Annotated in this window: 41 protein-coding genes and 1 tRNA gene (1 of these 42 running past the window's edge); 18 read left to right on the forward strand and 24 right to left on the reverse strand. The window is 39.4% G+C overall.

The genetic code is table 11. The features are described from left to right. Nucleotides 1-401 precede the first annotated feature (401 nt). Both rpiB and D0S24_RS17275 read left to right on the forward strand, forming a co-directional pair. Nucleotides 402-833 carry a ribose 5-phosphate isomerase B gene (rpiB, locus tag D0S24_RS17270; RefSeq protein WP_117021083.1) on the forward strand — a complete coding sequence of 144 codons (432 nt, stop codon included), beginning with the start codon at nt 402-404 and terminating at the stop codon, nt 831-833. Between the two features lie 240 nt (nt 834-1,073). Further along, nucleotides 1,074-1,646, forward strand: a complete 573-nt coding sequence (locus D0S24_RS17275) for a GNAT family N-acetyltransferase (protein ID WP_117021084.1) — start codon at nt 1,074-1,076, stop codon at nt 1,644-1,646. On the opposite strand, the gene D0S24_RS17280 is transcribed toward D0S24_RS17275, so the two are convergent. After that, a complete protein-coding gene (locus D0S24_RS17280; protein WP_117021085.1) occupies nt 1,580-1,954 on the reverse strand; it encodes a hypothetical protein in 375 nt (124 codons plus the stop codon). The genes D0S24_RS17275 and D0S24_RS17280 overlap by 67 nt on opposite strands. A gap of 379 nt (nt 1,955-2,333) precedes the next feature. Here D0S24_RS17280 and D0S24_RS17285 point away from each other — a divergent pair, with 379 nt between their 5' ends. Next, nucleotides 2,334-3,536: an SH3 domain-containing C40 family peptidase gene (locus D0S24_RS17285; RefSeq protein ID WP_117021086.1), complete on the forward strand. Its 1,203-nt coding sequence runs from the start codon at nt 2,334-2,336 to the stop codon at nt 3,534-3,536. A 1-nt stretch (nt 3,537) separates the two neighbouring features. On the opposite strand, the gene D0S24_RS17290 is transcribed toward D0S24_RS17285, so the two are convergent. The 7 genes from D0S24_RS17290 to D0S24_RS21255 form a co-directional block, all read right to left on the reverse strand. Next, nucleotides 3,538-4,566 carry an SMP-30/gluconolactonase/LRE family protein gene (locus D0S24_RS17290; RefSeq protein WP_117021087.1) on the reverse strand — a complete coding sequence of 343 codons (1,029 nt, stop codon included), beginning with the start codon at nt 4,564-4,566 and terminating at the stop codon, nt 3,538-3,540. Nucleotide 4,567: 1 nt separating this feature from the next. Next, nucleotides 4,568-5,890: a GntP family permease gene (locus tag D0S24_RS17295; RefSeq protein ID WP_117021088.1), complete on the reverse strand. Its 1,323-nt coding sequence runs from the start codon at nt 5,888-5,890 to the stop codon at nt 4,568-4,570. Nucleotides 5,891-5,931: 41 nt separating this feature from the next. Next, nucleotides 5,932-7,092 (reverse strand): galactonate dehydratase, encoded by a 1,161-nt coding sequence (gene dgoD / locus D0S24_RS17300; protein WP_117021089.1) that lies wholly within the window; start codon nt 7,090-7,092, stop codon nt 5,932-5,934. Nucleotides 7,093-7,862: 770 nt separating this feature from the next. Continuing rightward, nucleotides 7,863-8,924 carry a Gfo/Idh/MocA family protein gene (locus D0S24_RS17305; protein WP_117021090.1) on the reverse strand — a complete coding sequence of 354 codons (1,062 nt, stop codon included), beginning with the start codon at nt 8,922-8,924 and terminating at the stop codon, nt 7,863-7,865. Between the two features lie 29 nt (nt 8,925-8,953). Next, nucleotides 8,954-11,077, reverse strand: a complete 2,124-nt coding sequence (locus tag D0S24_RS17310; RefSeq protein ID WP_117021091.1) for a pyrroloquinoline quinone-dependent dehydrogenase — start codon at nt 11,075-11,077, stop codon at nt 8,954-8,956. 160 nt (nt 11,078-11,237) lie between these two features. Beyond that, nucleotides 11,238-11,540 (reverse strand): SGNH/GDSL hydrolase family protein, encoded by a 303-nt coding sequence (locus D0S24_RS21250; RefSeq protein ID WP_220377778.1) that lies wholly within the window; start codon nt 11,538-11,540, stop codon nt 11,238-11,240. A gap of 52 nt (nt 11,541-11,592) precedes the next feature. Then, nucleotides 11,593-11,868, reverse strand: a complete 276-nt coding sequence (locus D0S24_RS21255) for a hypothetical protein (protein ID WP_220377779.1) — start codon at nt 11,866-11,868, stop codon at nt 11,593-11,595. Nucleotides 11,869-12,072: 204 nt separating this feature from the next. Between D0S24_RS21255 and D0S24_RS17320 the strand changes: the two genes are divergently transcribed. After that, on the forward strand, nt 12,073-13,179 hold the full coding sequence (locus D0S24_RS17320) for an acyltransferase family protein (protein ID WP_117021092.1): 1,107 nt from the start codon (nt 12,073-12,075) through the stop codon (nt 13,177-13,179). A 188-nt stretch (nt 13,180-13,367) separates the two neighbouring features. On the opposite strand, the gene D0S24_RS17325 is transcribed toward D0S24_RS17320, so the two are convergent. The 5 genes from D0S24_RS17325 to D0S24_RS17345 form a co-directional block, all read right to left on the reverse strand. Continuing rightward, complete coding sequence (locus tag D0S24_RS17325) at nt 13,368-14,996, reverse strand: S41 family peptidase (RefSeq protein ID WP_117021093.1); 1,629 nt, start codon at nt 14,994-14,996, stop codon at nt 13,368-13,370. Between the two features lie 159 nt (nt 14,997-15,155). Continuing rightward, on the reverse strand, nt 15,156-16,040 hold the full coding sequence (rnpA, locus tag D0S24_RS21420; RefSeq protein ID WP_309545106.1) for a ribonuclease P protein component: 885 nt from the start codon (nt 16,038-16,040) through the stop codon (nt 15,156-15,158). A 351-nt stretch (nt 16,041-16,391) separates the two neighbouring features. Next, nucleotides 16,392-18,227, reverse strand: coding sequence for a M1 family metallopeptidase (locus D0S24_RS17335; RefSeq protein WP_251795827.1), 1,836 nt, complete (start codon nt 18,225-18,227; stop codon nt 16,392-16,394). 115 nt (nt 18,228-18,342) lie between these two features. Continuing rightward, the gene (locus tag D0S24_RS17340) at nt 18,343-19,974 is read right to left on the reverse strand and encodes a S8 family peptidase (protein WP_117021095.1); all 1,632 of its coding nucleotides are present in this window, start codon (nt 19,972-19,974) and stop codon (nt 18,343-18,345) included. Between the two features lie 105 nt (nt 19,975-20,079). Then, nucleotides 20,080-20,940, reverse strand: a complete 861-nt coding sequence (locus D0S24_RS17345) for an MBL fold metallo-hydrolase (RefSeq protein WP_117021096.1) — start codon at nt 20,938-20,940, stop codon at nt 20,080-20,082. 259 nt (nt 20,941-21,199) lie between these two features. Between D0S24_RS17345 and D0S24_RS17350 the strand changes: the two genes are divergently transcribed. The 5 genes from D0S24_RS17350 (at nt 21,200) to D0S24_RS17370 (ending at nt 29,319) form a co-directional block, all read left to right on the forward strand. Further along, nucleotides 21,200-23,053: a sodium:proton antiporter gene (locus D0S24_RS17350; protein ID WP_117021239.1), complete on the forward strand. Its 1,854-nt coding sequence runs from the start codon at nt 21,200-21,202 to the stop codon at nt 23,051-23,053. 159 nt (nt 23,054-23,212) lie between these two features. Beyond that, the gene (locus D0S24_RS17355; RefSeq protein ID WP_117021097.1) at nt 23,213-25,345 is read left to right on the forward strand and encodes a cation:proton antiporter; all 2,133 of its coding nucleotides are present in this window, start codon (nt 23,213-23,215) and stop codon (nt 25,343-25,345) included. A 37-nt stretch (nt 25,346-25,382) separates the two neighbouring features. After that, the gene (locus tag D0S24_RS17360; protein ID WP_258922839.1) at nt 25,383-27,164 is read left to right on the forward strand and encodes an SLC13 family permease; all 1,782 of its coding nucleotides are present in this window, start codon (nt 25,383-25,385) and stop codon (nt 27,162-27,164) included. A 112-nt stretch (nt 27,165-27,276) separates the two neighbouring features. Next, entirely contained in the window at nt 27,277-27,600 is a 324-nt protein-coding gene (locus tag D0S24_RS17365; RefSeq protein ID WP_117021099.1) for a DUF202 domain-containing protein, read from the forward strand. Nucleotides 27,601-27,855: 255 nt separating this feature from the next. Then, nucleotides 27,856-29,319: a sodium:solute symporter gene (locus tag D0S24_RS17370; protein WP_117021100.1), complete on the forward strand. Its 1,464-nt coding sequence runs from the start codon at nt 27,856-27,858 to the stop codon at nt 29,317-29,319. On the opposite strand, the gene lepA is transcribed toward D0S24_RS17370, so the two are convergent. Then, complete coding sequence (gene lepA / locus D0S24_RS17375; RefSeq protein ID WP_117021101.1) at nt 29,316-31,112, reverse strand: translation elongation factor 4; 1,797 nt, start codon at nt 31,110-31,112, stop codon at nt 29,316-29,318. The two genes, D0S24_RS17370 and lepA, sit on opposite strands and share 4 nt — an antisense overlap. Before the next feature lie 388 nt (nt 31,113-31,500). On the opposite strand from lepA, the gene D0S24_RS17380 reads away from it, so the two are divergent. After that, the gene (locus D0S24_RS17380) at nt 31,501-33,855 is read left to right on the forward strand and encodes an outer membrane beta-barrel family protein (protein WP_181938125.1); all 2,355 of its coding nucleotides are present in this window, start codon (nt 31,501-31,503) and stop codon (nt 33,853-33,855) included. Here the strand turns inward: D0S24_RS17380 and D0S24_RS17385 are convergent. From D0S24_RS17385 to D0S24_RS17395, 3 genes are all read right to left on the reverse strand, one after another. Next, nucleotides 33,852-34,070 (reverse strand): hypothetical protein, encoded by a 219-nt coding sequence (locus tag D0S24_RS17385; protein ID WP_117021103.1) that lies wholly within the window; start codon nt 34,068-34,070, stop codon nt 33,852-33,854. The two genes, D0S24_RS17380 and D0S24_RS17385, sit on opposite strands and share 4 nt — an antisense overlap. Nucleotides 34,071-34,147: 77 nt before the next feature. Further along, a complete protein-coding gene (locus tag D0S24_RS17390; RefSeq protein ID WP_117021104.1) occupies nt 34,148-35,548 on the reverse strand; it encodes a radical SAM protein in 1,401 nt (466 codons plus the stop codon). Continuing rightward, nucleotides 35,520-36,293, reverse strand: a complete 774-nt coding sequence (locus D0S24_RS17395; protein WP_117021105.1) for a prolipoprotein diacylglyceryl transferase — start codon at nt 36,291-36,293, stop codon at nt 35,520-35,522. The genes D0S24_RS17390 and D0S24_RS17395 overlap by 29 nt, the downstream gene beginning before the upstream one ends. A 268-nt stretch (nt 36,294-36,561) precedes the next feature. On the opposite strand from D0S24_RS17395, the gene dusB reads away from it, so the two are divergent. Continuing rightward, nucleotides 36,562-37,557 (forward strand): tRNA dihydrouridine synthase DusB, encoded by a 996-nt coding sequence (gene dusB / locus D0S24_RS17400; protein WP_117021106.1) that lies wholly within the window; start codon nt 36,562-36,564, stop codon nt 37,555-37,557. Here the strand turns inward: dusB and D0S24_RS17405 are convergent. Beyond that, the gene (locus D0S24_RS17405) at nt 37,554-38,762 is read right to left on the reverse strand and encodes an ABC transporter permease (RefSeq protein ID WP_117021107.1); all 1,209 of its coding nucleotides are present in this window, start codon (nt 38,760-38,762) and stop codon (nt 37,554-37,556) included. The genes dusB and D0S24_RS17405 overlap by 4 nt on opposite strands. 2 nt (nt 38,763-38,764) lie before the next feature. Then, nucleotides 38,765-39,157, reverse strand: a complete 393-nt coding sequence (gene rbfA, locus D0S24_RS17410) for a 30S ribosome-binding factor RbfA (RefSeq protein WP_117021108.1) — start codon at nt 39,155-39,157, stop codon at nt 38,765-38,767. A gap of 145 nt (nt 39,158-39,302) precedes the next feature. Here rbfA and mce point away from each other — a divergent pair, with 145 nt between their 5' ends. Further along, on the forward strand, nt 39,303-39,719 hold the full coding sequence (gene mce, locus D0S24_RS17415) for a methylmalonyl-CoA epimerase (protein WP_117021109.1): 417 nt from the start codon (nt 39,303-39,305) through the stop codon (nt 39,717-39,719). 163 nt (nt 39,720-39,882) lie between these two features. After that, nucleotides 39,883-39,956: transfer RNA gene (locus tag D0S24_RS17420), tRNA-Ile, on the forward strand. Between the two features lie 434 nt (nt 39,957-40,390). On the opposite strand, the gene D0S24_RS17425 is transcribed toward D0S24_RS17420, so the two are convergent. Genes D0S24_RS17425 through D0S24_RS17440 form a run of 4 tightly spaced genes read right to left on the reverse strand, consistent with a single transcriptional unit; the run spans nt 40,391 to nt 49,319 of the window. After that, nucleotides 40,391-41,095 carry a hypothetical protein gene (locus tag D0S24_RS17425; RefSeq protein WP_117021110.1) on the reverse strand — a complete coding sequence of 235 codons (705 nt, stop codon included), beginning with the start codon at nt 41,093-41,095 and terminating at the stop codon, nt 40,391-40,393. Continuing rightward, entirely contained in the window at nt 41,022-47,501 is a 6,480-nt protein-coding gene (locus D0S24_RS17430) for an ATP-binding protein (protein ID WP_117021111.1), read from the reverse strand. The genes D0S24_RS17425 and D0S24_RS17430 overlap by 74 nt, the downstream gene beginning before the upstream one ends. Then, entirely contained in the window at nt 47,501-48,346 is an 846-nt protein-coding gene (locus D0S24_RS17435; protein ID WP_117021112.1) for a nucleotidyl transferase AbiEii/AbiGii toxin family protein, read from the reverse strand. Before D0S24_RS17435 ends, D0S24_RS17430 begins: the two co-directional genes overlap by 1 nt. Continuing rightward, nucleotides 48,321-49,319, reverse strand: a complete 999-nt coding sequence (locus tag D0S24_RS17440; RefSeq protein ID WP_117021113.1) for a type IV toxin-antitoxin system AbiEi family antitoxin — start codon at nt 49,317-49,319, stop codon at nt 48,321-48,323. Before D0S24_RS17440 ends, D0S24_RS17435 begins: the two co-directional genes overlap by 26 nt. A gap of 825 nt (nt 49,320-50,144) precedes the next feature. On the opposite strand from D0S24_RS17440, the gene D0S24_RS17445 reads away from it, so the two are divergent. After that, nucleotides 50,145-50,432 carry a relaxase/mobilization nuclease domain-containing protein gene (locus D0S24_RS17445; RefSeq protein WP_181938126.1) on the forward strand — a complete coding sequence of 96 codons (288 nt, stop codon included), beginning with the start codon at nt 50,145-50,147 and terminating at the stop codon, nt 50,430-50,432. A gap of 308 nt (nt 50,433-50,740) precedes the next feature. Here D0S24_RS17445 and D0S24_RS17450 read toward each other — a convergent pair whose 3' ends face one another. Further along, the gene (locus D0S24_RS17450) at nt 50,741-52,063 is read right to left on the reverse strand and encodes a phage integrase SAM-like domain-containing protein (RefSeq protein ID WP_117021115.1); all 1,323 of its coding nucleotides are present in this window, start codon (nt 52,061-52,063) and stop codon (nt 50,741-50,743) included. A 679-nt stretch (nt 52,064-52,742) separates the two neighbouring features. On the opposite strand from D0S24_RS17450, the gene D0S24_RS17460 reads away from it, so the two are divergent. From D0S24_RS17460 to D0S24_RS17475, 4 genes are all read left to right on the forward strand, one after another. Further along, entirely contained in the window at nt 52,743-53,258 is a 516-nt protein-coding gene (locus D0S24_RS17460; protein ID WP_117021117.1) for a type II toxin-antitoxin system HipA family toxin, read from the forward strand. 469 nt (nt 53,259-53,727) lie between these two features. Further along, the gene (locus D0S24_RS17465) at nt 53,728-54,312 is read left to right on the forward strand and encodes a carboxymuconolactone decarboxylase family protein (protein ID WP_117021118.1); all 585 of its coding nucleotides are present in this window, start codon (nt 53,728-53,730) and stop codon (nt 54,310-54,312) included. Further along, nucleotides 54,302-57,064 carry a TonB-dependent receptor gene (locus D0S24_RS17470; protein ID WP_117021119.1) on the forward strand — a complete coding sequence of 921 codons (2,763 nt, stop codon included), beginning with the start codon at nt 54,302-54,304 and terminating at the stop codon, nt 57,062-57,064. Before D0S24_RS17465 ends, D0S24_RS17470 begins: the two co-directional genes overlap by 11 nt. Next, a protein-coding gene (locus D0S24_RS17475; protein WP_117021120.1) for an MFS transporter crosses the window boundary here: on the forward strand, nt 57,064-57,671 show its beginning. Its footprint extends 640 nt past the window's final position; only the first 608 of its 1,248 coding nucleotides appear in the window; its start codon is at nt 57,064-57,066; its stop codon lies beyond the right edge, outside the window. The genes D0S24_RS17470 and D0S24_RS17475 overlap by 1 nt, the downstream gene beginning before the upstream one ends.

A 57,671-nucleotide genomic window follows, 5' to 3' on the forward strand; every position in this document is an offset into this window, starting at 1 on the left:
ATAAAATTATTGAAAAGTTAATGTTACCGGAATGTTAATTACCTCTTTTAAATATTTAATATCTTTCTATAAGAATCTAAGAAGTAAATTATTCATTTACTGTAACATTTTGTAAAGCAAAATTAAGAACAATAATCAAAATTTACTATTTACTTTTTATAAGCAGTTTGTTAACAATGTGTCATTATTGGTAAACGACTAAGTAACAATGGTTTTTATTTTTTTTATAATTAATGTTGTTAATAACCCAGTTTCTGTGGGGAAACCCTTGGTATTTGTACATATGTTTGAAAAGAACTACTTATTTTTATATAAATTTATTTTACCAATTAAGTGATTTCTAATTTTTTTCAGAGTTTCCTCTAATAAGTAATTTAGTCTTTAATAGTCAGTATTGAACAATGAAAATAGCTATAGGTAATGATCATGCAGGTACGGAATATAAACTTGCCATTGTTGGTTTGTTGAAATCTTTGGGTATAGAAGTAACAAATCATGGTACCGATGGGTCCGATAGTGTTGATTATGCAGATTTTGTACATCCTGTAGCCATAGAAGTGGAGAACGGAAATGCGGATTTGGGCATTATTATTTGCGGAAGTGGCAATGGGGTATCAATGACTGCCAATAAACATCAAAATATAAGGGCAGCTCTATGTTGGACAACGGAAATAGTAAAATTGGCCAGGGAGCATAATGATGCCAATATTTTAAGTTTGCCTGCCAGATTCGTTTCTTTGCCTCAGGCATTGGAAATGGTGAAAACATTCTTAAATACTTCCTTTGAAGGCGGTCGGCATGAAAGAAGAATTGAGAAGATTCCTTGTAAATAGGCGTTGCATTACCTTTTTTGTTTTCGGGTTAAGAGCCATGTTATACTCTCTAAATATATCTGGGTCAAAAAGCCTTCAACGAGGTAAAAACTGTCTAAATTTCATTATACCCCAATAGCTTAAGCCAGTTCATTGCTTGTAAACCAAATATGAAATGAGCATGACCAAAATTTGGTCTCCAGCCCAAATGAAGTTATGCGAATTACATATGACCGTTAAAAAAACAGTAAATACCTACATATGAAAATTGAAATAAAAACTTTCCAGGAATTGGAGTTGCAGGAACTATATGAGGTATTGCAATTACGTAGCGAGATATTTGTTGTGGAACAAGATTGTGTATATCAGGATATGGACCATAAAGATCAGTTGGCCTTTCATATAATTGGTTATAAGGAGGGAAGGATTGTAGCCTATACCAGGGTATTTAAACCGGGCGATTATTTTAGGGAGGCAAGTATCGGAAGGGTGTTGGTACGGAAATCTGAACGACAGTATGGATATGGATTGGAAATAATGAAAGCTTCCATTAATACAATACATAAAAAATTTGGTCCTTCTGCCATATATATTTCTGCCCAAAAATATTTGACCAAATTCTATACTTCCCTTGGTTTTAAGGTGGTTGGGGAAGAGTATTTGGAGGATGGTATTCCCCATGTTGGAATGATTAGGAACAATCCCTTATACCATAAAAAAAGAGCTGTTTTAACAGCTCTCAGTATTATTTGGATGATGAATACAATTTATATTTTAATGGGCATTTTGTCACTTAAATTAATATCTTCCAACATATTATCGGTAAATTTATAGTGCCCTTTAGTCGTGATAATCTTAAATCGATTGGAATTCATTCGGCTCAAAGTATCCAAAAACAACCATTTGGATTTTAATAATAATGGTCTTTCGGATTTTAAACTAATCTCAAAATAGTATTTTTTACCATTTTTAAGGGCAACAATATCCGGAGTAATTTTGGTGTCGCTACCTTTTTTTAAATAGGATTTTGGACAATCATAACCTTCAATATCCGCCTTGATTTTTTCAAAACCGTGCGCTTCCAAGTGGGAAATCGACTTCTTTAGGAATTCCTCGTTTGCTGATTTTTCAATATTTATCATAATCGTAATTTATGAAAAAAATCGATTAAAAGCAAATAAATAAGTTGATTAACAGTTATTTATGTCGATTTTAACAAAATCAAGGATATAAGTTTGCTTATACTTATTATCCAGTTAAAGGGTGATACCCTGCCCATTGGGATTTGAAGTATCCAAAGTTGCAAAAAAATAAATTTCACTGTTTACAGCCATCAGCATACCGCTTACTATCAATTTATCATCCATTCCTTGCCAAGGAATTCCATTCCGTGCCTGATAATAAGGCCAAAAAGGAAATTAAAAGAGTATAAAATGGAATTTCGTTGCCCTGTATTCCTCAAGTTTTAATAATTTCCACGTATCAATTACTTTTTTGTATTAACCATCTTAGATTTTATATATGAATTGCTGCCGAAAGGGAATATATTTTATACTGATTACAGGAGTTTTTCTTTTAATATCCTGTGAACAAAAGCTTGATAGGGATGAACTAACCATCAAAGCGATGATGGAAGATATAAAGCAAGAATTTGCGCCAGACAGGAGGGTAGCTATTTTTAATATTGAATATGTTAGGGAAGGTAAGGAAACCATTCTTAAGGGGGAATCCAACCTGCCGGAAGCTATTGCCGCCCTTAAGCGAAAATTGGCGGAGGAAAACATAGATTTCTTGGATAGCATTCAATTATTGCCGTCATCACATTTAAATGGTCTTACACAAGGTCTTATTACCATATCCGTGGCCAATTTGCGTGGCAAGCCGGCACATTCATCAGAGTTGGTTACCCAGGCCACTCTGGGTACCCCTGTCAAGATTTTTAAGGAAAAGGATGAGTGGTTTTTGATACAGACTCCGGATAAGTATATATCCTGGGTAGATGGGGGAGGAATAACTCCATTGTCAAATGAAAAATATACGGAGTGGATTTCCTCTCCAAAAATTATTTACTTGAATACTATGGGTCATTCCTATACCAAACCAAATTCGGCTTCCCAGGTTATATCCGACATGGTCGCAGGGGGTGTTTTGGAGCGTATAGGGGAGGAAGAGGAATTTTATCATGTGGCTTATCCGGATGGGAGAATGGCGTATGTCCTTAAAAAAGAGGCGATGGATTACGACACTTGGCTTGCAACATTGAATTCCAGTCAGGAATCTTTGGTAAATACTTCCAAAACTTTAATGGGCGTCCCTTATTTATGGGGGGGTACCTCTACAAAAGGAGTAGACTGTAGCGGTTTTACCAAAACCATTTATTTTTTAAACGGGATTGTGCTACCAAGGGATGCATCCCAGCAAATACATACGGGCACAAAGATAGATGCCGTTAAGGATTTTGATAAATTGGAGCCGGGAGATTTATTGTTCTTTGGAAAGCCGGCAACGGATACCACCAAGGAACGGGTAATCCATGTGGGAATGTGGATTGGCAACAATGAGTTTATCCATTCTGCCGGAAGGGTGCATATAAGCAGTGTGGACAAGGAAGCCCCAAACTTTGACGCGTATAACCTAAACAGATATTTGCGCTCCAATCGTTATTTTAAAGAACCCATGAACGGACTGATAGAGCTGGCCAAAACCCCTGTTTTTATGGACTGACCTATTTTAAATCTACTGCCATTATATAATCGTCCGCGGTGATATATAACTTTTTTTGATCCGTATCAAAGGCGCAATTGGCCGTAGCCTGTCCTGTTAGGATTCTGGCCAAGGCCTTCCCTTGGGAGTTAAAGATCCATATTCCACCGGGCCCCGTAGCAAATAGAATGCCATTGTTGTTTATTTTTAATCCGTCCGGCAGGCCTTGTTGTCCTTCTTTCCCAATTAGATCCGTTACCTCATAAAAAAGTTTTTTATTGGTTACCTTTCCAGGTTCCGAAAGCTGATATTGGTACCACACGGCATGTTCCGGATCGGAATTTGCAACATAGAGGACATTGCCATCAGGGGATATCCCTATCCCGTTGGGACGGGAAATAGTGTCGAGCAGCATTAATTCCCCAGTAGCCATTAGGCAATAAATTCCCTGAAAATCCAATTCCTTGCCTTCATCATCCATTCTTTTTGGCAGGCCATAGGGCGGATCGGTAAAATAGAGGTTGCCATTTTTATCGAAGGTGGCATCATTGGGGCTGTTCAATTTTTTGCCCTTGTAAGAATTGACCAGGTTGGTAAAATTGGATGAGGGAGAACTTAAAGATGCATTCATTTTGGCCACTTGGCGGTTGCCGTGCTGCAATAGCACCAACTCCCCTTCCTTATTAAGCAAAAGCCCATTGGAGCCCGGTTCTTCACCTGTAAAATGGGTCCCTGAAAATCCTGAGGGATTCAAGTAGGTGACCGTATCATTGTTTTTTGGGTCCAACTTATAGACTTTATTGTTGGGGATATCCGAAAATAGCAAATAATTGCCTTCCTTAATCCATAGGGGTCCCTCGGTCCAGGCAAAGCCACTGGCAAGAATTTCAATTTTAGATTTTGGATCTATGATCTGAAGCGCTTCATTATCCAAAATTTCAATGGATAGGGGAGAGGAGTTGGTTTCAGCGGATATGGTTTTCTTATTGTTTTCCTTACATGCCCATAACAAAAGGGCCGAACCAATAATAATGGAAGTTATTTTTTTCATTTTAGTGCATTATTTTAACGATGATAGTGATAACCGTCATTGCGGTGGCACCTAGGACAAAAGTCCCGGCCGATTGGATCTGATATCCTTGTTTTACGTTCATTCCCGTAAGTTGGGTAAGCACCCAAAAGAAGCTGTCGTTTACATGAGATACTACAGAAGCCCCTGCGCCTATGGACAAAACCGTCATAGTGGCCATAAAGGGGTCGTTAAGGCCCAGGGCTGGCATTAATGGGGCAATGATGGACGCCGTTGTTACCAAGGCCACTGTAGATGAGCCCTGGGTGGTCTTTAGACAGGCAGCCAATAGAAATGGCAAAAATAGGCCCAACTCCATTCCTGTAAATTCAGACGTAATAGTGTCTGCTATTCCCGAATTTTGTAACATCTTTCCAAAAATTCCTCCGGCCCCGGTAATAAAAATTATTGGGGCCGCCTCCCTGAGCGATTCCCCAAACCAACCTGTGGAGGAGAAAATGGTTTCGTCCAATTTTTTGGGCAATACAAGTGTCAATAATACGCCAACCAAAAGGGCAATTACAGGGGTGCCCAAGAAGGATATTATCGTTTTGAAGGGGGAAGGTTGAAAAGTAAAATCAGGATAATCCATGACCGACTTCAATATAATGAGTACAATGGGAATTATTATGGCCAATAAGGACTTCCAAAGGGCAGGTTGTTCCTGTTGTGTGGTAATGGTTTCGAGAGTTATAGGGACATTGATCCGAGATGCAAATTTGGTGGCAAAGAAATAACAGGGAATAAGTGAAATACTGCTGATCAACAAGCCCCATATCATAACACTTCCCAAATCCGCGCCTAAAATACCGGCAGCAGCAATAGGCCCGGGGGTAGGTGGTACCATGGTATGCGAAGCGGTCAATCCCAATGCAAGGGCAGCAGTGGTACCGGCAAAGGAAACACCAGCCTTGGAGGAGAGTACCTTGTTCAATGGGTTCATAATGAGCAGCGCACTATCCGCAAATACAGGTATGGAAAGAATATAGCCTGTGAGCAACATGGCCAAATGAATGGATTTGGCCCCAATAAGCCTTAAAATTCTTGAGGCAATGACAAAAGCGCCACCAGATTTTTCCAAAACCTTGCCAATAGTTACCCCAAACAGGATTATAAGTCCTATTTTACCCATAATATCCCCAAATCCATCATTGATGGAACTTATTATAGCTTCTATATCCATTCCTGTCATAAAACCGTAGGCTATGGCAGAGAAAAGGAGAACAAAAAAGGGATGCACCTTAATTTTAATGATTCCTATGATCAATAGGGCAAGGGAAAGTACTAAGGCGATAAGGTAGTTCATGGTTTTTTTTGGTTGATTATGGTTTTTTTTCGGATATTATTTTACCACTCGTTAAAGTTTCCATCGGGTCCCCGCCATATAGGATTAGACCAATTATGGCCAATTTTCTGACCTTCCCTTAATTTTTCCTCATTCATTTCAACACCTAGACCGGGTTTTTGAAAGAGATCAATATATCCATCCTTGATATTAAAAATTTCGGGATTTAGGACATAGTCCAAGAGGTCAAAGCCCTGATTGTAATGGATACCAATACTGTTTTCCTGAATAAAGGCATTGGCCGAAACAAAATCGATATGCAATGCCGAAGCCAAGGATATGGGTCCTAACGGACAATGCGGGGCCAAGGCCACATCATAGGCTTCGGCCAAAGTTGCAATTCTCCTTACTTCGGAAATACCTCCAGCATGACTAAGATCCGGTTGAATGATATCGACCACCCCTTCTTCCAGAATTTTCTTAAAGTCCCAACGGGAGAACATTCGCTCCCCAGTGGCAATGGGGATACTGGTGTAGGCATAGATATGCTTTAGCGCATCATTGTTTTCGCTAAGTACCGGTTCTTCAATAAACATGGGTTCATATGGGGCAAGTTCATCTATGAGCCGTTTCACCATTCCTTTGTGTACGCGGCCGTGAAAATCGAGCCCTATGTCCAATTCGGTCCCGAATTCTTCTCTCAATAATCTAATGTTGTTGGAGACCTTTTTTACATCCTTCAAGGTGGAAATCCAATCCATACCCCCGGTGGCGTTCATTTTTACCGCCTGGAAACCGGCATTAACCTTTTGGTGGGCTTGCTCCAGCAACACCTCCGGATGATCCCCGCCGATCCAACAGTACATTTTCATTTTTTGGCGTACTGCCCCGCCCAATAAATCGTAGACAGGAACACCAAGGTATTTTCCCTTTATGTCCCATAATGCCTGATCTATACCGGAAATGGCGCTCATAAGGATGGGACCACCTCTGTAAAACCCTCCCCTATAGAGTATTTGCCATAGGTCTTCTATATTTGTGGCCGACTTTCCAATGATGTATTGCTGTAGTTCCATTACACAGGCGGCTACCGTATCTGCCTTGCCTTCCACCACGGGCTCGCCCCAGCCAATAATGCCTTCCTTGGTGGTTACCTTGAGAAATAGCCACCTTGGTGGGACTTTAAAAAGTTCAATTTTCTCAATAATAAGTTGCTCCTTCATAATGGTTTTACAAATTTGTTTTGATCAAATACCGGATCATCAATTAATGCTTTTAATGGTTGGTATTTGACGTGAGTTCGATATATATTTAATTTAATATCAGTTGTTTATATGACATCTGTCCGGTCGAGCGCCCGCCCGTATCCGAACGGTCCGTTCGGGCGGGGGTTGAGACCTCATTGTAAAAGCATTACAGTAAAATAACCTCTCGACTCCGCCCGCCTGAACGGCACGGGCAGGCTACCATTGACATCTTTTTAATAATCTCCATATTAATGATATGAATTCGTCAACGGTAGTCACTTCGACAGAGTCCCTTTTCAGGACGACGAGAAGTCACAAATACTGGCCGGGAGCTAGATGTGCGATTTAGCTCATGCTATATTATTTTAGGGGTATTCGTGAACCTTCGGTTTAGCTTCGCTGAACCTTCGGTTTCTCATATGCATTCGAAATGACGACCTTGAAATCTTCAATTTAAAACAGAAACCTATAAATATCTCTCACTACCAATACCATATTTAATATATAACCCCAAATAAACTTTTTGAAATTATGTCATTTTATCCGCTTGAAAAATAAAATTTCTTGGGTCTCGAGAGGACCGTAACAATTTTTTAATTTACTCTAAATCAATGTATTGAAAATATTTTTATGTCGAACTCACGTTATTTATAAAAATTAATGTCTTTTTTCCAAATCCTTGAAATTAATAAATATAACTAAATGTTATGAAGATATAGAATTTCGGAATTTTTAAACAATGCAAACTAAAGTATAACGGTTTGTCCGGTTCTTACGGATTCATCGGCGGCCAGTACTATTTTTAGACTATTAATGGCATCCGTTAAATGGGATGACAGATCAATATCGTTTTTAATGGCGTTCAACAAATATTCCTGTTCCAGTAAACAAAGTCCGTCATGATCCGGCTCATCTTCGGTTTTAATAAAGTCGTCTTTTTTTATAAAATTTCCTTCTTCGTTCAATTCGCTGTAATGAAGTTGTAGGCTGCCCGTTTTTGTATGCCCTTCAATTTCCTGGGAACTGTCCTTGGGTTTGTCCGAAATGGAAACTGCTCCCTTTGGGCCAATAACATCCTTGATAAAGACTGCGGTTTCACTCATCATTGGTCCCCATCCGGCCTCGTACCAGCCTACGGAACCGTCTTTAAAACGCACCTGTAATTGACCATAATTGTACATCTTGCCATCTATTTCCTTACTCAAATTAGCTCCAATGGCACTGACGCTAATGGGAGTGGATTGGGTCATTAAGCACATAATATCTACGTAATGAACACCGCAATCCACTATGGGCGACATTGAATTCATGAGTTGTTTATGGGTATACCATTTGTCCCCGGAACTTTGTTGGTTTAGGTTCATGCGCATTACCAAGGGTTTGCCAAGGGTACGGGCCACTTCCACAAACTTTGTCCATGACGGATGCACCCTTAAAATATAACCGACGACCATTTTTCTGTTTTTTTCCCTGGCCAAGGCCACGAGTTCCTCTGCCTCCCCTACCGTTAGGGCAAGAGGTTTCTCTACAAATACATGCGCTCCTGCCTTAAGACTTTTTCCAGCATAATCGGCATGGGTGTCCGGATAGGTGTTTATAGATACTACATCCGGTTTGGTTTCATGTAGGCCGGTATCAAAATTATCATAGGTAGGTACTCCCCCCAATTCTTGGGATAATTTTTCCCTACTTTCCGGTTTACGGCTTACCAGGCCCACAATTTCAAATTCATCTAGTTGGTGATAGGCCCTGGCATGGGAGACACCCATATTTCCACAACCTACGACAAGGGTTTTTAGTTTGTTCATTTTCTTAGATAATAAGGTTTCTTAATTTTTTATTCCAGTGAGAAGGCAATGATCATGTTGCCTTTTTCGGTTCCCAATTTTTCGCCACCACAGGCAATGGCTATAAACTGTTTACCGTTTACTTCATACATGGCGGGAGTTGCAAATGCAGGTGCTGGGAGTTTGTATTCCCAAAGTAACTTTCCATTCTTTTTATTAAAAGCTCTAAAGTATCCATCTTTTGTGGCACCGATAAATAAAAGTCCGTTTTCGGTAACTATGGCGCCTCCATAATTTTCAGAACCTGTTTGTGGAAATCCCTTTTCTTTTAGGCTCATAGTTTCCCCAAATGGAATGGACCAAATGTAATCTCCAGAATTTAAGTCTATGGCATGTAATGTTCCCCATGGCGGTGAAATAGCCGGTAGTCCATTACTGTCCAGGAATTTTTTATATCCGGTGTGCTTATAAGTTGTTTCAATAGGTTTTACAACATTATTAATTTCATCTTTTAGCATCTCTTCTCCATACAAAAACTGTAACAAAGCGTTCATTTCCGCTTTTTTAATTTGTGGAAAACCGGTCATCATTCCTTTTCCTTTTTTAATGGTCAGGGCAACCGCTTCTTTCCCATGGGTCCGTTTTAAGTCTATAAGGGATGGGTATCCACTAGCCACATCGCCCTTCATATCTTTTTGATGGCAGACAATGCAATATTTATTATAAGTATATTTCCCTAAAGCCATGTTAGTATCCAGTGTATCTTTTTTCATTTGAAGGAACCAGGCCATTTCATTGGAATTTACATATAAAATGCCTTCTTCTGGATCAGCAGCGGCACCGCCCCATTCTGCAGCCCCATCATATCCGGGAAGAAGTAGTACTGGATCCAAACTTGGGGGTGCATAGATTCTCTTGTCCGCATTATTGAACAGGGCTAATAATTCCTCTTTGTTTTCGGCGTAAGGACTAAGGTCTTTGTCGGTTAATAAATTGGATTGTCTTGCAAAAGGCTTGGGCTTGGTGGGAAAAGGTTGTGTTGCCCACGTTTTTTCTCCTTCTAAAGTGGATGGGGGTACTGGTATTTCCTCAATATCAAACAAAGGCTCTCCTGTGGCCCTGTTGAAAAGAAATACAAATCCCTGTTTGGTCACCTGTGCTACTGCGGCAATTTTTTGCCCTTCCCTGTTAATGGTCAACAGGTTGGGAGGTGCCGGCGGATCTCTATCCCAAAGGTCATGGTGGGTGAATTGATAGTGCCATAGGAGCTTTCCTGTTTGCGCGTTCAGAGCCAATAAAGTATTGGCATAAAGATTACTCCCTTTTCTGTCGCCACCAAAAAAATCGGGCGCTGCGGATCCTGTTGGTACATACAGGATTCCGGTTTCCTCATCCAAGGCCATACCAGCCCAATTGTTAGCGGCGCCTACAATGTCGCTCTTATAGCTTTCCGGGTCTTCCCATGTTTCGTTACCAGACTCACCGGGATAGGGTATGGTATGGAAGACCCATTCCAACTGGCCCGTTATAACATTAAACGCCATAATATCTCCTGGGGCCGCTCCGCGACCTTCAGATAGCCGAATGGGCATTACAATTAAATCTTTATAAACCGTTCCCGGAGTGTTGGAACTTACAAACTTATCTTTTGCACTAGAGGGCAATCCTGAGTGAAGGTCAACTTTACCATTTTCCCCGAAAGAAGAAATTGGCGTACCCGTTAAGGCATTCAAGGCAAAAAGGTGTGTTCCTTGGGTAAATAGAATACGTTTATCATCATTCTTTTCCCAATAGGCCATTCCTCGGCTGGTAGCACGCTCTAGGTTTAAGGTATCCCCAAATCGCCATATTTCCTTGCCAGTACCCGCGTCCAGTGCTACTGCCCTTAAGGCTGCCGTAACCCCGTACAAAATAGTGTCCACTACTATTGGATTCATTTGCATTTGACCACTATCAGGAGCCGAATAGGACCAGGCCATCTTCAATTGGGTAACATTTTCTAGGGTTATTTGTGAAAGGGTGGAATAGTGGTTGCGGTCCGGCCCGCCTAAATAGGAGGACCAACCTCTGTATTTATTGGAGTCGGTTTTGGCGGAATTATCAAGGTTACAACTTATTAAAAAAATTGCTGCAAAGGTTATTATTGATATATGCTTTGTGTTATTAAGCGACATCGTTGGTGGTTTAATCGCTTAAATTAATTAATTTTTAATAACTAAGGGGCTATACTATGATCTTATATTTTTTGAAATCTTAACCATCCTTGTTTCCCAAATAGATTCAACATCTTAAATTGCCACTGTTCCGGGTTGCAGAAATAAAATGGGTGTTTACTTATAACTTTTCCAAGGCTTTATTTAACATGGGAGCAATTAGTTCGTTAAGTTCTTTGTATCCATCCTTATTATAATGAACGTCATTATCCCTCAAACCATTTTTAAGGTGGATGGCAATATATTTTTGGTAGATATCGTTAACAATTACGCCATTTTTTTTCATTACGGTTTTTGCAATTTCATTGTATTTGGGTACATCTTCAAAAAATCTATCTGACTCATTAACCGGAACATAGGTAGTTGTTACAAATATCAATTTAGCTGGGGTATTAGCTTTAAGAATACGCTCCAACTCTTCCAAGTTTTGTCCATAGGCTTGTAGAAGATAGGTTATAGTACCCTTAATTTTATCCCTATTGCCATAGATTCCACAACCCCTGGTTAAATTGAATAATATCCCAATCTTCCTTTCCAATCCAATCCTTGATTTTTTTCAATCTCGTTCCTGTATGTTGGGCATTTCCCGGATTGTGCAGTACTATCGCCTTAGTGGCTAGTGCTTCTTTTACCTTTGAAAAATAGCCCATGGAAATAGAGTCGCCTATGATTAATATTTTGGGCTCTTTAGGTTTGTATCCCAAGCAAAGAAAAATAAATATGGCTATAAGGAAGTAAAATTTGCTTTTCATTTTTAATTGTTATATAAGCGAAAAATAATTAAAAAATTTAGAAAGGGAATGGTCAGGCTGCCAAAATGCCCGTAATTTTTACTTATTGGGAACTGGGTTGGGCATTAACTGCGATGGTATAATTATCTATCATTCACAATATTTTATGAATGTCTAAAGAAAATCACTACATTGTTCCAGCCAAAAAATCAACCACCAATAAAAATGACAAACGAATCGACCAACCTTTCCAAAAGGCTATTTTCCCTGGACGTATTTCGCGGATTGACCATGTTTTTACTAATTGCCGAGGCAGCCGGTTTTCACGGTAGCTTCGGGGACTATACAGAAAACAACAGTGTTTTGCATCCATTGGCGGAACAGTTGCACCATCATCCCTGGAACGGCTTGCGGTTCTGGGACCTAATACAACCTTTTTTTATGTTCATAGTGGGGGTAGCCATGCCATTTTCGTTAAGAAAACGCTTAGCTACCGGAACAAGAAAGTCGGTAACCAAACATATCCTTAGAAGATGTTTTTTGCTTTTTAGTTTCGGTGTATTGTTACACTGTGTGTACAGTCAGGCATTGGTTTGGGAACTTTGGAATGTGTTGGTGCAATTGGCCTTTACCATTCTTATTGCCTATGCTATAATGAATCTTCCCCACCGTACACAGATTCTAACTTGCTTTGGAATTTTGATACTTACCGAAATTCTTTATCGGGGGTATAACCCACAGGACCCCTATAATCAAGGCCAGAGTTTTGGGTCTTGGGTAGATATGTTGGTAATGGGTAAAATTAACGGTGGGGGATGGGTGTTCATCAACTTTTTACCAACCGCGGTCCACACGGTAATGGGTGTAATTTGCGGGCAATTATTGCTTACCAACAGAACCGCAAAAGAGAAATTGAATTCCCTATTAATGTGGGGAGCTGCTTTGCTTCTCTTGGGTTATGGGATGGATCTTCTGGGAGTAACACCTATTATTAAACGAATAGCAACTACCTCGTTTACATTGGCATCGGGGGGATGGGCCCTGCTGGCCCTGGCCTTGTTTTATTGGTGGATAGATATCAAAGATCATAAGAATAAATGGCTGAATATTTTTGCCGTTGTCGGGACCAATTCCATATTTATTTATTTGTTTGCCGAAACCGTAGGGTCACAATGGTTTAGGAGCTTTGGTCTTATATTTACCAAGGGAATATTGGCCCCCTTAGGGGTACAGGAAGGATTAATATTGGTCCTAAATTCTTTGGTTGTACTCTTTATGTTTTGGTATATTACCTACTTTTTGGATCAGAAAAAAGTTTACTTTAAGATATAGAAGTGTAATACCAATTTTTTATTGAGTACATAGTATTGAGAACAGGGAGATAAATTGGTCTTCAGTTGGCAGCTTTAAAATTCAAGGTTTCAGGTTCAAAGTTATCAATTCTAAATCTAACATCTAATATCAAGCATCTAAAGTCTATTAATCCAGCAATCGAATAGTTATTCACGCTTAACATAACATTAGTTAAGAATGTTGGTATATTTCGTATTGTCTTTCAATAGTACGGTAGCGGCCATAATGGCCTCGTCATTTTGTAAATGATAATCATAAAGACCTTCTCTGTAGAAATAGCGTTTAAGGATTTCATCCTCCAAATTCTTTTGGATTTCTGCCTGGTATTTATCCAATGCCATCAGTTTGTTTTTATCCATCTCCAACATAAGTGCTTTATACTGTTCCGTAACCTCATTGCCATAAATACTGCTTTCCTCTTCCGACATGGCCTCTTTTAATGCTTTTTCGGCCTTGGTCTCAAAATCAAAATTGCTTTTGGAGACAAAATTTTTGAAAGATACAAAATCGCTATCCTTATAATGGAAGTCCAATACATTTTCCACTTTGTTATTATAATAGAAATCGGTGGCGTAGTCGAAAATAACATTGCCCGACAATAGGGCCTGGGTAAGGGGATTTGTTTTGGCCTCAACAATTTCTATATCGGGCAGAACACCGCCACCATCTTGGACTTTTCGCCCGTTTCTGGTTTTAAAATCTCTGTACTGGGTATTTTTAACGGCATTTCCATTCTCATCCCTATTCCAATAATCCAAGGATTGTATGCACCTACCCGAAGCGGTATAATATCTGGAGATAGTGACCTTTAATTGGGTGCCATAGGTAAGTTTTAAAGGGCGTTGTACCAATCCCTTGCCAAAACTCCTGGCACCTACTATAACGGCACGGTCCAGATCCTGGAGACTTCCCGAGACAATTTCGCTGGCCGATGCACTTCTACCATTGACCAATACAACCAACGGTATTTCCGTATCTACGGGTTGGTTGGTGGTTTTATATTCCCTGTTGAATTTCTTTACCTTGGACTTGGTGGTTACCACAAGTTCTCCCTTTGGAATAAAAAGATTGGTTACATTGATGGCCTCGGTCAGTAGACCACCGGGGTTGTCCCTTAGGTCCAAAATAATTTTTTTGGCACCATCATTTTTTAGGTCGAGCAGTGCTTTCTTGGTTTGTTCCGAAGCTTTTTTATTGAATTTGGACAAAACTATATAGCCGGTATTCTCCTTTATCATTTTATAATAGGGAACGGCATCGACTTCTATAGATTCCCTGTTTACTGTTGTGGATCTGGTTTCTCCCTGCCTCCTATAGGTAATGCTTACACTGGTATTATTGGCTCCTTTTAAAAGTTCGTCGGCGTCATCCTTAACGTCCGCAATGGCAATATCACCAATCTTAATAATTTCATCCCCTGCTTTGAGGCCTGCCTTATCTGCCGGATAACCTTTATAGGGTTCAACGATAACCACTTTGTCCTTATAACTCCGGACCACCGCCCCAATACCTGAATATTCGCCTGCATTATTTATTTTAAAGGACTCAACATCTTGTTCATTAAGGAATTTGGTATACGGATCCAGATCTTGCAACATATTCTTAATGGCCGTATCCATTAATTCCGCAGGATTGGTTTCATCCACATAATTCATGTTCAATTCTTTGAACAGGGTGGTAAAAATTTCGATCTGTTTGGCAATCTCAAAAAAATCGCTCTTAAAACTACTTCCTGCAATTAGCAAGATGATGGCGATAATGGGAATAAGCAACCGCCTTTTTAATATTTTTTTCATTCGAATAAAAATATGCTAAATGATTTATTTTTAGTATAATAATTTACAAAAACGCGCAAGCGTCTAAGGTCTCTGCTTTATTCATGTCCTTTTGTGGAGCAATTACCATAATCAAACTAAATCCCTCAATGAGGGTTTCACACGTTTAAATTATAGTAATTATTTGTTGCCCTTTGCAATTTTATCTACAAATTTCCGCATTAAGGGAATCATGGTATCCGTTATTTTGGATTGCGAGGGCATCTCCTTACCAAGGTATAAAAACATAAACGCAAAGTTATCTTCTATGTTGTTAAAAATTAGGTGTTTGTTCAACCTATAGCTTTCCCGCATCAATCTCTTGATACGATTTCTTTTTACGGCACTCTTAAAATTTCTTTTGGATGCGGTTACCCCTATTTTACATTTGGAACCATCTTCAAAGCTGGTTTTTAGATAAACAAGTTTTAATGGATAATGGGTAATAGCGATCCCTTCCGCAAACAACTGTTCAATGAGTTTTTTGCTCTTTAGTTTTTCTTTTTTTGGGAAATTAAAGTCGTTATGGACCTTAATTGAATTGTCCCCAGAGGTCCCGGTAGCTATCGGGATTAAGGGTGTCGTTTTTTGCTTTTTGGATGGCCCTTCCCGGAGTAGTACAGTATTTGGTTTAATTTTATTGGTAGAGCTAAGATTTTTAGCTTTTGTGTACTCCTTCACTTTTTTTTCAAGGGCTATCATAACACCGGAGATGTTCTCTTTTATTTCGCTATCCGTAAAGCGAATAAATTCAACTCCATATGTCTCCAACAGGCCCTGCCCTTTTGCATCTTGATCATATTTGTAGTCGTGCAGGGAACCATCGATTTCTATAATTAGGCCAATTTCATAACAATAAAAATCCACAATAAAATCCAGTAGTGGAACTTGCCTATGAAACTCTACTCCCAATCCACTTTGTTTGATTTTTTGCCAGAGCAGGACTTCCGCCAGAGTACTGTTTTTTCGGAGTTGCCGAGCAAATTCCTTTAAAAGGGGGTTATATGGAATAATTTTGTTTTTCAAAAATTAAGCAATCTATTTATCGATATTGTTTTTATACCCCTAAGGCCCCCTCAAGGGGACATTCCATAAAGATACTATTGTTTTTTCAAAGAATGGAAAATCAAGTGATAGACCTACGTTTTACACCCCTAAGGTCCCCTCAAGGGGACAATTTATGGCCGGTATACCAAGGTTAGTGATGTTATTTAATCAATAGAAATCCCCGAGACAGAGCCTCGGGTGCAGTACACGATGCACAACATTGGATTATTTTGTCTTGTATCTTGGTTCTTGTAGCGTAGCGGTCTTGATTCTGATACCTCGTACGCTCTGCGTCGAGCTAATTCATTTGTTGTAGACAATATTCAAAAATTAAGGAGTCCCCTGCCAGACATTGTTTGCTTCATTTATATCTGCCATTAGTTGGGATGGGTCCAAAACAACGGCCTTAACCTCATTGAGCGGTTTATTCAGGCTAAAGTCATAGTTGGAATATGCCCAGGGCCAATCTTCTAATACGGTTCTTTTAAAATTGGGATAAGGATTTTCTTTTTCTCCACGCATCATACGCAAGGGAGTGTAAAATGTTTCTTGGGTACCGTCATGGTAAAGTACCAAAATATCTATGGGCATGGGCATAAGGCCAATTCGTTCCAAGCGTACCGTGGTTTTTTGTCCATCTGCCTCTACCGTCTTAATTCCGTAGTCTATAGTGTTTGTAGTTTGCGTCCAATCGGTAAGGTACCAATCTAACTCCATACCTGAAACCTTTTCGGCGGTTCTTTTTATATCGTTTGGGGTTGGATGTTTAAATTTAAAATCTTCATAATATTTTCTCAGGGTTTCCATAAGCTTATCCTGACCTATGATATAGCCCAATTGGGACAGGAAGATAGCCCCTTTGCTATAAGCGGCAATCCCATAGGCAAAATTTAGACCATATCTATCGGAATGTGTCGTTTGGGGCTGTTCTTTCCCTGAAGCCACCAAATTATAATACCCTTCATAGGAACTGGCGAAGGGATTCTCCTTTTTTTGGTCCATAATCTGGTCCATACATAAACTGGAAATAAACGTGGTAAAGCCTTCATCCATCCATTCGTGTTTGGATTCGTTGCTCGCCAATACATGTTGAAACCAGGAATGTGCCATTTCATGGACCATGACACCTACCAGGCTTCCAAAGTTTCTACCGCCTGTAATCAAGGTGCTCATGGCATATTCCATGCCACCATCGCCTCCTTGTATCACAGAGTATTGTTCATAGGGATATTCGCCTATATTCTTATTAAAAAATTGCATGGCCTCGGCCGTTTTTGACTGAAGTTTTTTCCAATTTTCTATAATTTCCTTGTCGTTTTTGTATAAAAAATGGAGCATTGGTCCATTTTCTACCTTTAAGGTATCGTGAATGTAGTCCGGATCGGCAGCCCACATAAAATCGTGGACCATTGGGGCCTTGAAATGCCAAGTAAGGGTTTTGCCCTTGGTCTTTTTTATTTTTGACCCCGGTGTTTCATAACCATGGCCTATCTCTTCCGGATTTTGTAAATATCCCGTACCTCCAACTACATAATTCTTGTCCAAGGTCAGCTTAACATCAAAATTGCCCCATACTCCATGAAATTCGCGGGCAATATAGGGATCGGCATGCCAACCTTCAAAATCGTATTCCGCTAATTTTGGGTACCATTGACTCATGGATAGTGCTACCCCTTCACTGCTGTTTCTACCACTTCGCCTTATTTGTAACGGTATTTGCCCATTAAAGGTCATGTCAAAAGTAGTTTTCCCACCGGAGGGAATAGGTTTGTTCAACTCGACAACCAAAATGGTTCCTTCTTCCACATAGGAAACGGCCTGGTTGTCCTGGGTTAGGGAAGTAACCCGGAGATATCCTATTTCTTCAGGACCAAGGCTTGCAATCCTACTTTTCCCGTCTGTCATCATCCTGCCATCCGGATCGGCAATGCTTTGCAAACGCATATCCATTTCACTGCCAGGTTGAAAGGCATTGAAATAAAGATGATAGAATACTCTACTAAGTTCATCGGGGGAGTTATTGGTATAGACCAATTTTTGGGTTCCGTTGTATAAATATTTTTCAACGTCCACGTTTACCTCCATGGAATAATCCACATTCTGTTGCCAATAGGAAGTATTGTTTTGCGCTTTCAATGGTGCTGATACGCTATGAATGGCAATCATTAAACCAAAAAAAAGTACTTTATTATATCCCATGCCTAAATTTGTTTAGTCTATTTTTTAAAGATCAAAGGGGGGAGTCTATGCTTTTAAGTTACCCCCTTGGGTTAATTATCCGTTATAGTTTTATTTTCCCCCTGGACACGGCATCGGCCATAATTAAGGCATTATATGCGTTGACCATCTTACCGGATTTGGATATTTTTTGAAAGTCCATTGCCTTGGAGGAGTCCCCGGAGACCACTACTTTGGATTTGGTCGTAAGTCCGGAATTCAACAGTACGGCCTTTACTTGGGAAGCCGATAATTTTGGATAATAGGATCTAACCAGGGCAGCAACTCCGGCTACAGCAGGTGCTGCCATGGAAGTACCTCCCTGAAAATCGTATTCATTGTTGGGCATGGTGGAATAGATATCGTCACCAGGGGCAAAAATATCTACGTTTATGAGACCATAATTGGAAAATGAGGCCACCATTTCGGAACCGTATTTACTTGTTAGGGCGCCCACGGTAATTACATTGTCTGCCATTTCAGGCCCATTATTGATTTGGTCGTTCGGGAAATTTGGGTTGTTCGGATCATCTAGATCGTCGCCGGAATTTCCTGCCGCATGTACAAAAAGAACATCATTTTCCGCCGCATATTTAATGGCGTCATAAACCCACTCTGCATTTGGGGAAAAGGCTTTTCCAAAACTTCCGTTAATAATTTTGGCCCCATTGTCCACGGCATAGCGTATTCCCAAAGCAATATCCTTATCGTATTCGTCTCCATTGGGTACTGCCCTAATACTCATTATGGCTACATTGTCCGCAACTCCGTTGGCCCCAAGCCCGTTATTTCTTTTTGCTGCAATAATACCGGCAACATGGGTTCCATGACTTTCATCTTCAACCCTATTTTTAGGATTTCCGTTACCATAGCCCCTATCGTTATAGTTATAAGGATCATCCCCTACCATTTTTCTGCCATCAAAATCCACGTTAAGATTATAGTTAAGTTGATCGGTAAAATGCTTAATACCATCCTTAAGCTCTGAAAGAACTTCCGGTATAGTATCCTTAATACTCAACATTTGCATTAAAATGCCAACGTTTCTCTGCATGGCCTCGTCTTCCGATTTAATTTCGGTAAGGTCTTTTTTGGTATAGGTATCCTTGCCCAAAAGTTCTTTTACTTCTGTATCCGCCTGTTGTACCGCTTGAAGTATCTGTTCGTACTGTCCCTTATTTTGGAGTGCTTTTTGATAATCCTTGTCCAGATCGCTTTTGGCCTTGGCCTGAAGGGAGGCATCCCCTAATTTTTTACCTACAATTCTGGCCATTTCCAATTGCTCGTTGTAGGATTCCCCTAAAAAGTTGTAACCGTGTATGTCGTCTATATAGCCATTATTGTCATCGTCCTTTTTGTTTCCTGGAATTTCTCCCTTATTTAGCCAAAGGACGTCTACAAGATCCTCATGGGTTAGGTCCATTCCGGAATCCAGCACGGCCACTATTACCTTTTCCCCTTTTTTATTTCCGATAATTTCCGTGTAGGCCTTGTCTACGCTCATCCCTGGAATGGTATCTGCAAGCAGGTCCGTATGTCCCCAGTGCTTCTTTTCCGCTTCGGTCAGTTCCCATACTTTTAGGGGTAGGGTATCAATATTTTCAATTGGGGTGGAAACTAGCGCAGTACTACCACAGCCATATAATAAAATAGAGGCCGACACGGCCAAAAAGGTCCTGTTGAATGTTAGTGTCATTTATTTATAGTGTTAGATTTATTAATAGGATTTCCAGTAAATTTTGCTCGAAAGCCTGTTTTGCAGACAAGATCTGTCTTGAATAGGAGCTACTGTTCATCATAATTATTCAAAAAGTTGGGCAAAGGTATGTATTTCTTTTAAACGTATTCCTTTTTCCGTTGTTTGTAGGGTACAGATCTGGTTATGGGCATCGTGTTCCAAAAACAGATAGTAATTGTCTTTTACGGCCATTTCCAAAAACCGGGCTTTTTCCGAAAGTGTTAAAAGCGGTCTCGTATCATAGCCCATAACATAGGGTAGTGGAATATGGCCTGCGGTAGGCAGTAGGTCTGCCGCAAAGACCAAAGTCTTGTCCTTATATTGAATATGGGGTATCATCTGTTTTTCCGTATGCCCGTCCACAAATAAAATTCCAAAATCCAATTCCGATTGTTCCGCAAAGCGATTTTCGGTTCTTTCAACAAATCGCAACTGGCCACTTTGGTACATGGGCAATAAATTTTCTGGGAGAAAGGAAGCCTTTTCCCGGGCATTGGGTTCCGTGGCCCAATTCCAGTGGGCCTCATTGGTCCAAAATACGGCATTCTTAAATGCGGGTTCATAAGCGGTTCTATCCTTATTCCATTGTATGCTTCCCCCACAATGGTCAAAATGTAAATGGGTCAGGAAAACATCTGTAATATCATCCCTGTGAAAACCGTATTTTTTTAGGGATCTGTCCAAAGAATGGTCCCCCCACCTATAGTAATAACCAAAGAATTTATCGGATTGTTTGTTGCCCATCCCCGTGTCTATCAGGGTAAGCCTATCGCCATTCTCGATCAATAGGCATCTTGCGGCCATATCTATCATATTATTTGAATCTGCCGGATTGCTCCTGTTCCAAATGGATTTTGGTACCACACCGAACATGGCCCCTCCATCCAACTTAAAATTTCCAGATTCAATAGGATATAATTTCATAGATAACCTAATGTAATGTCGGTGCAAATTAACAAAAGCACTAGGGATATTTTCTGAAACCTGGTTTTATTAGAGGTTTTTTAACACTTTATCAGTAATTTTTCTTTGGTGATTAATTATAGTAGGCACACAACACTTTCTTTAAATTTTATAATGTCCATATAGTGATATGGTCGTTTTTGGCCATTTAGGTGGAGAATTATGTTGGGTTGGATGGATTTTTTCTATATTAAAACTTATCTTGCTTCAAATTTTATCTATGGTAGAACTAGCGGGAATAATTGTTCTTGGTATCATTGCGCAGTGGGTGGCATGGCGCTTTAAATTACCGGCCATTTTACCTCTTATCCTCATAGGGCTTTTGGTTGGCCCCATTTCCACTTTGTTTACGGAAAATGGTGAAAAGTGGATAGAACCCATATGGAATGGTGAAAAGGGACTTTTTCCGGGTGAAGGGCTCTATTATTTTGTTTCCTTGTCCATGAGTATTATCCTGTTTGAGGGGGGGCTTACCCTTAAACGTTCAGAAATCGCCAATGTAGGTCCTGTAATCACGAAGCTGATCACAATCGGATCCATAGTTACCTTTTTTGGTGCCGGATTTGCAGCCCATTTTATCCTTGACCTTAGCTGGCAGATATCCTTTATGTTCTCGGGGCTTATCATTGTTACAGGACCAACCGTTATTACCCCTATCCTTCGAAATATTCCCTTAAAAAAAGATGTTTCCGCGGTTTTAAAATGGGAGGGCATTCTCATAGATCCCATTGGGGCCTTGGTGGCGGTATTGATGTACGAGTTTATAAGTGTAGGGGAAGGCCAAGCCTATACCCAAACGGCCTTAATCGAGTTCGGGAAAATATTACTCTTCGGAACAACCATCGGATTTACTTTTGCCCATGCCCTGGCCTTTGTGATCAAAAAGAATTATGTGCCCCATTACCTGTTGAATGTGGTTTCCCTATCCGTGGTCCTTTTGGGATTTGTACAGGCCGATATGTTTGCACATGAATCCGGTCTATTGGCGGTAGTGGTAATGGGCCTGGTTTTGGGAAACACCAATTTGCCCAATATCAAGGAACTCCTCTATTTTAAGGAGTCGCTTAGCATCTTGTTGATATCCATTCTTTTTATCCTTTTGGCTGCCAATATCAATATCCATGACATGGAGCTCATTTTTAATTGGAAGGCGGTGGTCCTTTTTCTGATTATCATCTTCATGATAAGACCTTTGGGTGTCTTTCTCAGTACTTTGGGTTCCAATCTTAAACCCAATGAAAGATTGTTCATTGGGTGGGTAGGACCTAGGGGAATCGTAGCGGCGGGCATTGCTTCGCTCTTTGGTTCCAAATTGTTGGCCGTGGGGGTACTTGGTGCGGAATATATAACACCCTTGGTATTTATGATCGTACTCGGAACGGTGCTATTGAACGCTACCACTGCAAGGTTGTTTGCAAAGGCAGTTGGGGTCTTTTTAAAAAAATCGGAAGGTATCGTCATCATAGGGGCTTCCTTGCCTGCCCGATTGATAGCGGCCTATCTCCAAAAGAACAATAGACATGTGGTCCTGCTGGACAATAACGGTATTAATATAGAAAAGGCTCGGCAGTTGGGGCTGGAGGCCATTGTATCAAACATCTATTCCGATACGCTAATTGACTATATTGAGTTGAGCGATGTAGGCTATCTAATGGCCCTTACCGGTAATTCCGATATCAACCAATATGCCATAGATACCTTTAAGGGGCAGTTTGGGGAGAACGGTTCCTTTAGATTGGTGAATTCCGATGAAATGAACAACCCCGAAAACAATCCTAAGACAGGGCTTTTTTCCCATACCGACGATTTTATAAAACTCACTGAAGCGGCAAGGAAAAATCCAACTATCCATGAAATTATTTTAAAAGATCAGGAACATTACGAAGGGCTGATAGAGATTACCAAGGCCGATAGGGATATTGTCCCGATCTTCCTAAAGACGCTGGAAGGGGAACTACAGATCATTTCTTCCAACAGTATGGATTTTACTGATATCAAGGAAGGATATCAATTGGTTTATTTGGGAAAACAGTTGAAAGTATCTAAGGAAATGGAACCTTCAGAAACCACTTAAAAAAGACAATCTACCTTTGTGGGCAGGGCGGTTCACATGTACCTTGACAGGTTGGGGCTTATTTCGGAAAACCACATCTTTTTTAAGCAGGGATGCCAATAAAAAGTTGTTTTACCCTCTGATTTATGTCTATCTTAGATGCTCTAAAACACTTATGGAATGAGCTTAATAGTTAACGTCCTATTACCTTTGGAAGATCCCGTCCTGAAGTTTTTGATCATTCTTTTAGTCATCTTGGTGATTCCCATTATTTCCGACAAATTAAAATTGCCACATCTTTTGGGAATGATCTTGGCAGGGATAGTCATAGGTCCCCACGGCTTGAACCTGTTGGCCAGGGACAGTAGCATCATTCTTTCAGGTACGGCGGGTCTCCTGTACATTATGTTTTTGGCGGGCCTTGAAATAGATATGAACGATTTTAAGACCAATGTCCTTAAAAGCACTTTGTTGGGGCTGTACGGATTTTTGATCCCTATGCTGTTCGGTACCTTAACGGGGGTTTACATTTTGGGATTTTCTCCCATGACGTCTGTGTTGTTGGCCAGTATGTTCGCTTCGCATACACTGATTACCTATCCCATAGTAAGTAAGTTGGGGATCGCTAAGAATTTGGCGGTAAACATATCCGTGGGAAGTACCCTGATCACCAATGTTCTGTCCTTATTGGTGCTTGCTGTGGTTGTAGGAATGAACACAGGGGAGCTGAACCAATATTTTTGGATTATCATGGCAGTTTCCTTTGTAGCCTTTACCCTGGTCATTACTTACCTGTTCCCAATTATAGGACGATGGTTTTTTAAAAGGTATAGCGATAATGTCTCCCAGTACATCTTTGTACTAGTGATGGTATTTTTAGGGGCCGTACTTTCCCAATTGGCAGGAATAGAGGCCATTATTGGAGCGTTTATGGCCGGATTGGCGCTGAATAGACTCATTCCGCTTACCTCTCCCCTTATGAACAGAATAGATTTTGTGGGGAACGCCATCTTTATTCCCTTCTTTTTGATCGGGGTGGGGATGCTTATAGATTATAGGGCCTTTAGTAACCTCGAAACTGTTTTTGTGGCGATAACCATGTCGGTAGTTGCTACCATTTCCAAATTTACCGCTGCATGGATAAGCCAGAAAAATTTTAAGTTTACCGCCCAAGAGCGACTCTTAATATTTGGACTTACCAATGCACAGGCGGCAGCTACCTTGGCCGCAGTTTTAGTTGGGTATAATATTGTTCTTGGGGAGACGGCCAATGGGGAGCCTATCCGGTTGTTGAACGACAGCGTTCTAAACGGGACCATTATCATGATTTTGGTCACCTGTACTATAGCTTCCTTTGCCACCCAAAAGGGGGCTAAAAAAATCGCATTATCAGGACAGTCGGAGAACGATACGGGGATTAGTGGGGAAAAGATATTGATTCCCCTAAGCAATCCCGATACCATAGATGAGTTGGTGAACCTTAGTATCGTTATTAAGTCCAAGCAAAATGTGGATGGCCTACAGGCCCTGAACATCATCAATAATGACAATTCACCGGTAGATGCAGAAAAAAAGGCAAGGAAATTGCTCGAAAAGGCCAAAGTTCTTGCTGCGGCCGTTGATTTGCAGATGAAGACCACCCTTCGATACGATCTTGATCTGGTCCATGGGGTCACCAATGTTATCAAGGAAGAAAATAGTACGGACCTTATTTTGGGACTCCATTTAAAACGGGGTGTGGCCGATAGCTTTTTGGGCAACCTAACCAGCGGTATTTTGGAGAAGAGCAATATTACAACCTTTATCTACAATCCACAGCAGCCCATTTCCACCATTAAGCGCCATTTCGTAATTGTACCGGAAAATGCGGAGTATGAAAGTGGTTTTTCCTTTTGGTTGTCCAAAATTTGGAACATAGCCCTCAATACCGGAGCCAAGCTTATTTTTTATGCCGGTAAACAAACCATAAAATTGATAGGGGACATCCATTTAAAGCATCCTATAGAACTAGAATTTAGGGTATTTGAGAATTGGGAAGAGTTACCGGCCCTCTCCGACCAAGTAAGACAGGATGATAATCTGGTGATAGTGCTGAGCCGTAAAAACCTATTATCCTATCAGGCTGGAATGGCAGATATTCCGTCGTATCTTAACCGGCACTACCAAGGGCGGAACTTTCTCTTGGTATACCCTTCCCAATCAACATTTATGACCGATGGAAAGGTAGACCTTACCAACCCTTCCCTATTAAAGGCAATTGAAAAATTGGATGTCATCGGAAAAACAATGGCAGGAATATTCAGGAAGAAATAGGATGTTTCCAAACAAACAAAATAGGATGGAATTTTAAGTGAAGGAAACTATGGGCACCGATTTGATTATTACCATTGTTATTATAGGAATTGGGATTGTACTTTTTATTAAGGATTACTTTTCCATAGACACCACTTCAATTCTTATAATGGCCCTTTTTATCGTGGCCGGGGTGCTAAGTCCGGAAGAAGGGTTCTCCGGATTTAACCATCCCGCTACCTTAACACTGGGATGTATGTTCGTGGTAAGTGCCGGGGTCTTTAACTCCGGAATCCTTAATGGCCTTAGCCATCAGATCATTAAATTGGCCAAAATACATTATAGTATAGCCCTGATCACCTTTTGTTTGATTGCAGGCCTCTTCTCTGCCTTTGTGAACGATTCTGCTGTGGTGGCACTGTTATTGCCCATTGCGCTTACCGTATGCAGGGAGACCAAGATTACACCGGGAATGTTGTTAATGCCCATTTCCTTTTCTGCCCTTTTTGGGGGTACCTGTACCCTTATAGGTACTTCTACCAATATTTTGGTGAGCAGTTATGCCGAAAAATACGGTCTGGCCGGTTTTGGGATGTTCGAATTCAGTTTAGCGGCCCTTTGTTTAGCCACCATTGGATTTGCCTATATCTTTTTTGTGGCACCACTTTTATTGCCCAAAGACCAGAAAGGGGGCAATGTGCTTACCAGGGATGCGGAAAAATATATAACGGAACTATTGGTTGTTGAAGGATGTCCCGATATAAAAAAGCCCCTGTACAAGTCCAAACTCGTGAACGATTACAATGTGCAGATCATGACCATATTGAGGGCAGGGTCCTTAAAGTATAGTATTGGTCCCGAAACTTTTATTTTGGAGGGGGACATTATTAAGGTGCTCATCCCCCCCAAGACCTTAAATAGTATTAGGGATTTAAAAGGATATAAGATCAAGGGCGATAAAAAAGTGGACCAGGCCGAATCCGAAAAACACATTTACGAAGTGATCGTTCCCTTTGGTTCCAGGTTAACGGAAGGATCGCTTCGTTCCCTAAATTTTAGAAGGCAGTACAACAGTTCCGTTTTGGCCATTAGGCAACGGGGGGAAATCCTGTATGAAAAATTGTCCGACCTGAAATTGATGGAAGGGGATATGTTACTGATCTTGGGAACAGAGGCTGAGGTTGATGTACTGGTCTCCCAAAACCTGGTGGTTCCACTTTCAGAGCATAAACAAGGAAGGACCAATTACAAAAAGGCCATTCCTGCCATTGTCATAGCCATTGGGGTGGTATTGGCCGCCTCCCTTAACCTTACATCGATATTGATCAGTAGTATGGTAGGGGCGCTTTTATTGGTGGTGACCTCCACTTTAAAGCCCAAGGAGGCATACGAAGCGGTGGAATGGAAGGTAATTTTTATGATGGCGGGCGTCCTTTCCATGGGAACCGCTTTGGAAAAGACGGGCGGGGCCGAAAAAATAGCCCTTTTTATTGAGCGGACTTTGGGAAATTACGATGCCCAGGTTACCTTGGCTATTTTGTACCTGGTTACCTTTCTGTCTACCAATGTGCTCTCCAGTAAGGCCACCGCTGCCTTGATGACACCTATAGTGATAAGTCTTGCTGCAGCCATGGAAGTTAGTGAAAGGCCATTTTTGGTGGCGGTGATGTTTGCATGTTCCCTCACTTTTATGACCCCGGTAAGTTATCCTACCAACACCATGGTCTATGCCCCTGGGAACTATAAATTCAATGATTTTTTAAGGGTCGGGACACCCCTGAACATTATAATATGGATTGCGGCCATCTTTGTTATCCCCTATTTTTTTCCTTTTAGGTAGTTTAGAGTACCATACTTCCGTTCCGCAATTTATGCCCTGATGTTGTGATGGTCCAGAATTCTATTATATATTTGTCCATACCCATTGGGCCCTTTTAACCTGTGAAGACAAAATGAAATCCAAACTCAGAAGGTTTATTCAGGTCACTGACGACTATCAGCGCAAGGAGGAGATCATTCTTCGGGACCATCTTGCCATGGAGCGTACAAAACTGGCCAACGAGAGAACCTTGCTGTCCTATATCCGGGCATCCCTATATTTGTTGTTGGGGGGAATTGGTCTTTTGGGACTAAAGGATTTTCAGGACCTGAAGATAATTGGCTATGTTTCCCTTTCCTGCAGTGTTTTGTTGTTGATAATAGGTATCTTTCGCTATACTCAGTTGAAAAGACATTTAAAACAGGTCTATAGGCCTTTTGAAGAGGAAAATTCTTAGGATTGGCCTTGCTGATCGCATTTTCCAAGAAACTGTTTAAATGTTGTTTTTGGAAAATTTTATACTGTATTTCTGCCTGCCTGCCGGCAGGTTTTTTTAAGGCGAAGGTGTTTTAATCCCGATCGTTATCGGGAGCATAGCCATAGCTGGGGGCCGGAAAGTTTCCAAAAGGAATTTGCGAATGGTTCCATCCCAGACTTTAGTAAAATTGTATTGATTAAAACAATATCTTGGTTAAAATTAAATCCATCTACATTGAATCCATTTCTAGTTTTAGCGATTATTTCCGTTTATTTTATTTTGTTAATGACCATTTCCTATTTTACTTCAAGAAATAGAAGTGACGAATCCTATTTTACGGGAGATCGGCAATCACCTTGGTTTTTGGTGGCCTTTGGAATGGTGGGTGCCGGACTTTCTGGGGTAACCTTTGTATCCCTTCCAGGAATGGTGGGCAATAACAATTTCTATTTCTACCAATTTATACTAGGGAATGTAGTGGGCTATCTCTTCATTACCTTTGTCCTTATACCGTTGTACTATAAATTAAGGCTGGTATCCATTTATGGCTATTTGGATCAGAGATATGGGGTTAAAACGTATAAGACCGGGTCGCTGTTCTTTTTGGTCTCGCAATCCTTTGGGGCTGCACTGAGACTATTGTTGGCCTCCAAAATCCTTCAATTTGCGTTATTTGATAAGCTGAATATCCCGTTTCCCATAACGGTAATCATCATCTTGCTTTTAGTGTGGCTGTACACCAATAAATCGGGGATAAAGACCATTGTTTGGACAGATACCCTGCAGACGACTTTCTTGGTACTGGGCGCCATAATCACGATCTATACCATTACCTCCTCCTTGGATCTATCTTTTTCAGGAGCCATACAACAGGTTACGGAACATAGGTATTTTGAAATATTTAATTGGGAGAACAAATCTAGCAATAATTTTTTTAAGCAGTTTATTGCTGGGATTCTTGTGGCCATCGCCATGATAGGATTGGATCAGAATATGATGCAAAAAACCTTGACCTGTAAAAATCAATGGGATGCACAAAAGAACACCTTGACCTACAGCTTAATTTTGGCCATGACCCAATTCTTGTTTTTAGGACTTGGGATCCTATTATATATTTATGCGGAGAAAAATGGAATTACATTGGCCGTAAATGAAAACGGGACACTTTTGGATACCGACAGCCTGTTTCCCAATCTGGCTTTGAACCATCTGGGAGTTTTTGCCGGGATCAGTTTTTTGTTGGGGATCATTGCGGCATCATTTTCCAGTGTAGATTCTTCCTTGACCGCACTGACCACTTCTTTTACCTATGATTTTCTGGATATTTCCCATAAGTCCAGTGCAGATAAAAAAAGACTTAAGAACTGGGTCCTACTCGGTTTTTCGGTAGTTCTCTTCCTAATAATTATTTTATTTTCCAACAGTAGGGGAGATGTGGTATCGCTAATTTTTAAAGTAGCCGGGTATACCTATGGCCCATTATTGGGCCTGTATATGTTGGGGATGTTTACCAAGATTGCCGTTAAGGACAAATGGGTACCCCTTATTTGTGTGTTGGCCCCAGTACTTACCTATTTATTGAGTGTCTATTTTGCCCAAACCTTTAATTTCGACTTTGGATTTATCAACATAGCCGTCAATGCCGGACTTACTATTTTAGGATTGTTATTGGTAAGACGAAAGCCTGAAACTGCTTAATCGTTCAGTTTAAGCACCGCCATGAATGCCTGCTGGGGTATTTCTACGTTTCCAACCTGGCGCATACGTTTTTTACCCTTCTTTTGTTTTTCCAACAACTTTCTCTTTCGTGAGATATCGCCTCCATAGCACTTGGCGGTTACATCCTTTCTCAAGGCCTTTATGGTTTCGCGGGAAATTATCTTGGCACCGATAGCAGCTTGTATGGGAATATCAAATTGTTGCCTAGGAATCAGCTCGCGGAGCTTCTCACACATTTTTTTGCCAATATTGGCCGCGTTGTCTGCATGTATTAGGGCGGACAGGGCATCCACAGGCTGTGCATTGAGCAGTATGTCTACCCTTACCAATTTGGAGGTGCGCATCCCAATGGGGGTATAATCAAAGGAAGCATATCCTTTGGAAACTGTTTTTAATCTATCGTAGAAATCGAATACAATTTCTGCCAGGGGCATATCAAAATTCAATTCTACCCTTTCCGTGGTCAGATAGGTCTGGTTGGTAATCTGCCCTCTTTTGTCTATACATAAGGACATAACATTGCCGACAAAATCGGCCTTGGTAATGATAGTAGCCTTAATGTAAGGTTCCTCTACGTGATCCAAGGTGGACGGGTCCGGTAGGTCGGATGGGTTATTGACTATAATAGGCTCTTCAGGGTTTTTTCTGGTAAAGGCATGGTAGCTAACGTTGGGTACGGTGGTGATTACCGTCATATCGAACTCGCGTTCCAGACGTTCTTGGACGATTTCCATATGAAGCATTCCCAAGAAGCCGCAACGAAAACCAAATCCAAGGGCTGCACTGCTTTCCGGTGCAAACACCAAGGAAGCATCATTTAGCTGCAACTTTTCCATGGAGGAACGCAGTTCCTCATAGTCTTCCGTATCTACCGGATAAATGCCGGCAAATACCATGGGCTTAACATCTTCAAAACCTCCGATAGGGTTTTTGGTAGGGCTTGCGGCATCGGTAATAGTGTCCCCTACCTTTACTTCCCGGGCATCCTTTATTCCAGTAATGAGATAGCCAACGTCTCCGGCCTTTATACTTTGTTTGGGGTGCTGTACCAGTTTTAGGGTACCTACCTCATCTGCGAAATAGTTTTTGTCGGTAGCTACAAATTTTATTTTTTGTCCTTTTTTGATTTCCCCGTTAATAACCCTGAAATAGGTTTCCACCCCTCTGAACGGATTGTATACGGAATCGAACACCAAAGCCTGTAGGGATTCATCCGGATTGCCCTTTGGAGCGGGGATGCGTTCTATAATGGCTGTCAATATTTCCTGGATCCCTAGGCCCGTTTTGGCACTGGCCGGAATAATGTCCTCTGGCCTACAGCCCAATAAATCAACAATATCATCGGTAACTTCTTCGGGGTTGGCACTGGGGAGGTCTATCTTATTCAAAATAGGAATAATTTCCAGATCGTTCTCCAAGGCCAAATAAAGGTTTGAAATGGTCTGCGCCTGTATACTTTGTGCCGCGTCTACTACCAATAAGGCGCCTTCACAGGCCGCTATGGAACGTGAAACCTCATAGGAAAAATCCACATGTCCCGGGGTATCTATAAGATTGAGCACATATTTTTCCCCTTCATACTCATAATCCATTTGAATGGCATGGCTCTTAATGGTAATGCCACGCTCCCGTTCAAGATCCATACTATCCAATAGTTGGTCTTGCTTTTCCCGTTCAGTGACCGAACCGGTAAAGTCCAACAGCCTATCGGCCAAAGTACTCTTGCCGTGATCAATATGTGCTATAATGCAGAAATTCCTTATGTTTTTCATCTATACTTAAATTTACTTGGTCTGAATATACCTTGTCAAAAATAATAGTTGAAAGAGGCAATAGCAGCTTCATTTTCTATGATTTGTACTCCAATATAATCATCGTACAAACCAAAGCAACTGCAAAGATAGGCTTTATCCATGATTATTAAGGTAAAAATCTCTTGGGCCGATTGCAAGCAAAAGTATCTTATAAATAATTTAAATACGGGTCGGGTTTACACTGGGCGGAATTTTGAAATACGGTTTTTTACTACAATAAGCAAAGAAAATATTGCTAGTTGTTAAGAAAAAATTAACTTTAAAGATTTTTATAACGAATACGCCACTGTTTGTGACAATGCTAAAGGTTTCGACCCTATTCTTTATCCTGTTTTGCATCCCTTTAATGGGTCAAGAATATACGATTTCAGGCCATGTAAAGCAAACGGATGGTACGGAGGTAGCTTTTGCAAATATACTGCTTTATAAGGTATCCGATACCAGTTTTTTTAAAGGGGCCGCCTCTGATGAAAAAGGTTTTTTTTCGTTCAATAATATAATCCCCAACCAATACCTGATACGTGCCAGTTATATAGGGAGCCATTCCGACTATACGTTGTTAGAGGTCAATTCCGACATGGACATAGGGCCGCTCTTTATAGATGATAAGGGGCTGGAATTGAACGAGGTGGTCGTAATCTCCCAGAAACCATCTTTGGAACAAAAGGTAGATCGACTGGTCTTTAATATTGGGAATACGTCGCTTTCGGATTCAGACTTATGGGAGGTTCTCAAGAGTACTCCTACCGTTTTTGTTATGAACGATGAGATTAAGGTGAAAGGGGAAGCTGGAGTTCAAATAATGATCAACGATAAGAAGGTGAACCTACCACCGGAGGATATCCTCAACCTTTTAAGCGGTACCTCGGCAAAGGGGGTACAATCCATAGAGGTAATAAACACACCACCCGCAAAATATGATGCCGAAGGAGGAACCTTGATCAATATTAAAATGAAAAAGAATTTAATTGCGGGCTATAATGGGGCCGTATATAATAAATATAGTCAGGCCATATTTCCAAGGCAAATGCTTGGTAACAGCCATTTTTTTAAGAGTAGGCAATTGGAAGCCTCCTTTAATTATAGTTATACACAAAACAAGATTTTAACAAATTATACGGATATCACCAATTTTATTGAGGATGGCCAGATCAGGGATACCTGGACATCGGACCTGGAGGTTATTTATAGAAGTAAAAAACATAATACCAGTGCCTTTTTGGATTATGCCCTTAACGATAACAATACCATCAGCTTCTCTTCCATTGCCACATTAACACCCTCTTATTTGACAAGGGATTTATCGGATACCCAAATTCTGGATCCTAATGATGGCAGTACTTCAGGTTTTTACACCCTTAACAATGGCAGATTTGAATCGATCAACGCGGCGTTTTATTTGGATTATAAACATACTTTTAACGACCAAGGCTCCCAATTGACAACAAATTTTCATTACACCCATTACGATTATGATAAAAATCAGGAATTGGAAACCGATTTTTACGATGGTAACCGGGCCATTGTTGGGGAGAATAACTTTAATACCATTAATCAACAGCACACCGATTTATATAGTGCACAGGCGGATTTTGTCTCTCCCATGGGGGAGGGTTCCAATTTTGAATCCGGGTTAAAGTATGCCCTTATAGATTCAGAAAGTTATATTGCCCAGGAGGGTTTTGACCGGGAACAGGAAGGTATCGAAACTACCGGGGAGGGTACATTTTTTTATGATGAAGAAATTTTTGCGGGCTACGCCAGTTTTGATTCAAAATGGAACAATTGGACTTTCAAATCTGGATTGAGGGCCGAATATACCAATACCAAAGGCGATTTTAGTTTGAGTACGGACAAGTTTAAAAATCATTACTTGGAATGGTTCCCTACCCTATTTTTACAATTTAACCCCAATTCCAAACATAGATTTGGGGGCAGTTACAAAAGAAGCATTATTAGGCCCAGCTACGATAAGATAAATCCCTTTCAAGTATTTCAAAGCAATAATTCCGTGGTGGAGGGCAATGTAAACCTGCAGCCCTCCTTCAAGAATTCAGTAATATTATCCTATACCTATGATAGGGATTACACCGTAGAGCTTTTTTATAGATACCATAGGAATATTATGCGTTTGTTGACCTTTCAGGACAATGAAAGCAATTTACTGAGATTTATTACCGACAATGTTGACAGGGAGTTGGCCTATGGAGTGGATTTTATTTATAGGAAGGAGATATCCAATTCCTGGGACACCTATTTCCTATCGTCCTACTACTATGGAGCGGAGCGTTTTACAGATATTCTATCACAACAGACCCTGGATCAGGGTCAGTGGACGCTTTTAATTCAATGGAATAACAATTTCACCCTGCTGGAAGACCGGTCTTTAACGGCCAATCTTAATTACAGCTATGTTTCCCCTATCATAATTGGTAATTCCAAACAGGAATACTACAATGAATGGGGAATTTCCCTGAAAAAGAATATTTGGGGCAAAAAAGCAAGCATAACCATGGGCCTTTCCGATATTCTTAAGCAGTTTAGACTAACAAACACCCGTAAATACGGTAACCAGGACAATATATCCATCTATAAACCGGACGGGAGGGTATTCTCACTTGGATTTAGGTACAATTTTGGCAATATGAAGATTAGGGACAACTACAAATCCAAGGATACCGATGAAAGGGACAGGCTCTAAAAACCGCCCATCAGGGCCCCGCAAACGCCTAGGCTGACCAGCATATAAACTCCCGCCAATATAAATAATATCTTAGAAGCCTTTTTCTTCTGCTTGGACCTTAAAATAAAGCCTATCACCAATAATAGAATGGCCGGACCGAACATAATCAAAAAAAGGATTACCACTAGTCCGTCCAGGTTACCTACTTCTAAAGGAAGGGATAAAATATACATAGCTAAAATTGAAGATTAAATATACTATAAAATACAAAGGGCATATACCATATTGGTCTTAAATGCAATGACAGGTCTTAGTTGTGGTCCACTTCCGCCTTTAGTTCGTTGAGGCGTTTTATTTTATCGTCCCTGTAGAAGAGGTTCATGGTTTCGAAGGGTATAATTTTATAATCTTTGTTAACGATATGCACGCAAGACTTTTTAATTGCCCTTACATCAAAATTATAGGCATCTATAAATTGCATGATAATAATTCTGAACAAATTGTCGTAGCTCATATTGGGGGCGTCGATTTCTGGAAGGCAGCACATGATGGATTTTAAATTTTCGGAAGCTTTTTCAACTGAGTTTCCAGTGCTGAAAAGCTGTATCATTTTTTCGTGCAACTGTTCGTCCTGTTCATAGATAATGGTATTCTTACCACTATTCAGCAGGTCGTCCGGGTTAATATATCTCGTTAAGGGTGTTACCGCATCCCCAATTTTTAGGGCATATCCCATGACTAGGGCATCGGGGTTGCAAGGAACCGGAATTAGGTCGTCCGGTTCAAAAATGGGGGATTGTTCCAAAATCTTACGTCTAACCTCGGTTAGGGTAATCCTATTTTCATCGACCTGAAAATTCTCCAGCCTTCCAGCAATTTGGGTGGGCTGAAAAGTAACTCCCCGAACACATTTTTGTTTCAGCGCAAAATCAATTGTGGAGCCCATTTCATGGTCGTTCAGACCTTTCTGCAAGGTAACCACTAAGGTAGTGGACAGGTTTAGGGCATTCAAGTGCTCCAAGGCCTTTAACCGGGTTTGTTTTAAATCGGCACCTCGCAACGTTCTTAGAATTTTATCATCCAAGGAGTCGAACTGAAGATAAATTTCAAAATCGGGAGCATAGGTAGCCAACCTTTTCGCAAAACCAAAATCCTTAGCAATTTCAATGCCGTTGGTATTCACCATTAGGTGCCTAATGGGTAGCGATTTTGCATAATCCAATATTTCAAAAAATTGTGGATGTATGGTTGGTTCACCACCGCTGATTTGAACCACATCGGGCTCGCCTTCGTTTTTTACGATTACATCCAACATCTTTTTTATTTCTTCCAGGGTTCTATGTCTTCCATAGTGGGGAGATGAGGAAGCATAACAGGTGGGGCAGCTAAGGTTGCAGCGGTCCGTAACTTCCACCACCGTAAGGCAGGAATGCTGCTCATGGTCAGGACACAGTCCGCAATCATATGGGCAGCCATAATGTGTTTTGGTGTTAAAGGTCTTAGGGTATTCGGAAGCCTTGTTGTAGTTGCGTATATTTTTGTAGTATGCAATATCGTCGGCAATGATCACTTTTGATTTTCCATGCTCCCTGCAATTTTTGAGCATATAAACCTTTTCATCTTCAAAGACGATCTTGGCATCTACCCTTCTTAAGCATTCGGGGCAAAGACTTAAGGTAAAATCATAGTAGGTATAGTTTCTTTCGGGCATAACTAATGGCTTCTCCAATGGATTTATAATAATACAGCAAACAAAGTAAACATAAATATTGAATGCCGCTCAGGTCAAATAGGAAAAAGGAATTGGGTTTTAAAAATTCCAGCATAAACCTAAAAGAAAAGTAGCTGACCATAAAGATTTTGAAATAGCTCCCATTTTTAAGCGGCTGTGCAGATTTTTGAAGTTGTTTAATTAGGAGGAACAGGCCTATTAAAAAAACTATTTCATAAAGTGCAATCGGATGTCTGTAAAGTCCGTCGCCTAAATCCATTCCCAAATAGAAGGTAGTTTCTTTCCCATAGGTAAATTCCTTGGTTCCCGCCAAAAAGCAGCCCAGTCTACCAATGGTGATCCCCAGAATTATGGGCAAGGTAAACAGATCTCCGGAAGACTGCTTTTCCCCGATCACTTTTTTTACCAACTCCACACCCAATATGCCACCAAAGAGTCCGCCCATTATGGTTTTGTTGTTAAGGAGGGATATGATGCCCTGGGAGTAGTGAAGGGGGGGATTTTCTAAGAAGGCAATTAATCGCGAAAAGAATAGGGCACCAAAAACAGCTCCAATGATAATGGACAAACGGTTATTAGTAGAGATGGTGTCGGTGGTTCGTTTTCTTAAATAGAGATAATATCGAAATCCTACAAAAAAGGCCAAATATTCCAGCACCAAGTGCATATTGATCTTTATACCAAACATAATTGGTTCGTATGGCAGGGAAATAGAAAGTAACATAGGCGCTAATTTACTTTTTATTTAAATGTTTCTAAGAAATATTCCGATAAGGCTTTATACAAAGTTGAGCCGTTAACGGCTTGGGTTTTATAAATATTATTCCGCTGAACAATTGGGTCCACCCCTATTGAAGCAATACTAAAATTATAGAAAGGATTCAGATTCATTTTTGGGGATAGTCGGTTTTAACCTATTCTTATCCCCTGAAATTTAGGATTATAGATTTTTTCAGTAATTTTGCATTCCCAAAATATAAAGGATTTCAATTGTGCCTAAAATAGGAGATATTCAATTACCGGATTTCCCATTGTTGCTTGCCCCAATGGAGGATGTTAGTGACCCGCCCTTCCGTGCCCTGTGCAAGGAGCAGGGTGCCGATGTGGTGTATACCGAATTTATATCCTCCGAAGGACTTATTCGTGATGCTGCCAAAAGTGTCATGAAATTGGATATTTATGAAAAGGAACGTCCAGTAGGGATACAGATTTTTGGGGCCAATTTGGACTCCATGCTCCAGTCTGTGGAGATAGTGGAAAAGTCAGGCCCGGATATTATCGATATCAATTTTGGATGTCCCGTAAAAAAAGTGGTTAGCAAAGGGGCCGGGGCCGGAATACTGAAGGATATAGATTTAATGGTATCCTTGACCAAGGCCATGGTGGCACATACTAAGCTGCCCATTACGGTAAAGACCCGTTTGGGATGGGATTCCGATTCCATTAAAATAGTTGAGGTTGCGGAGCGTCTACAGGATGTGGGCTGTAAGGCCATATCCATCCACGGTAGAACAAGGGTACAGATGTATAAGGGAGAGGCCGATTGGAGACCTATAGCAGAGGTAAAGAACAACCAGCGCATGCACATTCCGGTTTTTGGAAACGGTGATGTGGACAGTCCCGAAATGGCTGTGAAAATGAGGGACGAATATGGCTTGGACGGCGCCATGATAGGTCGTGCCAGCATAGGCTATCCTTGGTTCTTTAAGGAAGTGAAGCACTATTTTAAAACAGGGACACATGCCGCGCCGCCCACCATGGAGGAGCGCGTTGATGCCGCCCGCCGTCATTTACAGATGGCCATAGATTGGAAAGGGGAGCAATTGGGGGTTTTTGAAACCCGAAGGCATTATACCAATTATTTCAAGGGAATACCCAATTTTAAGGAATACCGAATGAAGATGGTCACCAGTGACCATTCCGTAGATGTGTTCGAGGCCTTTGATGAGGTGATGGAAAAATTCGGGGATTTCGAATTTGTAGGCTAATGAGTTATTAGTTTCTTATTGATCCTACTGCTGGCAATTAGGGAGGCAATAATGCCCAATACCAGAATAGTTGCTAATACAATAAATACGTTGATCAAACTGTATTCCACTGGATAGGACAGACTAGGCGTTATTTTAAGCCAACCCAAGGCCAATTGGGACCATATTAACAAGGAACCCAAAAACACGCCGATGAAGCCGCCCAGTCCGGTTACCAATAAGCCCTGTACAAAATAAATTTTTCGAAGGGCTTTAATGGTGGTGCCCAAATTGAACAAGGTCTTGGAATTTTGTTGTTTGTCCAGGATCATCATGATGATGGCCCCTACCACGTTAAAAAGGGCAATAATGAGCACTAGGGTAAAGATGAGATATGTGGCCAAATTCTCCGTATTTAACATTCTATATAGGGTACTGTTCAGCTCCCTACGGTCTTTTAAAACTATCTGATCGGGAAAAATAGCTTCAATTTCTTGTCTTAGTTCGGGAATATTGGCATTTTCCTTTAGTTTAAAGTTTATACCGGAGAACTGGGTACTGTCCTTTTCCAATAAGGCTTGGACCAAGGGCAGATCGGCAAAAATATACTTCCGATCCAGCTCCTCTTCAATTTGGTAAATACCGCTGATGACCAGGTTGGTCTCGTTATAACTGTCCTTTAGCTGTCGCTGCCCCAACAAACCTTTACCCGGTTTGGGGACACGAACCACCAACGGACTTTGAAAATTGTTGATGCTTAACCCCAAGAGATTAACAATACCTTGTCCGGCAACCCCTTGTAGGCCATTTATGGCCCAATCACCATAAAAGTAAAGGCTGCTATCTATGGGGGTCGTATTTAAAAAAGTAGCATCTATTCCTTTTACATAGGCAATATGGGCCTTTTGGTCATGGGTCAGATATACCTTTTCCTCAATTTCCTTGGAATAGGCCGTTATATTCCGTAGTTGCTGAAGCGCTTGTTCCTGGTTTTCCGAAACGCTAAAGAATTTGCCTGTTAACGGCAACGCTTTAAGGTCTGGGTCCACCATATTGGTGTAGGAAAGGCTAAAGGTCTTTAAACCTGCGAAAGCGGAAAGTACAATGAAGAGTGCTGCCGATCCGATTACGATGACCAGAAAGGTAATGAAATTGATAATGTTAACCGCATTTTGGCTACTCTTGGAACGCAAGTACCGCTTTGCTATGTATAAAGGGAAGTTCAATCTTATGATTTTTTCCTTTTTTCCAATAGATCAGGATTCTTAACAGGGTTTTCTTCGCCCTTAAGCGATTTTTCAATGCCATCTATATATTCCAGGGAATCGTCCAAGAAGAATAAAAGTTCGGGAACCCTACGCAATTGGTTTTTGGTGCGTTGTGCCAGTTCGTGTTTTATCAGGGGCTGGTTGGATTTAATTCCGTCCAATAATTCCTTGCCCTTGGTGGCCGGAAAAATACTTACATATATTTTGGCTATGGAAAGGTCTGTGGTGACCGACACTTTGGATACCGAAATTAGTGTACCTTTTAGTCCGCCGTCGGTAGCGGCACGCTGTAGGATATCGGCTATATCCTTTTGAATGACCCCGCCTATTTTCTTTTGTCTTTGTGTCTCCATGGCACAAAAATACGATATATTTATATAGATTCTATGATTGCTTACCGATTAGCTTTTGGAAAATGGGTAAGCCGGTATTTAGGAAAGAAAGGGCAGGGGGGTCCCTAATGGATCGGAAAAGTTGGATAGTATAAATAGGGTGATTATGAACAAAATTGAACATCTGGGTATAGCGGTACATGATTTGGAGGTTTCCAATACGCTGTTTGCAAAATTATTGGGGGTATCCCCTTATAAAATGGAGGAAGTGGTATCGGAAGGGGTAATGACCTCCTTTTTTAAGGTAGGTCCCAATAAGATTGAATTATTGCAGGCAATGGAAGGGGATAGCCCTATTGCCCAATTTTTGGAAAAACGCGGGGAGGGGGTACATCATATTGCCTTTGCGGTAGAAGATATAAGGCTGGAAATGGACCGCCTGGCCCAAGAGGGATTTACAGTTTTGGATAAGGTTCCCAAAATGGGGGCCGATAACAAACTGGTAGCTTTTTTGCATCCCAAGGGAACCAATGGGGTGCTGATAGAGCTCTGTCAGGAAGCACCGGGTCTGGAGAAAGTATAACTGTGGGCATGTGTTTAGGGCGGAGTAGTGGCTTAAGGGTAAATTATGCTGCCCAATTTGCTTGCAGCGTAAAAAAATAAGTAGTAATATTGCATCCGCAAATTGCGGTTCCTGATTGCTTTTTCAGATAAGCGTATTTGAAAGTGGAAGCAAAAAAGGAAATGGTCCTATAGCTCAGTTGGTTAGAGCACCTGACTCATAATCAGGTGGTCCCTGGTTCGAGCCCAGGTGGGACCACTTAATAATCAGACAGTTACATGAATTTGTAGCTGTCTTTTTTGTTTTACTGCGTGCTTTCTGCGTGCTTTTTTGGAATCCATTTTACTTTTTTTTTGTATGTAACATAATTTTAGAGTTAGTAAATCTTGACATGCTGTAATGTATAATTTGCTTGAATTATTTTGTAATATGATATAAATCAAAAATTGTTGCTCTTCAAATAATAATTTCTAATATTCTTATAACTGAATTATCAGTATACTTAGGATCTAGTGCGTGAGGTGTGAGAGTTCGAGTCTCTCCGCCTGCACAAAGTGGATATTCTGGTGATGTTGACCCCTTAAACTAAACTTCTGTTGCTGAAATGCTTTCTAGACCTCACATGCCTTTTTAAGATAAGGGCAGTAAAGCTATTTTGTATCAAAATGTATTTGAGAAAATTATTCTTCATGTTATTTCTTATCATTTGATTTTTTAGATAATGTCTGTCTAACAGACTCCTTCAATCTTAACAATTCCTTTTTCTGTTCCTCAATGAGTTCTTCTAAGTCATTGAAGATATGATTGAACCGCTCCTCAATAGAAGTTGTTTTGACCTTGTCAGAGTCTAATGAGCTACTTCCTTTCATCGCTATCATTATATCCAATTGAGTAAGGAGTTCTCTTTCCTCTTTGGTTAAAAATTCTTTATGTTCATTTAACCATTGTTCATCTTTGAACATCAAATCGCTATTCAAATGTATCTCTATTGATTTATTGAAAATATTTTCAGTATTACTTTTGACTATATAAATAAAGTTTGCCCAAGCATTATCTCTTGGTAATGGCCGATATTCAAGCCATCTAGGGGAAATTAGATAGTCTCGTTCTTTGAAAATTTCAAGGATTTCCAGTATTGGCTGTAAATTTTCTAGGGGTTTAGTTATAGGGAGAAATTCTTTATTACTCCATAGTTTGAGGATTAGTTCGCAACATTCTTTCTGTAATTGCTTCTTTCTTTTAGGGGAGCTGCAATTTTCAATATTATCTATTAGTTCGGCAAGGTAGTGAACTAGCCATCGAGCTAACGTATTAACCGAATACTCAAGCTTCAGTTCTTGGATTAGCTTTTTTCCTAATTTTAAAATCTCTTCCTCCGAGTGTTTTGACGATGCCATTTGGTTTTATTAAATAAATTTTCACGTTGTTCTTTATTTTCAATTCCCATCTATCCCGACCATAGATTCGTTCTTTTAATTGTCTATCTATTTCGCACTTAATAATCATGCACTTATCAACTTTAGTGAGGAAATCTAGAAGAAAATGAATGTCTACTCTAAAGAGCACTCCGTCGCTTTCAACTTGACCGTGATGTTTGTATTCTGTTATTTCACTCCAATGTTGATATTCAGCTATAAGCTTGTTTTTCAAAAAAGTTTTCTTGTAGGATTCTTGTAAAGTGATATCGAATGAATCTCTTACTATTTTTCCGAACGTAATATAGTCTTTTACAATGTCTGATGCCAAAGGGTCGTGATTGTCTAAACCATCCACTTCTGACCTTGGGTTGCTTAACCATCCAAAATATTCAAACCCACATTCATTTATTTCGAATCTATCTTCATCCTCTTCGAAAGGTATACGATAATCATGACTTTCTGTTGCTGATTGAAAAGCTCTTAATAGGGCATCAGAACCTCTTGAAGTTACCAGGGCCGACCTTATAGAAACAGATTCATAGTTTTCGCCAAAGTGTCTTGTGCCGCCCGAAAAAGCACTTATTTGGTCTTTACCAAAGTAATGATTGAACCCTACTTCATAATCATATTTTTCTTCATCAATATTGTCTCTCCATTCTTTATCAAACTTACTATACTCGATATGCCAATATTTTTTTTCTAAAGGTAAAGGGTCTCGTGAATCAGATAACCAATAATTATCCCAGGTATTGGCTTTAGATGGCAACCAAGATTCCCAATTTTCCCAGTTCCAATCACTTTCAATAAGAGAGTATTTACTCAGCAGTTCAGTTGCGGCACAGAACATCGCGTGATACTCATAATAGGTTTGTAAATCTTCGATTGTTGGTTGGTTACTATGACGTTTACTCAAAAGTGGATAATCACGCTGATCGGTCTGATTTCTGACATAATCGTCATTATTTACATTTCCTTTATAACCCCAAATGTTTGTTATTATGTTGTCACAAAAATCAGCTACTTCATATTCTGAAATATTAAAAAATTCTCCTAGTCTATTAAAAGAATAGGGCAGGGTATCCATTATATCAAAGTCAAATTTCCATTCCTTTTCAGAAGACGACTTTGCCTTTCTTTTATGCTTTCCAGATTTTTCTTCGCTTATCCTTGGAAGCCTGCTACTTAAAGTATTATTAATATTCTTGACTTCCACAGAGGAATAAATCGACTCGTCAAACTCATATAGTTGCAGACAAGTTTTTTTGATAAAGAACTGTATTAAGGTATGTGGTAATTCATCATTCATCAATTCCTTGTAAAAGCAATCTTTTAAATGGATTAAGACTTTTGGATTTTCGCTGCTGACTCTTTCAATTGCAATCCACAAGTAAAGTTTAGCCGACATCCAGTAGTAGGTATATTCCTTGTTTTGAAATGGGTAGCACGTAGTTTTGTTCTGTGCATTCAACAAATTGTCTAGAATTCCAACTTCCCCGACATTAATGAGCCTTCTTATCGCATGAACGGCCCTCCATCTCAATCTCTTGTCAGGATTTCCTAAAACAAATCGTAATATCCCAGAAACGGCTAGGTCAGAGCTAGCTGGGGGCGACAGGTCTTCGTTCCATTCTCCATCGGCTATCTTTCTATCTATTTTAGCTGTCCAGCGGTTAAGAACCCATGTTATTGTTTTTTCATTTTCAGTTTTATCGAGTGTTTTGTTCATTAATGAAAACGAACCGTAAATAGACTCATCTGAAAGGTTTTCTATTTTTTCTGGAAGTAGGTTTCTCATTGTCACGGCAAGATCAGAATCTTTGAGAGAAAATAATTTTGCAAAGGAGTTAATATGGGATAGTAATAAATAATCATCTTTATTGAACTCGCTAAACCATTTTGATAGGATATATTTAAATCTTTCCTTTTTCCATTTTCTCACTGAAGGATGAATACTCCATTCATTAAGACACCTTTTTAAAGCATTTTCAAAAGCATATAAGTTTAATAATTCTGAAGATATGTTTATCAAAGCATCAAGATGTTTTACATAATTTTTTGGGGTGCAATTTTCTTTAACTTCGGCCAAAAAATTCTCAACTATCAATCTGGTGCCATAATCATTTCCGGCTTGGTTTATCTCCATGATCGCTTTCTCAAGGTCTTGTGTAGACAAGAGGTCAATTTTAGCTAAATCTATAGGATGCTTATAATCTTCTTCCTTATATTTATTTTCGTATTCGGATTTTTTCTCATTCTTAAGGTCGTTTCTGAAATCCTTATACTCTTCAATTTCTTGAACTAGATTTGGAAACAGCTTATTACTATCCTTTACTTCATTGTACAACGCTTCAATCAAAGCTAAGTTCTTATCTAGCTTTAAGTTTCTAAATATTGTCTTTGTGAAGTACGTTAGGTTTTTATTATCAGTATTCAGCTTATATTGGGAGATGACCTTTTTATAGATTTCAATTATCTCATCATGATAATAATGGGTGTTTAGGGGTAGCAAAGCTCCAGCTATATTATGGCTTATGATTCCGTTCTTTAATGATGTATTGATTATGGGTATAATGTAACGGTTTAATTCAATAACATTTCTATGATGCCAACGGCTAACGGTTGAGAAGGCGGAGCTAGGGTCGAGGTTGAAAATACCCTTTATACCTTCGCTATATGGAAAGTGTTTCTTGTCATAATAGCCCAATTTTTCATCTGCATATTCAATATAACGAGCAAAATCATACGCAAGTTTTGAATTGCGACTTAGTATCCCGTTTTCAGTTAATCCATATAGACATCTAATCTGATAAAATGCTTCATAGTCAACATCTGAAACTGCCTCAATTGCTTTGTCAAAATAGTATTTGCCCACGGTAGCATCAATTTTAGATGCTATAACGGAGCACTCAAGAAACAAGTCTGTTGCTTCTGTTGCCGACATTGTCTTATCAGAAATGATTTGGTCTAGTTCATCTAAAATTTTAAGGGATAGTTTGTGAAGAATGGACTGATGCAATATTTTTTCAAGCACAATAAGTCTTAATCGTATCTGGTTAGATTTATCATTCAAAAATGAGTTAATGATTTGTTCTATGTACCCTTCATTTTTATTTAATAAGAGAACAAACTCCAATAGAGAACCGGCTAAATAATTTAGCCTGTCGTTAGCCCAATGAGAATAATGTCTAAACTTCCAATCATCTTTTATGTTATTACAAATTTGAGAGAATTTTGAAACACACTCTTTTGTATTTAATCGACCAGTTAACTTGTCTGCCTTAAGCTGGAAAATAGGGATAGCATGTTTGAAGAAACCTGTGAAATCATTTTTGTCATTTTCAAGACTTCTTCTTTTTTCATAGTCTTTAATTTTATCAATGTCCTTAAATTTTATAGGATATAAGTCTTCAAGAAGAATGGCCTTTTTGCTCAATGAGGATTTCAAAGCCTCTAGTTTGAGACTGATTTCAAACTCCAATTGAGAATCTTTGTGGTGGTCATAGGTAGTAGAGAAATGAGGAACGCGGCTTGGAATTTTGTAGGTAATGGAATCCAAAATCTCTGATACTTCTTCCTGAGAAACATCTGTTGCAGCGGTTAATATTTCACAAAAGTCAACTATTGTAGCATAAAATGAATTTTCAAAATCTATCTTTTTGTTCAGAACTTTTTTCAAAAAATCAACGATAAGTTCAAAATCAAAATGACCGATTGACCTATTAAACTTGAAGAGTTTATTGATTAAAAAGATTTTAGCCAAAAAGGGTAACTCCAAGTTATTTGTCCATTCTTTTATTTCCTTTTCCTTAGAATTGAAGATGGTATTTTCCAAAAACAAATCACCGCTAGATACGTGGATTGACTTAGGTATCCATCTACATAATGAAACAAATGCTTTTCTTGTTCCAAAGTTTCTTAGTATTGACTCTGTTTCAAAAGCAATGTCTTGAAGACTAATTGGGTACTCATGTCGTTCATCTTCATTTAAAGAATTGTATTTCCAGTTCAACCATTTATGAGCTGTTTGTAAATGATTTTTGCTGATTTCTTTTTTACTTGGAATTCTAGAATAGATACCTGCTAACTTAAGATGGAATGAGCCACCCCAAGTCTTACCCTCCGAATTATTACTTAATTTCAACAATGAAGAATCATCGCCAAACTGGATTACCAAATCTGGATTATTTATTAAAAGGTTCGTTAGTGCCTTATCATTTTTTGATTCTTCAGCAGCAATAAAAAGTAGCTTAAAAAAAGTAATGTTATCTGTGTCACTATCCGCAACCTTTAATGCTAACTTTGTTCTACCTATATAGGTTTCCTTATTTCGAACAGGGTCGATTGGTAGTGAGCGAAATTTTTCTTCGAGAACTATATTCTTTAAATCCTCTTTAAGCCCTGCTTCAAATAAAATATTTCCAAGATTAATCGAAGCATATTCATCCTCATCTGACTTTTCGATAAATAGTTTAGCAATTTTATTAAGATCAGAATCGTCTACAATGTAAGCTCCTCGGACGTAGTTTTCAAAGTCCTCATCTCTAAAACTAAATTTATCATTGTCCAATACTAGACCATGCCATATATCAGATGCTAAATCATTAAATAGCTCTACGGGTTCATCAAGGAGTCTCGATATATATGATACGGGTACCGGCCTTGGAAGGGTAATTAGATTAACAAAGAAAGTATCTATTAATTCTCTACCGTTAGAGCCAATTTTTTTGATTGCTTCATTTATTCTTTCTTCAATAATATCTTCAACTACTTTACCATTTGGCCGTAAATAATTGATGATTTCACTAATTCCTTCCTGTTTTAAGCCTATTGAATAAGTTTGGACTCTGGGAATACCCTTTGTTAGCTTATGAAAATCAGAGACTTCTTCATCCGTACTATCAGGTATAAAGTATTTTAAGTGAATTTCGGTCTCGTCATTGGTAAAGGGAGATATTTGTATGTCACAATATTTATGAGGTAGTTTAAGTGTGTTTTTTCTGTGAGTTCTACATGTGACAACAAGATTGCATTCTACAGGGAATGTTTCTTCTAGCATATCATGAACAAAAGAATTCTCTTCCCTCTTTTTTGCTGCCGTAACATTATTGTCAGCAGCATCAATGATGATTACCAAATAAGCATTTTTATTTCTTTGTTTTAAAATGTTTAATGCATCATTTAGTCTTCTTTTGAACTCTTTGATATAAGTTTCATCAGATTCATTTTTCGAGATTAAAAAATCTACACCTGTCTTTTTTGCAATTTCATTTGTGACTTGTACTAATGCATTTCTATGCAAATGTCTACGGTCAGAAGAATCTAAATATGATCCATTGCCGTAGCAATCATAGATAACACATTCACAATAATCTGGAATATGTTCTTTTATCTGCTGAACAATTGTTGATTTGCCTATTCCTGCACCTCCATGAAGGCAAACAGGGATGCCTTTTGAACTCTCGATTGTGCTTATAATATCATCTAATTGTTCTCGTTTGATTGACTTTTTTAATTTCTCAAATCTCTGTGGAACTGGAAAAATATTTTCTAAACTACCATTATTGAATCCAAGGTTCGCAATAACATCTATTAAAGTAATTCTTGTATTTGACTTGGATTCAGGCATCATTTTTTTCCAAATCAATCTTGCGAAGCTATCAAATTGATGTCTAGAAGATACGGATGTGTTGCTGATGGCCATTATTAGCTCTTTTTCAAGTAAGTTCCTTGAACTGGCTCCGCAATCATCAAAATCAAGTAATGCCAAAAAGTCGGAAAATTCAGTCGTATTTAGCTCGGATGCTTTAAATAGGTTCTCGAACCCGTTCCGATATTTAGGGAGATTCTTAAGAATCTTATTAAAGCTTAATTTATTTTTTGATGTTAAGGATAGTTTTTTCTGAACATCTAAAACGGTCTTTATCTGAGTGGGGTTTATATCCCTATTACTGATTAATTTGATTTTTACCTTCTGTAGAACTAAATCTCTACCGAACTCAGTCAACAGCGCCTTGTATATACTGGCAAGTCTATGAATGATTGAACCTTTATGGGACTTATTTTTCTTCCCTTTATATAATTGGTAAAGTGTCCAGTTTTCTGATGTCCTTCTAGTACTATATTTGAGTTGAGAGATAACAACTTTGTTAGCTTCGGAAAAATTTTCTCCGCCATGATATTCTATTAAATCAATCCCTAATAATTTTTCTCCATGGGGATCAATTTTATTAGATAATGATTTTTCAACTCCCTCAATGCCTAATGCTTTCAGCCCATTTTCATCAAAGTTTAAAAGATCAAGTGATTTTTTAATTGCCCAAAGAATATGGAAATCGTCACCCGCGCTTGATAAATCGGCATCAGGGATAGTTGTGTACTTAGCCATTATAAATTTACTTCCGTTAAACCCTCCTTAAACTCCTCCAAAAGTTCCACGGCATACTCCAAACCCCAATCTTTATTCTTAACCCATTGCTTCGCAATCGATGATTCTGCAGGGTCAATAATATTCTCATTTATTGTTTTTAATATTCTATCGTTAATTGGTTTCGAAATAGTTAAAAACTTGCTAGCATTTCTTCCCAAAACCCTTGCAGAAACTTTGAGTTGGTCGAGTTCGTCATTCTCTGGAAAAGTATCATTATGATGTTCCACTATTTCGTCATAGTTGTAATCAAAGTAGTGCTCGATTATTCTTAGGATATCATACAAGTCATTGTCTCTTTCTTCAGGCCTATCGCTCCATGCAATTAGCTTTAAAATTACCATGCCATGTAGAGAAGGTATATTTATGGATTTCTCTTCTATTTTGACACTGGTCGATTCCTCTAGGACTTCACTAAACCCAAGAACATGTAAATCGGTGTAACGCTCGTTAAAATTAATGGTAAAGTTTTCTTCGATTTCCCCAAAAGGTAATAGGTCAATTACTATATTAAATTGGGGATTGTACATGGTCCAAGGAGCTTCGACTTTGTTAAACCCATGCTCTGTCAATTCGCTCACAACGGCTTCAAATTCTTTGATTGATGATATCATTATAGCAAAGTCAATATCCTTTGTTCCTCTACTTGGTTTGACACCATCTTTTAGCAGTTCTAATGCAATTGCACTGGCACCTATTAAGTAATAGGGGATTTTCAATTTTTTCATTACTTCATCAATACAATCAAAAACTTCTTTGAAGTATGGAATGGATAACTCTTTATATGTTTGGTTTGATTCGGTCATCAAAAATCATTTTTGCGGTTTCTTTACATCTTTTGCCATTGATAATCATAAGGTCGGTATAGACTAATTGATTTGGGACAGTTTTATCATTGAACTTAGTATTCCAGAACATTTCATACACGAATATTTCTCCGTCTTCATCAGGTACTAGTTTATAATTAATCATTAAATCCTTATTTGTTTCTGTAGTATATAAAGCGAAGTTTTCTGGACGTAAATGATTGGTCAAAATATCTCCTGCTGGTTCTCCTCCCCATAAAGTTTTATCTGTATTTAGGTGAATTTCCCTCCAGTTTTGATCTCGGTTTTGAAATCTGAACCTTTGTTTAAATAGTGTAGGTCGTAGCGTCTGAGCATACTCGGTTATCCATTTATCCAAAAGTTCTTCATAGTCATTGATTATGTATTCTTTTGTGTTCAACTTTAATAGGTGATGAGTTTCCAATAATCCATTAATTACTTGAGGAATATTGCCCAATCCAACATCCGCAATCTCTGCTATTTCTCTTTGTGTTTGATTAATTAGCTCTGGATTTAATAAGAAATGAAAAACTACTTTTAATCCAGTTTTGGTAAATGCCCTATTTCCTTTTTCTTTTTGAGTTTTTAAAGGTTTGTTGGTGTCAATAAAAATATACACATCATTCTTGTTTATATAAGCATTCCCATTTGCTTCTATATAGTTTATACCATTATCGCGCAGATCTTTCTTGGTTTTTGGATATAGTTTCTCCGCAACTAAGAGAAAATCTTTGAAGTGATTTTTATTTTCAATCAGATTATAGAGTTGATGATTCTTGACATCCTTCTTAACCTCTACTTCGAATTTGAATTTGTGATCATTAAACAAGAATTGTAAAACCCCATCTATATGCATATCATCTTTTTTCTCCTTAGTTTCCCAATTCAAAAAGATGACGATATTTTTATCTAATCTATCGAAAGCTTTATATATTATTTCCTCTTCTTCCATGACATCATTCTTTTTTTGTTCACTTTTTTATATTGTTCATTATTCGTGAACACGATATGAATGTGAACAAATATAATAAAAATATAGAAACCCTATATATCTATATAATTCTAATATGAACTATATAGTCAAAATATGGACACACCTAGAGCAGACTAGCAAATATTTCAATTTAAAGGCATGGAAGAATTCAAATTGGAATAACTAGTGTATTTATAGAAAAGAGAATTAATACTATAAAAATAATAGCTATTGGTGTTAACTGCATAAATTGATGCCATCAAAGGATTGAGTGATTTGGAATAAGTCTTACTCATCCAAGCCCCTGCGGAAGTTAAAAAACCTTCAACTCAAAACACCAGAGCGGACACTCTTCTCCAATCTGCATTCAGCATCTTTCGGTTTACGGTTTTTCAACCCCCTCGGAGCCGCGCAAAAGAACAAGCGGCAAAAAAGCCGCTCGACCTTTTTTTCCCTGCCCACAAAAAAATGGATATTTCCATGATTCCTTAATTTTTTTCAATACCATATTGGACCAGATTAATTTTCCCTCTGTACCCATTTGAACTCACATGATTCCATATGGTACATAAGGCTAAATAGTTGATTGTTAGTTTTTTGTGTTCAATATCGATCGGCTATATTTATCCTTGGAAAGGATAGCAAGTTATGTTTTACGCAACGCAAAACCCCTACTTCTTACGAAGTGAAAACCCTGTCTTTGGCAGGTAAGTGATATAAATCTAGGTAGAAACCATCAACACCAAAGATTAAAAATGATAGCAAGGATACTTTATAGGAGCAATGTGCAGGGCGTGCTATGTCTTGGGCAAGGCTAATAACACCATACTCGGCTTCCAGAACACTTATTCTGATACCGATACCAATACTAAGTTTTTTGGAAGGGTCCTCTACTATCTTGGCAATCGGCATGATTCCGAAAAACGGTACGTACATGTTACCCTTAATCTTCCCCGTGGCGAACAGTTGGACGATATGGTCTTTTTTGAACTGTCCAAAAATTACATGGAACATATGGGTTATAGGGAACAGCCCTATATCGTGGTGCGGCACCATGATACCAAACTCCTATGGGGCCTTAATTGTGGATAGGGGAGAAAGAGGGTAAAATACTTTAGATGTCCTATTAGGTTCTATCTACCTAAATACTAAGGAAATTCGACAGAAGGAGGTATACCCAGTTATGTTTTGGGATTTACTCCAAAATACTTAAATAAGAATACGAGTATTTAAGATAAGTGGTAATTTCTTAATTAAGAATGATTTAGATTAAGTAAACTGAATGAAAGTAATTAAACAGAAATCTATCAATATAGAAAATTATAGAAGTTTTTAACCCAACCATTTTGTATGCAACAATTGGAGCTTTACCACCATTTAAAGAACTATCCAATTATTATTTACGAACCTTGCACTTTTGTAATCTTGGCATTAATTTCATCGAGTATTTTTGTAGTAACGCTTTTGCCATAGTGTTTTTCGGTCACTTGAACGCTCGAATGACCAAGTCCAGACGATATTTTACGGATGTCTATTCCCATGTCAAGACCAATATTTGTCCATGTGTCTCGAAGAGTGTACGTAGTAATCTTTTTTTCTATTCCCAACAAAGCGGCAATTCTCGCTGCATACTCATTAAAAATTTTTGCTTTTGCTTTGTTTACTTTATGTAAGCGTTCTGGTGAAGTATTTTCAGGTATGATAGGAAATAGGTATTCGTTATCTGTTTGACCGTTTAAATAATGATTAATAATTTTTAATGATTCATCACTTTGCAGTACGCTAAAATAATCCCCTTCATAATGAGTTTTTTTTCGAAAATACTTGATTCGATTATCCTCAAACTGGAAACGCTTCAATATTGCCATATCAAAAAAATTCATTCCCATATTATTGAACATGAATAACAGATAATTACGATTGTCCCAAATGGGTGTATTTGGTTTCAATTCCAACATGCGGATTTTATGAATATCTTCCAAATCAAGTGGAGAAGGGGCATTCGCATGGCTCTTTTTTTTGATATTTGATAAAGGCTTATGGCTTCTTAATTCTTCAAAAGTCTTTCCCGCATCGTTCATAATAGCTTGTAAACTTCTCAGGAAAATTGCTGGTGTATTTTTTGATGCATAGCGATTGCTTAAATAGGCCTTAAAATCCTTTGAAAAACCATAATCTATTGCCTTTATTTCCATATCTAGATTCTGGAATTCATCAAGAGGCACCATTTCGTCGTCTTTGATTTCATAAAGTGTTTTTATTTTAGTGTCCGCCATTCCTTTTAAATGTCTCCTAAATTTAATTAAGGACTTTAATGCATCCTCGTAGGAACTGGCAGTGGAAAATCGTTGTTCCAGACGCAAGCGAGAAAGATATTTCCCCCCATGGTTTAAGATGGTTCTAGATGGAGAAATATTAAAAAAGCGTTGTTCAATTTCTGATTTTAAACGATCCATTTCCCATTTTTTGATTTCGCCCTCGTTTTCATCAATCCATAAATCCACATCTGAGAATATTTTTTGTGTGCGTTTGGTATGTCTTACAGCGTTCAATATTCCGCTAATTTTGCCCGTTTTGTTATTGTATTGATTTTGCTTTAAATGTAAATTGAACGGAATGCTGCGTGTTTTTCGCTTGTGTCCAATGTGCAATACCAATGGAAATTTATTATCTTTAGTCCTTCCGGATAAGCGTTTATCGAGGGTAACCTTAATTGTAGCCATAATAATATTTTAATTTTTCCTGCGTGCTTTCTGCGTGCTTTTTTTGGTTTGAAGGGGTTTATTCTGATTTTAAAGATATAAAAAAAGCCAGTAAAATGGGCATTTTAGTACATATAGAGCCATATTAAACCATATACGGACTGACTCATAATCAGGTGGTCCCTGGTTCGAGCCCAGGTGGGACCACATCAAGCAGAAAACCCATCCCGAAAGGGATGGGTTTTTTCATTTTCTGAAAAAGCTAAGCTTGCTTAGGCTTTGGAAGAGAATGAAAAAACAATAACAGCTGCTAGAGCAGCTGTTGGTTTTCTATTTGCATACGCGGGACTTCTCTGGTCGATGCCGACCCTGGAGGCAGCAACCCAGGTGGGACCACGGAAAACGATTGATAAGCCCTGTAAACGCCAAGTTTACGGGGCTTTTTTATTTTTAGGGGACGAATCAGGGGACGAATATGTTTAAAATAGTTGTGTGTTTTAAAGAGTCCAGATATGAATACAATCCCTATCCTAAAAGTTCAATTTAAGATACTACTAACGTTTTTTATGATATTGCATAATTTGGCTACTTCTTTGAGCTCTATATTATATATACCCAACATTTTATGTTTGGGGAATTAACTAGTTAAAGAGTTTATTTTGAATGTTAAATCATTCATTAATCTGTTTTAATCTATTTAATGAGTGATTTATCATGCACAACTAGTATAAATTATGACAGTATCCTAAATTATTGTGATTTTAACGAGGTAAACAGCTTTAGCTACGAACAGTTATTTCAAACCATGCGGCAACTAAGGCTCCCCTATACAGATGCCGAAGAACTCTTCAGAAGAATGGTATTTAATGTCTTGGCCAGGAATTGTGATGATCATACAAAGAATTTCGCTTTCCTTTTAAAACAGGGAGGGGATTGGCAATTGGCTCCGGCCTACGATATATGTCACGCCTACCGCCCAGACAGCCAATGGGTAAGCCAACATGCCCTAAGTATTAATGATAAAAGAAAAGATATTGATGCCAATGACTTTCTTAAGATAGCTAAGGCCATGAGCATTAAAAATTTTAAAAAGATAATGGGCCGGATAGATCAAGTGGTTTCAAAATGGGAATCCTTTGCAGATACAACACAGGTAGATGTTTCTAAAAAGGTGGCCATTAAAAATACTTTAATACACTTAAAGGACATTTCTTAAAGTCAAATAAAGGAAAATCCATTGAAATACTGGGAAAATGTGGTATGTGGTAAATCCATTTTAGGGATATGTGTTTTTTGAAGATCGGTGGCTACCACTTTTTGTTCGAGGCAATTGGCAAAACTATGCCGGAAGGCACAGCTGCTCAATTGTTTATGGATTCCACAGATTTTTGCAATTTTCTTTAGGTCCTTTTTGTACCACTCTCGCTCAAAAAACTGGGTTTTTGCTCTTTCATTCCGAAATATCTGTTTATTAGGACAGATTAATCTACTCCTAATTCAATTTACTCCTTATTAATCTTGCATAAGCCTAATTGAGAGGCTAACTATATCATATTCACGGCATTTACTCATCAATTTATTGATGGGTTTCATCAGTCCATATACCCTATTCGTATAATAAATATTATTTACATAGGACAAATGCATAGTATTGACCAATTGTTCAACCAACCAAAAACAAAAAAATGTCCCATATCCCTCTAGAATCACACTTGCCAGGAATAACAGGGCTGTTGGAGTATCGCAGGGATACAGCAGAACCAATTCGCGACCTCACCCAGATATTGCTCCGCGGTCCGTCTACTTTATCCATAGGTGAAAGGGAGCTGATTGCGTCCATAGTTTCCCATGATAATGAATGCAAGTTCTGCACAATGGCCCATACAGCTGTAACCGATTTTGTTTTTGGGGATATTTCTATAGCCGAAAAGGTCAAAAATAATTTGGAGTCCGCACCGGTTAGCGACAAAATAAAGGCCCTGCTTAAAATTGCCCGACTCGTAGGCCAAAGCGGAAAAAATGTGACCGATACATCTATTGAGGAAGCCAAGAAACATGGAGCCACAGATATAGAAATCCACGACACTGTACTTATTGCTTCCCTATTTTGCCTTTATAATAGATATGTGGATGGCCTGGCTACCCATTTGCCCCAGAATCCAAATTATTTTACGGACCTCGCGGAACGGCTATCTACCAATGGATACGAACGAGCCCCGGAAGTTTATGAAAAGCTAAAAAAAGACCAAGAACATTCCAATGAAAATTAATAACTACCTTAGGCTGCTCCTATTTATCCCTTGCATTGCGTTTGGGCAAAACGCTACCCTATCCGGTACCGTCAGTACATCGGAAACCAATGAACCCTTGCCCGATGCCACTGTTGTGATCGTAGGCAAGACCATTGGAACGACCACGGATGCCAACGGACATTTTGAGTTAAATCTACCTCAAGATTATCCAATCAAAATTTCCATATCCTATATAGGATTCACTTCCCAAGAAGTTGATGTTTTGAACAACCAGCCTATAAAAATTAGTATGCAGACTCAAGGAGAAGAGTTGGATGGCATTGTAGTCTCCGCATCCCGGATGGAAGAAAGTATCTTGAAATCTCCTGTCAGTATTGAAAAAATGGATATTAAGGAAATACAACGAACCCCATCAATAAACTTTTATGACGGCCTACAAAACCTTAAGGGGTTAGATATGGTGACAAGCGGACTTACCTATAAGGAAATAAATACAAGAGGATTCAACGATACTGGAAATGCAAGATTTCTTCAATTGGTGGACGGAGTTGACAATCAGACCCCCGGGCTTTCTTTTGCCGTAGGGAATCTTTTTGGCTCTTCGGACCTTGATATGGAAAGTGCTGAATTAATTCCCGGATCTGCTTCTGCGTTGTATGGCCCCGTTGCTTTTAATGGGGTGTTGCTTATGCGCACTAAAGATCCATTCAAATATCAGGGGCTAAGTGTAAATACAAGGGTCGGTTTGAACCATTTCAACGAGCAGTATGTAAATCCACATCCCTTATACGATATTTCTGTTCGATATGCCAAAGCCATAGGAGATCGTTTTGCCTATAAGGTAAATGCCTCATACTTTACGGGCCTCGATTGGTATGCCACCAACTATACAGACGTTGACGACCTCACCCCTGTGGATGAACGCGGAGAAAATAACCCAGCTCGTGATGCCCTTAATATTTATGGTGACGAGGGAGCCCGTGAACTGCCAGGAATTGGGCGTGTATCCAGAACCGGATATGAAGAACGGGACCTGATGGATTATGATTCCTATAGTTTTAAGCTGAACGGTGCATTGCATTACCGTATCGGTAACAATGCCGAGTTGATCTATCAATACAATTACAACAAGGGTAGGGCAGCATATACGGGAAGTAACCGCTTTCAATTGAATAATTTTACATTTCAACAACATCGTCTGGAGCTCAAGGGCGACAATTATTTTATAAGGGCCTATACCAATATCGAGGATTCCAATGACTCCTATAATGGAAAGGGGCTCGGGCCTTTGGTCAATAACACCTGGGTACAAGACCTGAATGGGAACGTCGTTTCCCCAGATCAAGCCAACGACGTTTGGTATAATCGCTATTCGGAGGCTTTCAATGGAAATATAACAGGGGTTACTACTGGCAACCATCCAGAGGCAAGGAATTTTGCAGATCAGGGTCGTTTCCTACCTGGCAGTTCGGAATTCGAAAGGGAAAAGGAACGCTATATAGGAATACAGGGATTGGATGGTGCGGGAATACTTAGTCAAAGTAAATTGTACCATATAGAAGGCCAGTATGACTTTACCAATATTAAGATTTTTGATCTACTGGTTGGCGGAAACTTCCGAATATACGATATGTTCACCAATGGAACCCTTTTTGACGATGTGGACGATCCCATAATTATAAAGGAGGGCGGGGCCTTTGCACAAGTTGCCAAAGACTTACTGGATGAAAAATTAAGAGTTACCGGATCCCTTAGATACGATAAAAACCAAAACTTTAAAGGGCGGCTGACCCCGCGGGCCTCCGCAGTATATAACCTAAAGGATAGACACTACCTAAGGACATCCTATCAATCCGGATTTCGTAATCCGACCCCTGGAGATCAATACATAAAGCTCAATGCCGGGCCGATTACCATCCTTGGAGGCGTACCGGACAATAGCGATGATCTTACCGTGTACCAAAATTCGTTTACGACCACCTCATTGGGACCATTTTTTGCTAATTTCAATCAATTGATGGAGAGCGGGACACCTTTCCCGGATGCTGTTGCAATGTCCAAAGACTTACTGGTAAAATCCGATGTAGCTTATATAAAACCAGAACAGGTGAAGACCTTTGAGATTGGCTATAAGGGTCTCATCGATAACAAAATCCTGATAGATGCCAACTATTATTTTAGCAGTTACAAGGACTTTATCCTCAATCAGGTGGTCATAGAACCTGAAAGCCCAGTTTTATCCCCGGATGGATCTATTAATATTGCTGCTGCTTTTGATTTGTTGGACAATAATAGCCATCTATATCAGCTCTACGCCAACGCTTCCGATAAGGTTACCTCCCAAGGTGCCACTCTGGGAGTAACTTATCTGCTGCCAAATAATTTTTCCATTGGGGGCCATGTCTCTTGGGCGGACTATAACCTTAAAAATGCCGATCCCAATGATATTCCTGCATTCAATACCCCAAAGTTTAAGACCTCCATCATGTTTGGAAATGAGGAATTGACCAAAAATCTCGGATTTAATCTTGTATGGAGATGGCAGGATGCCTTTGATTGGTATGGGACATTTAACCAATTGCGCCCAGGTAGGATAAAATCCTATTCCATGATAGATGCGCAGATAAGCTATAAAATATTACCAATAAAATCCATCATAAAACTTGGTGCAAACAACCTAATCAATAACCAAGTATATCAGGCTTACGGATCTCCGTCCATCGGGGCGGTTTACTATGTGGGCATAACCTTCGATGAACTTTTGCGTTAATGGAAAATACACACACCACAGAACCTCTACATCCCACTTTTAGTAGCTGGTTAATTTTTTCTGTGTGTCTCTTGAGCAATATTCTGGCCGGCCAGGTTTCCACCTTAATGTCCGTATATCTGCCAACGGTATTGGAGTCGCTTTTACAGGCCACTCCTTCTGATGAAGCTTCGATAACTTTAATAGGGACCTATATCACGGCAATTTATCTTTTGGGATGGACCATTGGAGGTTTTTTTTGCGGGCTGATAAGTGATAGAATTGGGCGGGTAAGATCATTTGCCTTGTCCATGGGGCTTTTAGGGTTGTTTACATTACTGATCAGCTTTGCCCATACTTGGGAAATGATATTAGTCTATAGGTTCTTAACAGGTTTGGGAGCGGGGGGAATCATGGTTATATCCGTCACTTATCTATCTGAAGTTTGGCCAAAAAACTCTAGGAATATAATGATAGGAATCGTTTCCATTGGGTTTCCTATTGGGATATTTTCCTCAGGGATGGTCAATCTGCTGTCCGAATGGCGGGAAGGATTTCTATTCGGCACAATTCCCTTGGTCTTGGCAATTTTTGCTCTTTTTGGACTTAAGGAATCCGAGCCATGGAA

Source organism: Arenibacter sp. P308M17 (assembly GCF_003426735.1).
GTDB lineage: Bacteria > Bacteroidota > Bacteroidia > Flavobacteriales > Flavobacteriaceae > Arenibacter.

Coding starts and splice junctions, on each gene's coding strand:
- D0S24_RS17380 (WP_181938125.1), top strand. CDS start 31,501: ATGGGTCAAGAATATACGATTTCAGGCCATGTAAAGCAAACGGATGGT.
- D0S24_RS17320 (WP_117021092.1), top strand. CDS start 12,073: ATGACAAACGAATCGACCAACCTTTCCAAAAGGCTATTTTCCCTGGAC.
- D0S24_RS17285 (WP_117021086.1), top strand. CDS start 2,334: ATGAATTGCTGCCGAAAGGGAATATATTTTATACTGATTACAGGAGTT.
- D0S24_RS17395 (WP_117021105.1), bottom strand. CDS start 36,293: ATGTTACTTTCTATTTCCCTGCCATACGAACCAATTATGTTTGGTATA.
- D0S24_RS21255 (WP_220377779.1), bottom strand. CDS start 11,868: ATGAAAAGCAAATTTTACTTCCTTATAGCCATATTTATTTTTCTTTGC.
- D0S24_RS17385 (WP_117021103.1), bottom strand. CDS start 34,070: ATGTATATTTTATCCCTTCCTTTAGAAGTAGGTAACCTGGACGGACTA.
- D0S24_RS17470 (WP_117021119.1), top strand. CDS start 54,302: ATGAAAATTAATAACTACCTTAGGCTGCTCCTATTTATCCCTTGCATT.
- D0S24_RS17310 (WP_117021091.1), bottom strand. CDS start 11,077: ATGTCGCTTAATAACACAAAGCATATATCAATAATAACCTTTGCAGCA.
- D0S24_RS17365 (WP_117021099.1), top strand. CDS start 27,277: ATGAAATCCAAACTCAGAAGGTTTATTCAGGTCACTGACGACTATCAG.
- D0S24_RS17290 (WP_117021087.1), bottom strand. CDS start 4,566: ATGAAAAAAATAACTTCCATTATTATTGGTTCGGCCCTTTTGTTATGG.
- D0S24_RS17390 (WP_117021104.1), bottom strand. CDS start 35,548: ATGCCCGAAAGAAACTATACCTACTATGATTTTACCTTAAGTCTTTGC.
- D0S24_RS17465 (WP_117021118.1), top strand. CDS start 53,728: ATGTCCCATATCCCTCTAGAATCACACTTGCCAGGAATAACAGGGCTG.
- D0S24_RS17460 (WP_117021117.1), top strand. CDS start 52,743: ATGAGTGATTTATCATGCACAACTAGTATAAATTATGACAGTATCCTA.
- D0S24_RS17340 (WP_117021095.1), bottom strand. CDS start 19,974: ATGACACTAACATTCAACAGGACCTTTTTGGCCGTGTCGGCCTCTATT.
- rpiB (WP_117021083.1), top strand. CDS start 402: ATGAAAATAGCTATAGGTAATGATCATGCAGGTACGGAATATAAACTT.
- lepA (WP_117021101.1), bottom strand. CDS start 31,112: ATGAAAAACATAAGGAATTTCTGCATTATAGCACATATTGATCACGGC.
- D0S24_RS17275 (WP_117021084.1), top strand. CDS start 1,074: ATGAAAATTGAAATAAAAACTTTCCAGGAATTGGAGTTGCAGGAACTA.
- D0S24_RS17430 (WP_117021111.1), bottom strand. CDS start 47,501: ATGGCTAAGTACACAACTATCCCTGATGCCGATTTATCAAGCGCGGGT.
- D0S24_RS17295 (WP_117021088.1), bottom strand. CDS start 5,890: ATGAACTACCTTATCGCCTTAGTACTTTCCCTTGCCCTATTGATCATA.
- D0S24_RS17345 (WP_117021096.1), bottom strand. CDS start 20,940: ATGAAATTATATCCTATTGAATCTGGAAATTTTAAGTTGGATGGAGGG.
- mce (WP_117021109.1), top strand. CDS start 39,303: ATGAACAAAATTGAACATCTGGGTATAGCGGTACATGATTTGGAGGTT.
- D0S24_RS17350 (WP_117021239.1), top strand. CDS start 21,200: ATGGTAGAACTAGCGGGAATAATTGTTCTTGGTATCATTGCGCAGTGG.
- D0S24_RS17425 (WP_117021110.1), bottom strand. CDS start 41,095: ATGGCATCGTCAAAACACTCGGAGGAAGAGATTTTAAAATTAGGAAAA.
- D0S24_RS17440 (WP_117021113.1), bottom strand. CDS start 49,319: ATGGAAGAAGAGGAAATAATATATAAAGCTTTCGATAGATTAGATAAA.
- D0S24_RS17305 (WP_117021090.1), bottom strand. CDS start 8,924: ATGAACAAACTAAAAACCCTTGTCGTAGGTTGTGGAAATATGGGTGTC.
- D0S24_RS17325 (WP_117021093.1), bottom strand. CDS start 14,996: ATGAAAAAAATATTAAAAAGGCGGTTGCTTATTCCCATTATCGCCATC.
- D0S24_RS17435 (WP_117021112.1), bottom strand. CDS start 48,346: ATGACCGAATCAAACCAAACATATAAAGAGTTATCCATTCCATACTTC.
- rbfA (WP_117021108.1), bottom strand. CDS start 39,157: ATGGAGACACAAAGACAAAAGAAAATAGGCGGGGTCATTCAAAAGGAT.
- D0S24_RS17450 (WP_117021115.1), bottom strand. CDS start 52,063: ATGGCTACAATTAAGGTTACCCTCGATAAACGCTTATCCGGAAGGACT.
- D0S24_RS17280 (WP_117021085.1), bottom strand. CDS start 1,954: ATGATAAATATTGAAAAATCAGCAAACGAGGAATTCCTAAAGAAGTCG.
- dgoD (WP_117021089.1), bottom strand. CDS start 7,092: ATGAAGGAGCAACTTATTATTGAGAAAATTGAACTTTTTAAAGTCCCA.
- D0S24_RS17335 (WP_251795827.1), bottom strand. CDS start 18,227: ATGATTGCCATTCATAGCGTATCAGCACCATTGAAAGCGCAAAACAAT.
- D0S24_RS17355 (WP_117021097.1), top strand. CDS start 23,213: ATGAGCTTAATAGTTAACGTCCTATTACCTTTGGAAGATCCCGTCCTG.